Below are 57,671 nucleotides of genomic sequence, written 5' to 3'. Positions count from 1 at the left end.
GCAAAACCAGGCGCAAAAACAGTTGCTTGAATACCAAATCAAAGAACTGAATGAGTTATCGCTAGGTGAAGAAGAATTTGCAGAGCTCGAGCAAGAGCACAAACGACTATCCAACAGTGGTGAACTCGCCACTACCTGTCAGCAAGCCATCGAACTTATTTACGAAGGTGAAGAAGTCAATGCGCTTGGTATTTTGCAATCGGCCAATCACTCCCTAATTCAATTAGCCGAATTAGATGAAAAGCTATCTGAGCTACCTAACATGCTGTCAGAAGCGATGATTCAACTTGAAGAAACGAAGAATGAATTACGCAGCTACTTAGATGGCATCGATGTTGATCCTGCTCGTATGGCTTATGTAGAAGAACGTTTTTCTAAAGTGATGTCTGTAGCTCGTAAACACCACGTAATGCCAGAAGAACTATACCAACATCATCAAGATCTTCTGGCCCAAGTAGAAGCGTTAGATTGCTCCGATGAACGTTTAGATGAGCTTGCTCAAGAAGTAGAACACAAGTACCAAAGCTTTCTAACACAAGCAGAAAAACTGCACAAATCACGCAGCCGTTACGCAAAAGAACTGAACAAACTGATCACACAAAGCATGCACGAATTGAGCATGGAGAAAGCAGTATTCAGTATCGAAGTTAGCAATGACAACACGCACCCATCGCCGCTTGGCATGGACAGCGTGTGCTTCTTAGTATCGACCAACCCGGGACAACCATTGCAACCTATAGCAAAAGTTGCGTCAGGCGGTGAGCTATCACGTATCTCTCTAGCGATCCAAGTGATCACCGCTCAGAAAGTAGATACACCAAGTTTAATCTTCGATGAAGTGGATGTAGGTATTAGTGGCCCAACAGCTGCCGTAGTGGGCAAAATGCTACGCAAGCTTGGCGAATCTACTCAAGTATTGTGTGTCACTCACCTCCCTCAAGTTGCCGGATGCGGCCATCAACAAATGTTTGTTGCTAAGCAAACCAAAGCAGGCCAAACCGAAACCCAAATGCACGCATTAGATGAACAACAACGTGTGGCAGAATTAGCTCGCTTACTTGGTGGTAGTCAAATAACCGACTCAACGTTGGCAAACGCAAAAGAACTGCTTATCGCCGCTTAATAGATCGACAAGGGATGAGATATGGATATCAGAGCAATACACAAAACCAACTGCTTAGATCTCATCCCTATTTTTATTGAGTTAGAACATTACTACTTCAAAGAAAAAGCTTCATCAAAACACGATCTGGTCCATTATCTAAAGAGCCAAGTCTTCTCTGAACATTCTGGTGTTAATATCATTGCGGTTTACGATAATGATGACGTCGTAGGCTTTGCATCTTATACCGTCATGTTCCCTGCCCCAAAACTCTCAGGGCAGATGTACTTAAAAGATCTGTTCGTATCTTCGAAGGTTCGAGGAAAAGGGGTTGGTCTCAAGTTAATGAAGTATCTGGCATCTTTGGCGATCAAGTGTGGATGCCAAAGGTTGGACTGGACAGCTGAAAGTAGTAACCCTACCGCAGGTCAGTTTTACCGCTCAATTGGTGCAACACTAATTCATGAAAAAGAGTATTATCGTTTTTCAGGTGATGCATTACGCGAATTCGCCAAAACCGACTAACGAGTCACTAGGCTTGGCTCACCGCTGAAAGCGTCCATCACCCTACCTCCGATTGAAATGTGCTCTTCGTCACCTAACTAATACGTCATGTGGTGACATTTACCGCCTAATATCGGTGAATAAATGCAACTCAACTCAAAATTCGTTGTCAGATTGTCTACCATACGACGCATAGCTTTTTACATCTGCGTCGAGCTTGTTTATTATCAGCGCAGTATTTTAAAGGTTACTAAGAAATTATTATGCAATTAAAGAAGTGGTTAGTTGCCGTACCATTAGCAATGACATTGCTGACAGGATGTTCGGTATTGGAAAAACTGGTTTATCGTATTGATATCAACCAAGGCAACTATGTAGAACAAAGTGCGGTTGATAAATTAAAGTTTGGGATGACTAAAGCACAGGTTCGCTTCGTATTAGGGTCGCCAATGCTTATTGAAAACGGCTATCCAAACACTTGGTATTACATCTATCATCATACTCCTGGCCATGGCGAACCAGTACAGAAAGATCTGATTGTAAACTTTAATGACCAAGGCACACTCGCAGACATCAGTGGTGACTTTCCAAAAAGTGACGCATTTTACGAGCAAATTCAGTAAACTGACTTTTGCAAAAAACCTCCCGTTTGGGAGGTTTTTTATTATATAGAAATCACGTTAGTCAAACTTTGAGTAACTCACATGAGCTATTGGGTTTATATTAATCCTGCTTATTTTTACGTACAGAACTAGGCTTGCCACCGGTGACTGGGTCTGCACTTCCCTCGGCTTTAGCCTGCTCCGCCCGTTTACGGCGAATCTCTTTCGGATCGGCGAGTAACGGACGATAAATCTCTATTCGGTCTCGATCTCGAACGGTCACATCCAACTTCACGTTACGACTAAACACACCCACTTTGTTCTTGGACAAATCAATTTCAGGGTACAACTCCAATACACCGGATTGTCGAATGATCTCTTCTACCGTTGCGTGATTATTTACCACTAAGTTAAATACACGCTGTTCATGAGGAAGAGCATAGACAACCTCAACGTGAATCATATCTGACTCAATACTCATAACACTCGTAGACCTGTTTTGCGCGTTTAGTAAATGCATTTACCATATTACTAGTAAGCTCGTTAAAAATCTTACCGAAGGCCATCTCAATCATTTTACTTGAGAATTCAAACTCAAGCTTTAGTTCAACCTTGCAAGCTTGCTCATCTAGCGCGGTAAAAATCCAACCACCACGCAACGTCTTAAACGGGCCATCCACCAAGTTCATCATAATTGCCTGACCGGGGATCAACTCATTTGAAGTCGTAAACGTTTTGCTGATTCCAGCCTTCGCCACATCGACAGAAGCCACCATACCATTCCCCGAAGACTCAATGATTCTAGAGCCCGAGCAACCAGGCAGAAATTCAGGGTATTTAGCAACATCATTAACCAGATTGAACATCTGTTCGGCGCTAAAAGACACAAGCGCAGAACGGCTGACTTGCTTCATACATACTCCTATCGATACATGTACAGATTTAAAGCTACTCGCCAATTTTACTTTTATTCCACGATTGCGCAAATAAAAGGATTTCCTATCCGATATCCAACCCGTATAATGACGCTATTATGGCAAAGAAAAAAACGAAACAAAAAGCGGGTAGCAATACTATCGCGCTGAATAAAAAAGCTCGCCACGAGTATTTCATCGATGATGAAATCGAAGCTGGCTTGGAGCTCCAAGGTTGGGAAGTGAAAGCCCTTCGCCAAGGTAAAGCCAATATTTCTGAAAGTTACGTATTTATGCGTGACGGTGAAGCCTTTGTGAGTGGCATGACAATCACTCCTTTAAATCAGGCATCGACACACGTTGTGGCGAACCCTACACGTGTGCGTAAACTACTAATGAGTCGTCGTGAGCTAGATAACCTATTCGGACGTGTAAACCGTGAAGGTATGACATTAACGGCCCTCTCACTGTACTGGTCTCGCTCTTGGGTGAAACTAAAAATTGGCGTAGCAAAAGGTAAAAAGCTGCACGATAAACGTACGGATCTAAAAGAAAAAGACTGGGCAAGAGAAAAAGCGCGCGTAATGAAGAGCGCGCTGCGTTAATCTTGACCACTTAAACGCATAGTACTGGACAGCCAATGCTTTTCTGTTACTATGCGAATATTACCTGGGGCTGATTTAGGATTCGACGGGAATTCAGAAGTCTGAGGTGCATGCCGAGGTGCGGTAGGCCTCGTTAACAAACCGCAAAAAAATAGTCGCAAACGACGAAAACTACGCACTAGCAGCTTAATAACCTGCTAAGAGCTCTCTCGCCCTAGCTTCCGCACGTAAGACGGGGAATAACGAGGGATCAAACCCAAACGCGCTAGCCCGGATTCTCCCGCCTGAGAGATGAACGGCGAATTTTAATTCAGGCTAGTCATTCATTAGCGTGTCGGTTCGCAGGTGGATGGCGAAATTAAAGATCGACTAAGCATGTAGTACCAATGATGAACGGTTTTCGGACGCGGGTTCAACTCCCGCCAGCTCCACCAATCACTAGTAACGGGACGTCTCAGGACGTCCCGTTTTCTTTTCTAAGCCCTTGTCCTATCTAGCTTTAAGTGGTTCAGGGCGTCTCATCGAGATTCACTTAATCTCAGTCATTTAGTAACATTCTTCGTAACACTAACCAATAACAACACAAATTGGTGTTACATCAGAAAGGAACTATTAAAATGGCTAAGCAAATCAAGCCTTTATCATCAACTCAAGTAACCAAAGCTAAGCCCTTAGAGAAAGAATATTCGCTTGCCGATGGCAATGGTCTGTACTTACGTGTAAAGCCCAATGGCGCAAAACTTTGGATTTTCAACTACATCCATCCAGTAACTAAAAAACGCAAGAACATCAGCCTCGGCGCATTTCCTGATATCACTCTCGCTTCCGCGAGAGAAAAAACAAGAGAGATGCGACAATTAGTCGCGGAAGGTATCGATCCTAAAACTCACAGAGATAACCAACGTTTTACTGCTCAGATAGCACAATCTCACACGTTACGAGCTGTCGCTGAAGAGTGGTTTGAAGTGAAGAAACACGATGTTTCAGATGATTATGCAGATGATATTTGGCGATCTCTTGAACTGCATGTGTTTCCGAATTTAGGAAATATGCCTGTTAACGAATTACTTACTCAAACAGTGATTCAAACATTACGACCTATTGAAGCGAAAGGAGCTTTAGAAACAGTAAGACGCGTCTGTCAGCGCTTAAATGAAGTTATGACGTATGCACAACACAGCGGCAAAGTTGAATTCAATCGGTTCGAAAACATCTGGAAAGCTTTCAAAAAGCCAAAAGGTGAACACATGCTTACGATAAAGCCTGATGAGCTACATATTCTTATGCAAAAAATGTCATTGGCAAATATCAAGCTTACCACTAGGTGCGCCTTTGAGTTTCAGCTTCACACGCTAACTCGCCCAAATGAGTGCGCTAGAGCCGAATGGAATGAGATAGATTTCGAAAACAAGCTTTGGATCATTAGTCGAGATAAAATGAAAATGAAACGCGACCACAAGATCCCTCTTTCAGACGCTGCATTACAGCTATTGAACTTCATGAAGCCTATATCATTCGGTCAACGATATGTTTTTCCAAGCGCTAGCGCAGCAGACAAACACATGAACAGTCAAAGTATCAACGCCGCAATGAAACGTGCAGGTATGGCGGGAAAGCTGGTGAGCCATGGTATACGCTCAATCGGCAGTACAGCGCTCAACGAACAGGGCTTTAACAAAGATGCTATTGAGCTGTGTCTGGCACACGTAGACAAGAACACAATCCGTGATATCTACAACAATGCTGAATATCTGGAAGAACGCCGCAAGATAATGGAATGGTGGAGCGACTTCATATTTGATGCTTCTAAAAACGCCAATACCATTGCAAAACCACGAGGTTAAGCTATGGAACCAAACCAAAACCTTACCTATCAAAGTTCTGCTCTTTACAAATTCTTGCATAAACATAGAGAACGTATTCTGAAAGACAGGACAAAGACGCCAGAAAACACGGCCCTATTCCTTTTGTACTTAGGCTTCTCCCTAAAAGACTCGGCCCCTGATGTAAAAGCCTTCTCAGAATTAGAGTGTTTGGTTGAGGATACCTTTATCACTGCACTAGATATTTTATGCAAAGATGACGCTGACGAGATCAGCCGAATACTGAGGGATTACTCAGATCAGATAGGATTAACAAGGAGCAAAAAACCTAAACGATTCGATGATGAGGATATTTATCAAATGATCTTGCTAGGAAAAGAAATTTTTCCTGAAAAATCGTTGGAGAAAATTTATGAAAAAATCGAAAACGTGACAAAGATCTCAAAGAGCCAAATCAAGAAAAAGTACTACTCTTTTATTCAACTGACTGAAAAACAAACAAAGCTGACAGAATATTGCGCAAGAAACAAGACACGAAGAGAAGTACTCCATTACTACACACGCGTATTTGATCTTGAAGTTAGTTATTTGCCTACTTATAAAGAATTTTTTCTTGACATGGTATCAGCCATTGATGAGGTGATTACTCACAGCCATGATCGTGATTTAGATGCCCCAAATATAGATACACCAAGCGCACTACAAGACCTTATCGATTACCGTAAACACTTGGATATTAAGAAGAAAAACACACCTAAGTGGTTAATGAAAGTTAATGAAGCTCGCCCAAAGCAAGATTACTACGAGTTTAAATACTACAGAACTGAACTCGAAAAGTATTATTCATCCAAAGTAATTGACAAACTTCCAAGTCTTTCATTTTCCGATAATCTGGAGGCAGAAGCAGTGTTTTTTAACTTCTTTGAAGCAACAAAACCAATAAAATCAAACAGATAATAAAATCAACATTGTTACATAACGATTGGTCAAGAACCCCCCTCTGTTTTTGACCAATCACTTGTCATAACTTCAATTCCGTCGCTGGCCAGCGGTCTTTAACACAAACGAAAAATTAAAAAATAACAAAGGTGTTAGTTATGACTGAACAACAAATCAAAATCGTACGTAAATCTGACGTTCTACAACGCGTACCGTTCTCAAGAGCGACTCTCCACCGCAAAATTAACGATGGGACATTCCCACCTTCAATTCCACTTGGTGCAAACTCTGTTGGTTTCTTATCTCATGAAGTCGATGCAATTATCGCAGCCATGGCATTGGGCAAAGATCTACAGCAAACCGTTTCTCATCTTGTTGAGCAAAGACAGTCTCTTTTCGACAACAGTCTCTATGCACTAGCCGCATAACTAAAAACTCTCACTAAGCACAAATAAATCAATTGGTTACTGCATGCCTTAGCATGCTGGTAAAAGTGCAGAATTTTTTAGTTATATATATTATCTAGAAATTTTGCACTTTTACGTTCAAGCAGGAATTAGAATAAATGAACGTCATCGCGCAATCTCAAGCTACAGAACACACTCTACTTCAAACCTCAAAAGCTAAGTCGGTTTTCATTATGCTCGACCCGTTCCTTCAGCATCGCTCGAATGATCATCGAGTCGTTGCTCTACGCAACGACAGAAGCAATGCGATGGATGTCGTCAGATATTATCTAGATGCTGGCTATACGATTACATTAGTCGCCGATTCAAAGCTGTTCCCGACTCAAACGGCTAGATTAATGAAAAGCAACTACTGTGGAAGTCGTGTTCCAATGTTAGATAGCGCGACAGGGATTTACTACAGCTTAGAGAACTTTAGAAGCACTGTGACTTATCTAACCCTTTGCAACTCTCTATCACCGTGCAAAGAGACATCGCAGTGGCTTTCCAAGCAATTGATTCGTACTGTTCCTCTGACAAACAGCACAACCGAGGCATGTGTTAACACCTTTCTGTCTGATTTACAGGGCGTTCAGAGTATCGACTTGTTGAGATCAGCACTTGACGAGCAACTCGAACAGAATCGCAATAGAGTGCGAAAGTTCATGTCTCCGACTCTTCAAACTAAGACCATCACCGTTGATTCATTGCGCTCTCCGCTGTGCTCACAGCTTATCAACGACAGCAAAACTCTTGCAGTAAGAGCGGCAACAGGCACAGGGAAGACCAAGCATCTATTTGGTCCATTAGCGAAAGCGGCTCGAAGCAAAAACAAGAAGATCGTTTATTTGTCTTACTTGACCGCACTGGTCGAACAATACTGTAATGACAATCTCGCAGTCAGCTACAACCAGGATTTATGCGAGCTAGAACAGGCGGATGCAATGGGGGTTGTTGTAAACAGCATTTGGAAATCTCATATTCGCTCTGTGCTTAATCAGGCGGATATCCTTATCATTGATGAGTTCGAAAAAGTACTGACGACTGTCGTATGTTCTGAACCAAGTAAACAGTTACCTAAGCAAAACGTTTTTGAAAGCTTGTCAGAAGTCATTCGTAATGTCCCACAATTGATTGTGGGTGATGCTGATCTTTCAGACATCAGCTTGAGTTACATCAAAGAGTTAAGAAGCGAAGTGACACTATTGGATTGCATTGAGAACCCGTATTCTTCAATCAAAGCGGTGATCACAGATAAAAACCAGTACCTCTCTAACGTTTATCTTAAAGAGCGGCTTACTAAGAAAGATAAAGTGTTCCTGTTTGATTCTCTCGTCACACTTCGTCAGGTTACCCAATCACTAGGCTATAAAGATTCTAATAAGCTAGATAGTGAAGATGAAGCACTAAAAGACGGTGTATTAATTATCCACGCTCACAATAAAGACATGCCTGCTCAAAAAGCCTTTTTGGAGAATCCAAACGAAGAGATTAAGAAGTATAAAGCAATCATGGCATCTCCTTGCTTAAGTTCAGGCTTTTCAATTACTACGCACTTTACTAACAAGGTTGTGGTTTTCTGCGATAAGACACTGACACCGTTAGAGCTGATTAATTTCGCACGTCGATTTCGTACAGCAAAACAAATTTGGTTTGCCGTTGATGCATACAAAGATTTCATTACGCCACATGCCAAAGAGACGACGTACAAACCATCAGTCCATGTTCAACCAACCGACAAGTTAAACATTGCATTCAACAACGTTAAAAAGCGCTTCTTCGCTCCTTTAGCCTTGCATTTACATTTAACGTTGGAAGAACTCGGTTTCATGACTACATCGGCCCCATCCTCTTTTACAGCACAACTGTTTGCTCAAAAGAGTGTTACTCTGGCAGCCAAAGCGTACAAAGAGTTAGAAGTGCAAGCGATTGTATCCTCACCTGATTTAACTCAAGAACAAGCTTCCTGGTTACGGGCTAAAGACAGAAGGACGTCTTCTGATAACGCTTCTTTAACTAAGTTTCAGATCAAACGGGATTACGGAGTGAAGAAGGTTACAGAAGATGACGTTCACTTCCACTTCAAGTTCTTAGCCAATCGAAGTGTGTTTGATTCATTCCCGTTCGTGAATCGCTCTAGTGACAAAGTGGAAATCGAAACTAAGCACCATCGTATCGCTCATCTCATCTATGACCGAATTTTGAAAAAGTATGGATTTTCTGTCAATGGTGACGCCTTTTGGATTCATAAAGATGAGGTTCGCCATATTGTAAAAACCTGTTATGTTAACCGAAAGCTATTGAACTGGGCTTTTAAAGATAGCTTACACATTACCAAACCTCTTCATCAGGAGGCGAAACCAAACAAGGCGACGTCATACCTGAAAAGACTCTTAAACTCATTAGGCTTCGAAGTTGGGACATTCCGCAGCAGTAGCAAGAAAGCAAAAGTAGAGCTGCATAAAAACGCTCGTAATTATGCTTGCTTTAATTCAGCCCCATCCGAAACTACCAAGTCCGCAGCTTAACAGCCAACACAGCCCTGCTACGACGACACTCAGAAGGTAGCAGGGAATATCCCCTATCAAATCATAATCTTACTACAGCGCTCAATTCCTGAATCTAAAGCCTCTCAATCAACGCTTGTTGCGTTATAATGCCCACAATTTTGTTCTTCGCTCAAACCAAGGTTCCGAGCGAGCCGTGAACGTTTAAGAGATTCTTATGACAACCAATACCGCAGTAGAAAAAATCAGCCTTGAAGAGCTAAAGACATGGCTTTGGGGCAGCGCAAACATCATGCGTGGCACCGTAGATAGCTCAGACTTCAAAAACTATATCTTTGGTCTCCTGTTCTTAAAACGTCTTTCAGACGTATTTGACGAGCGTGTAGAAGCCGTGATGGAAGAAGAAGGTTGCAACGCTGAAGACGCAATGGCACTCATTCAGGAAGATAACCCAGAGCAATTCGTTCCTGTGTATGCACGTTGGAACAAGCTGATCGAAAGAACGGAAAATATTGGTGAGTACATCGATGAAGCCTTTGCTGAAATAGAACACCAAAACCCATCACTAGAAAAAGTGCTTACGGCTATTCAGTTCGGTGATAAAGAGAAGCTCAGCAATGAGCTACTGACTCGCTTACTCCGCCACTTTAACCAACACAAGCTGGGCAATAAAAACCTCTACAAAGCCGACCTACTTGGTGATGCATACGAGTATTTGATTGGTAAATTTGCTGATGATGCTGGCAAGAAAGGTGGCGAGTTCTACACCCCTCACGAAGTGGTAGAACTTATTGTTAAGCTGATTGACCCACAGCCAGGTCACGAGATTTACGATTTGACCTGTGGGTGTGGCGGCATGTTGGTTGAGTCCGCTCGTCACATCAAAGAGAACTACGAGAATGGCACCATCATGGGTAAACCTAACTGTAAACTTTACGGTCAGGAGAAGAACCTAGGAACATGGGCAATTGCCAAACTCAACATGTTCTTGCACAACTTAGATGGTGACATCAAGCGCGGCGATACTCTCGTAAACCCATTACATAAAGATGGCGAAGGCCTTCAAACGTTCGACCGTGTGATTGCCAACCCACCTTTCTCTCAATCAAAGTGGTGGGAACCACTAGAACTCAATGACGGTAAAATCATTGATGGAAAAAGTGGTAAAGAGAGAAACGTGAAATACAGCACTGACCTTAAAGATCCTTATGGTCGTTTTGGTCTTGGTGTTGCACCGAGAACTAAAGCGGATCTAGCGTTTGTTCAGCATATGATTGCCTCCACAAAAGATGATGGTCGCATCGGTGTCGTTGTCCCTCACGGTGTACTTTTCCGTGAAGGTGATGAGGGTAAAATTCGTAAAGGTATGCTTATCGGCAACGATGAATTTAAGGGTGACTTGATCGAAGGTATCGTTGGTTTGCCGCCAGCACTTTTCTTCAACACAGGCATTGCGGCTGCGGTATTGATCATCAATAAAGACAAACCTGCTGCACTGAAGAACAAGGTTATTTTCGTTGATGCTTCCGCCGAGTATGGCGAAGGTAAAGCGATGAACTTCCTTCGCGAAGGCGATATCAAGCGCATCACGACCGAGTACAACAAAGCAAAACAAACTTTAGTTGATGCAGGAGAGCAAACGGAAGATAAACTTTCGGAACTAGTTGACGCTGTCACTATTGATAAGTACCTGCGTGTCGTTGATATCGCTGAAATCAAGCAAAATGACTTTAATCTCAATATCAGTCGCTATATCGATACATCAGAAGAGGAGCTAAGCGTTAACATCGAACAATGTTTGAGTAAATTACGCGACATCGAAAATGAGCTAAGCACTGTTGAAGATAACCTACACAAACACTTAAGTAGCTTGGGGGTTATCTAATCTATGAATCCATTGTCAAAATCAAAAATTAGTGACATTGCTACCTCATACGCAGGAGGTACTCCAAAAAGAACCGTTGCTGGTTATTATAACGGGACTATCCCATGGGTTAAGTCTGGAGAAATTAATTCAGTTAACATCTTCTCGTCTGAGGAAAAAATCACCGATGAAGGACTAAGAAACTCAAGCGCTAAATTAGTCGAACCAGGAGCTATCTTAGTTGCAATGTATGGTGCTACAGCGGGGAAAGTTGGCCGTTTACACATAGAAGCGACTACTAACCAAGCAGTCCTCTCCGTACGCTCAAAAAATAGCAATGTAATATCAAATGACTACTTATTTTGGTTACTTACATTTGCTTCAGAAGAACTAATAAAGCAATGCCAAGGTGCTGCGCAACCAAACTTAAGTAAACAGCTTATTGATGGTTATCAAATCCTATACCCGAGTATAACTGAACAACAAAAAATCGCGGAAATACTTTCAACAGTTGATAAGAAAATCGACCTTATCGACCAGAAAATTACAGAAACCGAAAAGCTTAAAACAGGCTTAATGCAAAAGTTATTTTCAGAGGGTGTCGGTGTTCAGGACGAGAATGGTAACTGGCAACCGCATACTGATTTTCAAGATTCTCCATTTGGTAAGGTTCCTAGTTCTTGGGCATTAGAAACTCTAGAACAACGACTTGACGTTATTAAAGATGGAACTCATTTCTCTCCCAAAAGCAAAGAAGGGCCATGTAAGTATCTAACATCCAAAAATATTCGATTCGGAGAGTTAGACCTAACTAACATCTCTTATATTAGCCAAGAAGAACATGACCGAATTTACAAAGGTTCACCAGTCAAGTACGGGGATATTCTGCTTACTAAAGATGGAGCTAACACAGGAAATGCCGCTATAAACACGCTTGAAGAACCTTTCAGTTTATTGTCGAGTGTGGCTTACCTCAGAGGAAGCGAGGAAGACGTTGATCATGGGTACTTACTGCAACTGTTACTATCTCCTAAAGGGCAATCAATGATGAAGTCCGCGATGGCTGGACAAGCAATCACCAGGTTAACTCTTAAAAAAATAGGTGCTTTTGTCTTACCCTTTGCCCCGATTGATGAGCAAAACGAAATAGAGCGCATCCTCTCTACGGTAGACAAAAAGCTTCAACTTTTGAAAAAACAAAAATCCGAAACCCAGCAACTTAAAAAAGGCTTGATGCAGAAGCTACTTACGGGCGAATGGCGAGTTCCTGTTGAGGAAACTGAAGCCGCTTAGCGATCGCTCTATGATGCCTTCAAGCGAAGGCATCTAAAGAGCAAAAAACGTAATTTAAATGAACAATAAAAAATGAATAACAATAAATAAAGGAATAAGGTATGTCTGGTCAGGCTGAATCATCGAATCCAGAACTCGTCGGGGTAGAACGCCCAGCGATTGAATGGTTAAAAACTCTTGGTTATCAACACATTAAAGGTCGAGATGTAGAGCAAACACACAAGACTGAGCCTGTTATTCTAGAGTCGGTGTTAACTGACAGACTACACGCCCTTAACCCTTGGCTGGCAGAGGTTCCAAACGGTGCAAGCAAAGCAATTAAACAGCTTAGAGACATATGGTTTGAGCATAACAGCGACTTAATGCTGGCTAACCATGCGTTCTGGAAGCATGTTCTGTTTCAATCGAACCTGCAACAAAAAGACAAAAATGGTCAACCTCGCAGCATCCGCTTCATTAACCAAACGGGTGCCGAGGGTAACTTATTCCATGTGGTTGATCAGTACGTCGGCAAAAATGCTAACGATGAGCTTTTTAAACCCGATTTACTGTTATTCATTAATGGCTTACCCCTTGGCTTGATTGAGTGTAAAAACAGCTCAATTAAACTCAGCAAAGGCATTGCACAAATTGATGGCTACCAAGGCGCTTTTACTCAACACTTTGCCTTTAATATGGTCTGTGCTGCCATTAATCGCAGCCAAGCCAAGTATGGCGCTATCTATGCGCCAGAACAGTTCTATCTAACTTACAAAGTTGATCCGAAAAAGCCTGATGAGAACATTGTTCTTACCGAGTTAGAAAATCGATTAGGAAAGAAACCTACAGAACAAGACAAGCTACTGTGGGCATTATTCGAGCCTTCCCGCTTTGTGCGTTTAGTCTGTTTTTACCCTATGTATGAGATAGAAAAAGGCGTCATGATCAAGAAGCTGCCACGTTACCAACAGTGGCGTGCAGTAGAGAAGACGCTACTTCGTCTACAGGGTAAAGACCCACAGCTATTAGGCCAAGAACTTGGCGGCGTGGTTTGGCATACGCAAGGAAGTGGTAAATCACTGACAATGGCACTACTTGCCCGTTTAATGCGAGCCGAAATTTCTGGTTTCAATAACCCAAGTATTTTGATTCTTACCGACCGCACTGACCTTGACCGTCAGATCCATAATACCTTTACCAATGTCGGTCTTGAATCGATTAAAGCAGATTCCGTCGCTGGGCTAGAAGCCATGCTCAGCAATGACTACGGCACCATTTTCACTTCGACCGTTCAAAAGTTTCAAGAAAGCGATGGTAAGCAGATACAGGCCGCAAAAGAGTCTGAAGATGAGGATTCCATTGCAGACTCTAAAAGTCGTGTCAGACGCGTTTTGAGAAAGGATGGTTCGGGCCAAGAACAGTGTTGGATATTAAAAGAGAACAATGTTCTTCACGGTCAAACCGATGCTAATGGCAACCCTAAAAAAGCCAAATGGGAACTCGTGAGCGAAGAGAAAGTTGATTTTCGTGTTCTGAGTACCAAGCCAAACTTCTTCGTGATGGTTGATGAAGCTCACCGCAGTCAATATGGATTCCTTGCTGCATTCATGCGTGCATCTTTACCTAATGCGAAGTTCATAGCTTTTACTGGCACCCCGCTTTTTAAAGACGATAAAGAAACCTTGGGTACATTCGGCGGTAAGGAGTACATCGATACTTACCGCCTCGACGAGGCGGTTGCAGATGGCGCGACACTGCCTATTAAATATCTTGAAGGTATGGCGCAATGGGGTAGCGACGGAAAGCTAAAACAAGCTTTTGAGGATGAATTTGGTAATGAGCCTTTAGCCCGTAAGAAAAAGCTAAAGCAAGAATTACTCAAAAAACGTCGTGGTGCTATCGGTCGTATTGAGGAGAATGCTCGCCATCTCGTCGAACACTTTCTATCAAGCGTGAAGCCTCGTGGCTTTAAAGCCATGCTGGTATGTGACGGGCGTGATATGGCCGTTCGCTATAAAGACGTGCTGAACCAGATCATGCAGGAGCGTCAAAACAAAGGTCTGCCGACCTTTGAAAGCCGAGTGGTTATCTCTCTCGGTAGTATGACAGATAAGCGTACAGGTATTAGTGAACAACAAGCTCACTATGCATCAGGCTCAACCTCAAAACTTGAAACTATCGAAGAGCGTATCAAACGGGAACTCAAACAAGGTCAAACACCGATAGCCGTACCGTCTGAAAAGATCCCAAGCTTGGTGAATGATGAATTTAAGCTACCTTATGGTGATGAATCCGCTAATACCAAAGAAGAAATCAAGTTTAACAACATTGGGTTAATCATCGTTTCTGACATGCTGTTAACTGGCTGGGATGCGCCTATTGTCAGCACTTTATATTTGGATAAACCGCTAAAAGAGCATACTTTGCTTCAGGCTATTGCTCGTGTAAACCGAACTCGAAAAGGCAAGAAAGCAGGTTACATTGTCGATTATTTCGGTGTGGTTGAGTACCTAGATGAAGCACTGAAAGTTTATGGTGGTGACGTACAACCCGACCAAGTGTGGACGGACGTCGAAGCGGAGTTACCACGTCTTCAATCTGCTTTGACAAAAGTGTTAGACATTCTTCCGAAAAAGCACAACCCAGTGAAACAGCCTGAACCTTACAAAGAGGATGCCGATCTCTACCTAGACCCAGATACTCGCCTAGATATTGTTGAAGACTTCCTCGTTGCTCTCGCTGGATTCAATAGCCGCTTAGATATCGTGTTACCCGACGAACGCGCATCTAAATATCAGCCTTACTTCAAAGTGCTGAATGAGATAAAACTCCAACTGCGCAACAAAATGCCTGAGAGTGCAGATACGGTTCGCATCACCGCATCTGAATCTGAGCTGCTTAAAAACATGCTCGACGAGCATATAGAAGCGAGTGAAGTTAAGAGCTTGCTAGGCCGTGAAGTTTCAATTCTGGATGCTGCGGATATGGATCTACTCCGCAAACAGAAAAGTGCAGGGAGTGCAGCGTTGGTCATGAAGAACAAACTCAAGCACACCATTAAAACGGGGAAAGGTAAAGATCCTGCCTTCTTTGGCGACTTGGAAGAAGAGCTAGAAAAGCTTATCCAAGATGAACGTGAAGGACGTATTGAACAAGCTCTATTCCTAGAACAGCTAGAGCTTTTTGCTCAGCGTGTACGTGATAAAGATGCGAAACCATCTGAAATGGGCTTGGGTACAGCAACAGAGCGAGCCGTGTTCAACTATCTGGAAAAACAGGTAGAGGAAGCTGAAGCTCTGGCATGGACTAAAGGCATCTTTAGCCACCCTGATATCGCTGAAGTCATGTTGTCACCGATATGGAAAAAGCAGACTGATATTCATAATGAGATCAAAAAAACAATCAGAACGATTTTACGTGGTCTTGGCGGCTGGGATATGACAGTAGCACGTCAGCACTCTGCTGAAATTTTCAGTATTATGCTGAACAACTGATCCTTTGCTTCACCAAAGACGAAAGAAACACATGCCAATTTTTCAATACGGTACAACTGAAATCGAGTGGGAGTTTAAGCTCGACTCAAAACTCAGTCACCACTACATTACTGTAGAAAGAGGGAAGACTGTTCTTCTCAGAGGCCCAAGTGCCTCTGAGGAAGAGCAACGAGAGCTGATTCGGTATAGAGCAAGGTGGATCAAAGAGCGCTTAGCGGAAGTCAATCAACCGTTAAAAGAAGAAATCGTCACAGGTAGCCGAGCGCCTTACCGTGGTCGTTCTTTCTATTGTGAAGTGATCCCCGCGCCAGAGCTATCGACGGTAGAAGTGAAGTTTAACCAAAGCCGTTTTAAAGTTCTTTCTCCCGAAGGCCACTTCGTCAGCCGTGAGCGATTCAAACCAGCGTTGGAGCGTTTCTACAAACAGAAAGCCTTAGAAAAAATTGCTTCTCGCTTACGCTACTGGCAACAGGAAACGGGCATGCAAGCCACAACTTTCCACATAAAAAAGTTTGATGCACGTTGGGCTAACTGTACCGAGAACAATGTTCTGGAGTTCCACCCTCGTTGCATGGAGTTTTCCAATAAGGTGATGGATTACATAATCCTTCATGAGCTATGTCATACCGTAGAAAAAAGCCATAGCAAAAACTTTTGGAAACTAGTCGCTAAGTATTGTCCTGACTGGAAAGAGCTGCATGAAGAGGTAGAGCGTTCAGGGATGGGGATCTAGCGGAGTCTACTGCACTTTGAAAATGTCAGGAGGCACTGCTCATTGCTTTAAATCTTTCACTCGCCCTCTACTCACGACTTTTTATTCGCTAATTTAATTAAATAACTTTCATCTTTTAGGAACCTAGCGAGAACAATGTTCTCGCAGTATCAAACTTAGGTGTTCAAGTAGGTTAATGAAACATACATACCAATTAAAACCACTCAACTAAAAAACTTTAATTCAATATAGTTTTTAATGTTTTTCATTATACATAAAAAACTTTTTAGTCAAGTTGAAAAAACTCTTGATTAAGAAAAAACAATCTAATATATTAAATCTCGTAGCAGGAAGCAGAGCTTCTATCTAGAAAGTGGCTTAAAGATATATTTAAACTAATATTACTTAACCTTCAAAAGTAAAAGTAATTTCTTCCACCTCACTGGTGGCTTAAAGAAAAATTAGTTTAACACAAGTAAATGTATCACTATTTTATCTACTAATAGATGGTTACACTTCCGCGCCAACTGGCGGTTAAGCGTTGGATAAAAAGGTCGAGTTTATCTCGGCCTTTTTATTATTAATTGCAAAACTACTCTTCAGGACTTTTAATTAATTATATTTTTAGAAGGCTAGTTGTTGAGTATTAATTATTAACTCCACAAGCACTACTCTCTGAAAGCCTCTCTTATTAAAAGAAAGGTTCTCTGACTTATCATTCGGAACATTGTTCTTCCACAGTTTTTTATTGATTAATCAAATACCCAATCTTTACTATTTTAAGATTGCGATAAGAACATTGTTCCAAGTAAACATCATCTCACTGTCGAGATAGTTATTCACATAAAATCAAAACAGGTGTTACTTAAAAGCTAGCGTCAGATAAGGCAATACATACGCTTTGAGCTTAGACTCTATCTGTTCCACTGTTTTTAGTTGATCTGGGAGAACATTGTTCATTGGAGTTTCAACATCTATAACAGTGACCAATCCACTCGCTCGTGACACCGTTTTTTTCGTTACTACTACCACTGCTTCGGCTTCACTTTTAACGGTATCGAGTGCGCTTAATAGAGCGTCACATTGAGATTTTTGCGGTGTGTAACGAATCAAAAATCGGGTAGGGTTTATTGGACTTACGAACACCTCCCGCGCAAGCTCTGCTGTTTCATGGTAAAAGTATCGTTCTACTACATCTCCAATTGCTACTTTCCAACCTTGTTGAATGGCCGCAGTTGTTGTCAGCATCCAAAATTTAGAGAAATTCTCTCTTTGTGCTCTAGGAGCATTGCGTGTCAGATCACCAATCACTGGGTGAGCAGGAACAAATCCCATGCTCTTAAAACCACCTCGTAATTCTTTGGCGATTGGATTGGAGTCTTCGCATAACAAAGGGTAAATATCACGCCACAAATAATGAGGCTTTTCTATCGGCGATAGATACTTAGGATGGCTCATAACTTGGTATGAAGGCGGAAGTAACTCAGAGCGAATATAAATCACATGATCCACTGGCAGTTGCAGATATCGCTCCAATTGAAAGAGGTTGCCACTCTCAACATTACCGATCGTTTCGGCAGCATCGAGTTTATTTTCACAAAGAACAATTGAACCATCACTTAATATCAGACGCATGTCTGGTCGGCATCCTGGATAGATAACTTGTGTCTCGACCTTGCTGATCAACCTGCTATCTTGGTCTCCAAATATCAACCTAACAAATGCTCGATTGAAACGTTCTGAAAACCTTAACGCAGCAGCGAAGAATTCAGTTAAGTGATCCTCTTTTGCTACCGTTAGTTTTTGAGTATTGATGAATAAGCCCACAAGCATCCCTTTCTGTCAGCGCCGTTTCCTAGCAAAAAGGTTATCCGATTTTCCAGTCAGAACAATGTTCTTGTATCAAATATCAGCGTGATATCTTAGTAGCCTTGCTCTAAGCAAGAACAAGGTTCTTGCAATATCGTTAACCTCTTTACGAGTAATTACTTCTGGCAGAACTCAACTCAACCTAACAGTATCATGGAACATTGTTCTCATTGAACTCTTTCAGTTAGCCGCTTGTTCCAATGCCGCTTGACCGTCGGAATGGAGATACCAAGAGCATTTGCTGTTTTGGATTGACTCAGTCCTCTTGCCCTACATTCTTGGACTTTTTGAGTTGTGGTTAGTGCTTCTGGTCTACCAATCCGCTTACCTTCAGACTTAGCCCTAGCCTGACCTTCTAGCGTCCGCTCTCGAATACGGTTTCGTTCAAATTCAGCAAATGCTGAGAACATTTGCAGCATCAATCGTCCCTCCGCCGAGCTTAGATCAGCGGTCGGCAGATCCAGAGAAATTGGCGTAACACCTTTTTCTAACAGCATACTGATCGTATGCTGAACATCGATGTTATCTCTTCCAAGTCGATCAAGCTTAAGTACAACTAGTTTGTCCCCTGGCTCTAGTTTATGCTCAATCAACATTTTGAACTCACGTCGTTCTGTTGCAGGCACACTACCAGAAACTGTTTCATGTACAATTCGGTGTTCTTGAATATCGTAGCCAGCATTTCTGATAGCTAAGATCTGATTTGACACAGTTTGCTCACTAGTCGATACACGACAATAAGCGAATGTCCGTCCAATACTATTCACTACTCACTCCTTTTGGCATCACAATTGGTATCATCAACCTGTTAGGTGTCATAAAAATCCGAACCCTACTTTATGAGACCGCAAACACTTCATTCCCGTCTGGTATCAGAAAACGGATGCTTGTTGATACTACAGATATATTTACATCTCGCTAAAGTTGACTACTTAAGTCGATAATTTTGACAAAGTAACTTTGCCTTAAGAAAACCTAGAAAATAAATAAACATCCGTGAGTAACAAACATTACTCTAAATTTAATTCATCTATAATAAAAACAAGGTTACTATTAATTTTCCTTGGCAATAAAATTAACACATAAAAAATAAATTTTATTTTATTAATTTTTCATGTTATAACTATTATAACGGTTATAACTATTATAAAGTTATAATTCTAATATAACGTTAGATTTTAAAAAAGTGAAGATTAAGCCAAATTAAGCTTAATTTATTACAAGAATTCTTCTGCCACTACTGGCACTTTCAATGCCAGCGTTGGCACATTGATTGCCAATCTTGGCAAATTCACTTGCCACCCGCTTTAATAACGGAATTTTCAAGGCTTTCACCACTTGCCTAACGCAATTCAACAGGCTTTAACGTTGTGCAAAAAAAGAACAATGTTAGAACACGTTGAATGTCTCATTTTTTCTTGACTTATAACGGTTACAACCATATAGACCAGGAACTCGACATTCTTTCTTTTCTTTAATAAATTGTCTTTTTGAATGAAATTGGGGAACACTGTTCTTTTCATCTAAATTAATAGAATTTGCTCTACGCAATGCTTCTTCATCGGAAATGTCGTTATAAACGACTTGAAATCTATTCGACTTAGTTTCACGTTCTTCTTTTGTAGATAGATAACTCATTTCACGATTACGTTTAGAATAAACCAAAACTTGAGACATATCGACAACCCTTTTGATATATATAGATAAATTCAATGACTATTATATTTATCAAGTAATATTATCTTTGTAAAGGACCTTTAATCACTATTTTAAAAATCACATTAACATTTAATTATTAAATAAAAACCGTTTGGTTTTTTAATTATTAAATTAGAAAAATAATAATTAGTTAAACTTCTACCTAAAAATGAAAAAGATCAGATTCTGGGCTATTAGTGTTGCGATTTCTCTCCTCAAAGAACCACATATTCATCACCATGAATTCTCGGTTAGGATCCTAACCGAGAATGCTCATCGGAGTCTGGCTGCGATTAGTACTGCTGTTTCTCCTAACCTGATCACAGCCACGTCCATCACTACAAATTTCAAGTTAGTATCCTCACCTAGAATGAACATCGGAGTCTTGCTGTGCGCTTAGTACTGCCATTTCTTCACCTCAAAGCAACCATAATCATCCCCATAAATTCCGAGTTAGGATCCTAACCGAGAATAGGGAATCAGCTTTTGACTATTGGTATTGCCATTTCCTTAGTCTCATAGCCACCACATTCATCACTACAAATTCCAAGTTAGGATCCTAACTCGGAAAAACAAATCAGGGATCTCGAAGGGTATTAGCGATCACTACTTGTTATCTTCAATCGCAAGTGGACAAAAATATATGTCATACTTACTTTTTGTGACTACTTATGAGCATTGAAGTGAAAATCGAGACTGCATTAGAACGACTGCATAACTTTGACAAGCAAGGTATACACGTTTATCGGAAGAGTGATCTCAGAAGGTTATTTTTTGATGATTCACTTACTGCATTCCAGCAAAGCTTGCTACGTTTAGTCAAAGCAGGAGTACTAGAGCGGGTGTGCAACAGTGTTTATGTATTCTCATTCAGTCGTCACAAGGGCGGTTATACTATTGAATATATTGCTAAATGCTTGCGACGAGGAGAGTACAACTACATCTCTCTAGAATCGGCGCTTTCAGAATACAGTGTCATTTTTCAAGTGATGATTGACAATAGAATTACGATCATGACAACAGGACGCAAGGGAGAGTTCAGGACCCCTTATGGCGTTATCGAGTTCACACATACGAAACGTGATGATATTGATATTATCAACAATACAGTAACTTCAGATCGGCCCCTGCGGATTGCGAAGAAAAAGACTGCGATTCGAGATTTGAAGAGGGTGGGCAGAAACACACACTTGATTGTAACGGATCACGATTAGGCAGATGCTGGCACTGCCAAAAACAGTACTCCCCAAAAACCGTACAACTCACTTCTGGACAAAGGCGAGTTTGACAGCCGCAAGCAAGTCTCTCTCAAAAAAGGCCGTTTGGCAGTATTGATTTATTGCTTAATGTTCCCAACTGCAAAACGTCGGAATCAAGATGAACCCTTTGTGATAAAATGCGTTTGAATAGATGATATAAAAATTAATTTAAAATAAAGGTATATTTTTTTTAATTAATCTGTATAGTGGTCTTTGCTCTGACACAGAGTTGTTTCAAGATAAAATATAAAGAAAGTTTTCCAGCGTCATCCCTAGCAAGTTTCTCTCTGTAATCTCCTTAATGCTCTATCCTAAAATAATACCTATGTTCAGTGCACCTTAATTTTAATTTTATAAGGGGCATAATATGTCTAATCAAGTAATTGGTACAGTAAAGTGGTTTAACGAAACTAAAGGTTTTGGTTTTATTTCTCAAGAAAATGGCGATGATTTATTTGTTCATTTCAGAAGCATTTTAGGCGATGGCTTTAAGAAGCTTATTGAAGGCGAGCAGGTTTCCTTTACTGTAGGTAAAGGTCCTAAAGGCCTTCAAGCAGAAAATGTAACGACTATTTAGTCTTACAATTGAATTTACACTGCCTCGTCATACGCCTGGCGAGGTAGTTGCTCTGACAAAGATTTGTTTCAAGATAAAATATAAAGATAGTTTTCCAGCGTAATCCCTAGCAAGTTTCTCTCTGTAATCTCCTTAATTACCTATCCTAAAAATACTTATGTTCAGTGCACCTTAATTATAATTTTTTATAAAGGGGCATAATATGTCTAATCAAATATTTAATAATGAGAATAGAAATAATAAAAACAAATCTATTCAAAATAAAGAAACATCAATACATAAAAAAATAAAGATGAATAGCCTTCTCCAAAGGATTGCTAATGGTGAGACTGGTGTTGTTTTAGAGGAACTACTTTGAAAAATCACGGTAGAAAGAAGATCTGGTTTAAGTTAAAAAAGTGCGAATCATACACTAAAAAAACTTTATTACATTGAATGTAAGGTTTGTACAAGGTTGCTCATAGAAAGACTATGCTCTTCAACAGATGAGCTTTGTAAATAGCAACAACGAAATATCTGGGGCACACATCATATTATGACAAGTGGAACGTTAAGTTGCTTAAACTGTAGGAGCGATGAAACATACTCGTAGTGCTCAGGTTTGTGAGATGAGGTAATAACCATTCTATGATGGTTTTTTGCCGTCCATACTCCTTGATAATCAGTTGCTTGCCTAGTCCAGCTTTTAGGCAGAAACCAAGTCAGTTCGAACGTTTAAGCGTGAAACAATGCCATATTGAAAGCATCACACCACTACGTCTCCTCAAAAGGAATAGGACCATGCCGACCTAAAACACACCGTGATGGATAGCGAAACTATCTTCATGAAAAGTCTAACGAACGCCAAGCGCTCAGCTGAGCATCATGCGCCAGAGGGTGCAATACTAATTAAGATTAGAGATTTAATGGATCAGATGCTAAGTCGAATAACGCTTGATGCTTGATGCTTGATGCTTGATGATAGCTGGGTAGATAGCTGTGAAGACTGACGTTGGTTAGCAATCATGATTCGTTTTTCGTAGTAGCCTTTGACACAGTTTGGATTGTTTGTCTGACAAGGTTTGCTCACGATTAAGTTGATCTCGTAAACCTGTCAGCATGTCTCGGTCCAAGTTGCTCAGCTTTTCGGAATGTAAGAGGAGTGTCGTATTGATAAGCTCAGAGAGGTTTCGTGAACTCATAGTCCCCACTCTTTATCCCACTTTTTTTGTTCTTCAATCTCTTCTATGCGTTTGCGAACACCCATTTTTTTCAACTCTTCTGGTATTCGTTTAATCCCTTTCTGATTAATACTAAATTGCTTCTGCTTTTGTGTCGGTTTAGGTAACTTGCTCATATATCATCCTATTGATGCTAAGAAAGATGATTTTATTCAGATTAGAATAAAGCCATTTCAATTCATTATCTCTTATTAATGTATCGTTCCGCGTTTGCAAAAAGTTTATCGCATGCTTTTTTCTGTGCTAAATATTCTGATGAACTTTCAGTCATAGAGTCGAGAATTTCTTTCGCTTCTTGATATTCTTTTACCATCGCAGCGAATCGTTCTTCGAAGTTGTTTTTCTGTGTTTTCTTGCTTGATTTTCTTACTGGTTTTCTCATATTGCTTCTTATCTTATCGATCCAAAAATTTATTTTATTCGTATTTCGAACGTTCAGAATCTTTATTAAAAAATAAAGTAAAAAAGTCTCCTCGACAGAAGAGACTTTTTATAAATATCTTACACTAACGTAACATTATCCGCTTGAGGACCTTTGTTACCTTGTTCAACAACAAAAGAAACCTTTTGGCCTTCAGATAATGTTTTGAAGCCATCACTAACAATTGATTTGAAGTGAACAAATAGGTCAGAACCGCCGTTATCAGGAGTGATAAATCCAAAACCTTTGGATTCATTAAACCATTTTACTAAGCCTGTTGATTTATTTGACATAATATATCTCGATACATTGATTAAGTTAAAAAGAAAGCTACTAAATAAGGAATGAAGAAAAAGGTATCGCAGGATAAATATGACGAATTTAATCGAATAAAAACTGAGAAGATCTTGAACTAAATATTTTACTAATAGCTCATCGTTTGAGCTTCTGACACTATACACTATATGAACATAATAGATATCTATTTCTTGATTGATTTTTATTGTCCATAAAATCAATGACATAAAAAGTGAAAGGCTGAATTGAAATCAACAGCATCATTAAAAATAATTATTGCAAAACAGATATTCGATACAAGCATGATCCCTAATTCTAACTTTGAATGGGGCAAAAGTGTTTCAGAGCTTAAATTCATTAGTCCATTGGTTCTGACAAACCCACTCATGAAGATAATGGGTAACACATTTTTCACCAGAGAGTTGGGCACTAAGAGAGCTTTTTTATCTATTAATTAAATGAGCAAACTTTAGTTTTTGATGATTTGAGCGAGAACAGTGTTCTCGCAGTAGCGTTTGAACGCTACCGACCTTTGCCTATATACCCAAACACGAGTCGGATAATACCTGACTCAGCCTTTCGTCATTCGGAGAACATAGTTCTCCGTTCAACTAAATGAAGATGCGAGAAGAAGCTCCAGCCAGACTGGACACTGCATTAAGCGACCTTTTGGCTTTTCAAAGTCAACTGGGCTTAGACGCCCAAGATCACTGTGCCTTCTCGTTCGATTATATTAAACCTCAATGTATTTGAAGACCGATTGACGCATCTATTCTCTCGACATTATCAGCTCATATAGTACAGCTTCCACCTTCATGGCATGAAAGAAACTCTCTATATAAACGTTGTCCCAACAATTTCCTTTTCTATCCATACTTTGTTTTAGATTATAGGTACTAATCAACTCTCTATAACCTTTCGAGCAATATTGGCTACCATGGTCACTATGAACGATGACTCGCTCAGGAAAGCTACGATGGAATAAGGTTATTGAAAGAGTATCGCTGACTAATGTTGCTGTCATCCTCTTAGCCAACGATTTGCTGTGAATAAAGATCAATGATTACCACTAAGTATAGACAACCTTCACTTATCGCCAAATACGTAATATCTCCGCCCATTTCTGATTGGGCGGCAGTTGCAGAGAAGTCTTGTTCCAACAAGTTCGGAGCGATTGGCAACTTATGAATGCTATCCGTCGTACATTTAAACTTACGAACAGCTTTCGTTACTAGATTTTGACGTTTCATGCTACTGGCAATGGTCTTCACATTATGCCTGCTACCGTTATCAGTTAACTCTATCTGGATACGTCTAGCACCGTCCCTGCCTTTGCGGTTATCAAAAGCCTCTTTGACCTTGTCGTCTAATACCTGACGGGCTTGTTCTCGCAGGCAGTCTCTATGACGATGCTTAATCCAGTAGTAAAACCCGCTTCGCGATATGCCAAACACCTCTACCATGTGAGATACACGGAAATACTGCAGGTGTTCAAACATAAATTCTTAGCACAAGCTACTTTAGATTCTTCGCAAAGTAGGTGGAGACCTTTTTTACTACTCCTAGCTCTTTTTCTCGCTCAGCAGTACTGGAGTTTTTATTTGCGGCTTTACGCTAGCCATAGATTTGAGAGTCATGGAGAGATAGTTATCTAGCGGCAACAGCAGCACCGACTTTCTCCGCAATCTCAAGTGTTAAATTCGGAAGAATGGATAATAAGTTTTTTCTTGTTTGTCATGATTCACCTCGTTAGTGATTTTACTCACTTAACTCAGGGTCCAAGATAACTGGTGCGGCTCTGTAATGGCGAGGTCACTGAATCTACGAGGCCTGCCGCGCTTGTTCTGTTTGCTTTGCTTCCATTCGCTTATAACTCCTTCATCAATCCAGAAAGTGAGTGAACCACGATTAATTAGTACTTTGCTGTACTGTTTTTAGTTAGTTGTTGTGTAACGAGGCTTCTCCATAAGACTAGGGTGATCAACTGTGTTGTCGCACAGCTCATCACCTCTTGCCTTAGTTTCATCGAGTTACGTAACAAAGCCTTAAACATAGACCACACTAAAGCACTCTTGATTTTAAATGTTCAATAAGCTATCTGTTAATGTACGGTCAATTTAATGTCAATATAATGACAGTGTGTTTGAGGGTGATAAATAATAATAGATATCATGGCTAATAATAGAAAACTGGTTGCTTAGGTTTTAAGAGGTGATTAACCTTGCGCTTAAAAACAATATTCATATTAAAAAAGGTGTAGTGAGATATGGATTTAAAAAGTAGCATTTCAAATAGTATTTTTTTGCATCCTATTTATTCAAGTGAAACTGGAGATGTGGCTTTCTCTGAGGTTTTATACACTATACCTGATGGATATTATGAGGAGCAGTTTTTAGATATGACTGTATCCGATGAAATAATAATGGAGTCAGCATTAAATATTGTTAAAAAACTTCAAAACAATAAAAAAAACAAATTTAGCATTAATATTACCGCAAATATATTGTTGAGTGATAAATTCATAACGAGAATTTCTTTATTTAATAACAAAAATTTAGTGATAGAAGTTAATGAAATAGAAAATAATATGCTACCTGACTTGTATCTATCAATAAAAAAACTCAAGGAGTATGGAATTGAATTTTGCTTAGACTCTTTTTGTCACAAAGATGAAACTTTTAATCAATGTTTAGGTTATATAGATTGGGATTATATTAAAATAGATAAAAAGTACTCATTTAAGGATTTAGAAAAGCATGTAGCACAAATTTTAATTCCATTTTGTAACGTTGGCGTAATTATTGATGGCGTTGACTCAAGCATAAAACAACATTTAAAAAGTTCTAACAAAATATACTATCAGGGATATTATAAAAATCCACCGAAAAGGTTTGCATCATGAAATCAGTTAAAGTTAAACCTTGTAAATTAGGCGCTTACTTCAATAAGAATGAACATATTATCCAGATTGAAGAAGGGAGTGGCGCTGTATCGTATAACGGATTTTCATGTATATTTCAACCAGGTGATTACCTTTATCTTCCGAAAGGAGAAGTTATTCATTATTCTGTAGAAGAAGAAATAGTAGAGCTTAAAGTCATATCATTCAGTCATTTAAAGCAAATCATGTCCAAGCGTGATTATTATATTTATTTAAAAACAAAGAACGATTTAGAGCTATCATCAATATATTATAAAAATTATCTGTTAGACCTAATTAAAAAAGATCTTTTCTTGCCCAAGATAAAATCAGATGAACCAACATTAGAAAAAATAAGAGAGTGTATAAAAAAACATCCAAGAATAAACTGGAATATTGATAAGCTTTGTCAAAGGTCAAATTTAAGTATTAAAGATGTTAAATTAGTTTTGTCTAAGCTAAATGTGACAATGTCTGAATTAGTGATTAAAGTTAAAATTGAAAACTCAGTGGAATTATTATTATCTACAGAAAGCGTTGTTACAACTTCGAAATTATTAGGTTTTTCCAGTAGTTCTTTTTTTATAAAGAAGTTTAAAATTGTTTATGGAATGACTCCAAAAATTTTCATTAATTTATTTAAAAAAAGCTAATATCAATATGTCAGTGATTAATAATAAGATTTCACGTATTAATTTATCCGTTTATCTATTTTTGCTTTTGGCTTTTTTTATTATAATTTTTTTTAGAGTATTTGTAGGTAATTTAGAGCAATATTCATTATATATTGATAAGTTTAGTGAAAACAAAATAGTTGAAAAAAGAAATGCATTAATAGAAGAGGCAGAGTCTATTTCAGCCTCTATTTATTCAATTATAAATTTAATAGAAAACGAACTTATCGAGAGTGTTAAGAAAAATACTGCCATCATTGAATTTGCTAATGAAGATAGTATAGAAGAAGACTTTATAAAAGAAAAAGTAAATAAGTTTAACTCAACCTTCAAAGATAATTATGTTTTTATAGTAAACTATAAAGATAAGAACATTATAGAATCAAATATTTTTAACCAACTTAATGATAATCTTAAAGATAAATATTCTAATAGTTTTTTTGAAAATTTTCCTATCAATGGTGGAGTGTATAGATATAAAGTACCTTCTAAATTTGGTTCTAACAAAGTATCGTATATAAAACAAATACCTAACACACAACTATATTTGGCAAGTGGATATGTTAACGAGTTTCTTCTCGAACGTGTACATGATGAAATATTTAATCTTTTAGAAAATTCAAGTTTGGATGACAATATTGAATATAGGGTCTACTCAACTCATAACGGTATTATATATGACCAAAAGGTTAAACAAAATAGATACTTAAACAGTCAAAGTTCACTTTATTTTTTCTATGATTATATCTATAACAACTTTCTTGAATTAGATAGCAGTAGTGAGTTTTTTTATATTAACAAAACCATAAGTGAATATGGGATAAATATATCACTCTCTATGGCTAAAAACTTCAAATATGAACTAAACGATGATTTCAAATATCTATTTAAAGAGTTCTTATATGAAGATATCAAAACAATAGTTAGCTCATTCTTTATTTTACTGGCTATTTCATTTGTTATATATTATTTTTTACATAAAAAAATATCACGTATATTGACGACATATAATAATAAGATATTGCTAGAGAAAAAAAAGTTAAAAGATTCAAATAAAAAAATTGACAGTATAGCAAAAACCGATTACTTAACAGGCTTACCAAATAGAAGAAGTTTGGAAATCGATTTTAAAAAAACATTTTGTCTCAACAGTTTTTATTTAGTGTTTATTGATTTAGATGGGTTTAAACATATAAACGATTCGTTAGGCCATTCGTTTGGTGATATGTTTCTAAAGAAAATATCTAGCAATATCACTGAAGAAATCGATGTTGATGATAAATTATATAGATTTGGTGGTGATGAGTTCATTGTTATATTTCAAGGTAATGTTGACATTTTAAGTAAGATTAACAATTTATCGCGTTCAATAAATAAGCCTGTTTTTATAAAAAATAGAAGAATAGAATCTACTGCTAGTATTGGTTTTTCTCAATATCCAAAGGATGGAGATAGATTGGATCTTTTATTACAATATTCAGATCTAGCTATGTATGAGTCCAAGAAAAAAGGAACGTCACATTATACTGAGTATAATACTGGTCTACTTCAGACGGCTAATTTTGAATTTGAGCTAGTAAATGATTTAAGAAGGGCTTGTCGAAATAATGAGTTCTATACTGAGTATCAACCAAAGTTTGATATCAAGAGTCGTCAATTAGTTGGTTTAGAAGCTTTGGTTAGGTGGAAACATCCTAAAAAAGGTTGTATTCCTCCAGATGTTTTCATAGAAACGGCTGAGTCTGCTGATTTAATTGACTCTGTCGGCTTTAGAGTTATAGATTATGCAATTAAAGATTATTACGAAAATAAATTACATTTTCATAGTGATGTTACATTATCAATAAATTTGTCACCCAAACAGATACATGAAAACTTAAAAAATTATTTAAATGAATTAATAGCAAAAAACATGATTGATACTTCAGATATAATATTTGAAGTTACGGAAAATGTTTTTTTTGTCGAAAATGAAAATAAACTTGAGATAATAAATGATCTGGTTGAGTTAGGGTTTAGGTTTTCCCTAGACGATTTTGGAAAGGGTTATTCAACATTAAACAATCTAATAAAATTGCCATTATATGAAGTCAAGTTAGATAAGTGTTTTTTAAATAGAGTTCCAAATGAATTAAAATACAACTCACTTTTAAATTCTATAATTAATCTTTTGTACAACTTAGAATATAAAATTGTTATAGAAGGAGTGGAAAATGTTGCGCAACATAATCATTTGATAGAAATAAATGACTGTATATTTGTTCAAGGTTTTTTATATGGCAAACCAGAAAGTATGAAATCTATTGTAAACAAATTCCTTGTTAAAAATAATGTATTAATGGAAGAGGTTTAGATGAAGTGTAGAAACTGTTCTAGTTTTGGATTCTATAGAATAGAAAGAAAGTTTATAGAGAAAATTATAATCAAGAAAAAATTTCTTTGTAAAGATTGTGGATTTATCTTTAAAGACTATAGGTTTTTCATTAAATTCACACAAAAAGGTTAAATACAATTAATTTAAATCATTATATTTGAAAGTTTCATTAAGAATAATGAAATAAAATTTTAACTTATCAAATCGACTAATAAATTAAGACAATATCATATCTTTATTTGACTTGATATTGTCTATCCTATTTTTATTTTTTCGCTACCGTCAATAAACTATTTATCTTCCATAGCCTTTCCAAGTTTGGTAAGTTTTAGTTCAACGGTTTGGTTGGGGGCAATTAGATTAAAAATAAACCAATAACTTAACAGCTAAACGTGTATATCAGTTAATCATCTTAGGCCTATGCGAGACCTAGTTATAATAAAACTAACTGCAACAGTACAACAAAGCGTTAATCAACCGTAGCAGACCTCGTCGATTCATCGACTTAGCCATCACTACCGTACTGAAGGTGAATAAAAAAACAACAACACTAGCATGTAATCAGTTTATCGATTCCTTGTTTATGTTGTCTAATACTACTCTTACCTTCTCATACTTCATTTGTATCAGTCTTTTAGTTAAACAAGTTGCGGTCTCTTTTGAGACAAAAACTGGAGGTGCAATACAGTACCTAGCCACTGATACTGGCAGCCTCAAGGTTTATGGCGAAGGTAAACGGAAGGTCAAAAATCATGGTACTGACGGATGCGTAGAGTTTGAGAAAATTTGCATTTAGTATCCGACGCTGCACTCACAAAATAATCGCAGAAGAACTGAGTTTATCTCATGTTACGATACAGAAGTCCTTCTTAACTTTGTAAATCAAACACGCCGAAGAATTATCGAGATATCTGGTGATGGAGCTTATGATACAAGGAGTTGTCACAATACTATACGGGTTAAGCGAGCTGTTCCGCTAATCTCTACAAGAAAAAGCCACTCTCGATCTTAGCGGTAGTTTGCCAGAAGCTTTACGGCTTGAACAAAAAGTTAAAAAAGCGATATCGTTATTGCAAGCATTTACTCTCAAAAAGTACGATGTATAGAGTGCGGCAGTCGCTTGGTAGGAAGATATACATGAGAAATTACAATGCTCAGGTGGTTTGGTTATCTATCCGAATTACTTAACAAAGCCCTGTGATGTTCCTGACATTGGAAAATGTAATGCTTATCCGCACCAATGAATTGGCAACCAACAACATCCTATGAGGATTCTTCCAGGATATAGTAGAAAAGGCGTAATTCTTAACATATTGTTCTTGAAGTATTTTTATAATATGTATCAAGGTAAAGTCGAATAACTAAACATTTAGTACAGAAAAGTTCCAAGACTACATTATGAAATATTCGAAATACTTGGAACTATTATTTTTATATGTTCAGCAATCAGGAACGAGGGTGTAAGCGATAGTGATAGCTCTTCAATGATTTATTAACTTGAAATACTTCATATTCAAAATAAGCTTGCTCATCTAGGGATTGAGTGAACTTAACTATTTGTTCTGTATGAATGAGCAAAGAAATGGGCGCAACCTGGTGATTGTCATACTCATCGAAACAGTTGTTAATGTGTGCTCTATCTAAATAAACAACATCTTGATTCTGTGTTGGAGTTTCTTCAATCAACTTTGTTTCAAACCCTGCCTTCTCAAGCTGCTCAAGCAACTCATAGAGTTTGTCTACATCACTCTTGCTCTTGATTGAACTATATTGCTGTACAATCCCATTTAAATATTTCTCGATTGACCCAAACTTATTTTTCATTAAACAGATGGTTTTTAAATTCTTTTTGATAAGTGAATAGCGTTGCTCTTTCAATTTTGGTTTTAAGAAATCAATGAGGATTTTGTTGCGTTGCTCTTCTTTGACAAAGCTTTGAGACGCGCTGACTTTAAAGTAAAGATGAAGCAGTGCATTTTCAAAAGTAGATTTTAAAAGCTTGTAATATAATTGTTCTGACATTGTAAGCATTGATTATTTACTCATGCTGTTATTCTAACATATAAAAAGAAAAGCAAACTAACACTGCAACTAGTTTACTTTGCCCCCCCATGAGTCACACGAAAACCAACTCTCTAGTCTTGATTGGTCAGCTAATACACAAGTGTTTTTCTAGTGAAGAGCCTCGTAGACCTTAGGATAGGGTGACCCGAAAAAAGGCTCAATGATACTAGGATTTCATTGTTTCTATTATCCTCACGATCTCGAAAGTTGTGTCCGATGGTATCGTTTTTTCGTTGAATATAACTATCCACTTTTTCTTTCAGAGCAGCGTTTTATACACTAGGGTTTTGTTATTTCGTTCTGGGAGGGATAGTAATGAAAGCTCGTATTGGAGTTATGTCAGAAGACCTCATTCGTAGGCACATGACTAGTGTGGCCGCAGGCAACATTAGTCATAGCAAGTATCTACCGACATTTTGGTTCACATCACTAGATGAAGTATCAAAGTTACTGTGTAATGAAAATATCGAGCTAATGCTCCTGATGAGTAGGGAAAAGCCTGAAAATCTAGCTGAACTTGCGGACATCAGCGGTCATAATACTCGTAAACTGTCACGTACACTCCACTTACTATCATCGAAAGGGTTTATCCAAATAGAGAAGAAAGACAATACTTCTCGTCCCGTCGCTTTATTTACTGACTTTGAAATTATTCTGGGCAAAGAATTAGAGGATACACTGCAAGAAAGATATTGTGCATGATGTCTATCACTCGTTACTGCGGCGTATGCCGCTTAAAAAGCACAGCTTTATGCTGTGCAACCTCAAATAGGGGTTATTCTTAATACTTTCCGTCTAGGTCAACCTGCTCGTCACCAATGCTCTCTTCCAGCTGCTCTGTGAGGGCTTCAGTTACTTCAAACTACCATACCTGTGTTTGGTAGAGATATCGTAATCGAGCAAGTCAATAACCCCATCTAGCGCAACGTCACGATCATGTTAGTCGGCTTGCTCGTTATCACTTTTTTAGCCTTAACCTCGCTCTTCATATAAGCCTCACTCATAAAAATGCCTGCCGTAGTTACGGAGCACACTAACACTTTTGCTAGCCTCAACGATGTTGCCAAATCAAAGCACCTCAACTAAAAACTAACAATTTCAAATTGTTAATAACAACTAAGATTTAGACACTAAAAGTTAGTGTCTAAATCTTAGTGCCGAAAAATCAAACAACACGTCCAATCATTGTCCTGTTCAAAAGCACCCTTCAAGTACCTTGAGTAGAAATGCTTAGCGCATATGCTCACTTCTCTAATCCAAATAATCCATGTACCATGCATGAAGTAGTCAATCAATCTTAAGGCCATGATAGTTTGAAGTTTTACGTTGTTTCTGACCTACACCTGGACACTCACGGAATACGCCGCGATTTTTGGCATGAGTTCGATAAAGAAGCCACGTTGGTTGTTGCTGGTGACACGGCAAACGGTCTATTAGGCATAGCATACGTAAAGAATGTACTTTGCCGCCACTTTAAGGCGGTCATCATGGTTGCTGGAAACCATGAATGGTATAGCAATAAGAGTAAATCCTACCGATATACAAGTGAGTGCGAATCTAATACTAACTCTGGTTCTCTCAACGTTTCTAAGAATTCAGTATTAGCAAAGCTTAAGGCTCATAGCGATACCACTGAAAACCTGTTCTTTTTGAACAATGAGTCGATTGAATTGAACGGATTCACTATCTTCGGTGGAACCCTTTGGTTTCCCATTCACACCTATTCGGTCGAGCTTGTAAATGTATATTCTGAGTTGATGAACGACGCTAAGTTTATTGACAGCTCTATAATTGAAGAGCAGTACAAAGCATTCGTCAATAACCTCCCTGAGAAAGTAGATCTTGTTGTTTCACATCATCTTCCTTCTAAAGAAGCTTTCGCGACAGAAGAAAATGCCAATAGTGTTTATGCCCCCTACTACCATGCAGGGTTGAGTAATGAGTTGATCTCAAAAGCGAGGTTCTGGGTTGCAGGGCATCAACATGATGCTGTAGAGAAAGTGATCGCAGGCGGTAGTACCACATTCATTTCTAATCCCAAGGGTTCTGTACGCTTAACTAGTGGATTACTTACTAATAAAGCTTATTACCTATAAGAGCTAGCCAGCAAGAAACTTTGGTATCTGAAAGCCCGCTAGGGCCTTCTCACTGTGATCATTGCCCTTGTGAAGCAACCAAACAGAAATGATGCATAGATCCATCACCTCACAGCCCCAACACTATCATTCACATAGAAATCACTCTAAACACTTTTACGCGCATAAAAATGTCAAAACCATCTCTTTTAAGCGCAAAAAAATGTTACATCTTGCATTTAATTGCGCATTTTTGTGTAATATACACTCAACCAGATAAGCACTTTAACTGAGGTGGCTAGATGAAACGAACACTACTTGAAAACCTACTCGCCTGGAAAGACAAGCCGACAAGGAAGCCTTTGCTGATTGACGGTGCTAGACAAACTGGTAAAACATTCTTATTACAGGAGCTATTAGGAAGTACATTCGAAAATGTCATAAGAATCGATTTCCTAGAAAGCCCTGAGTTAATTGAAGCTTTTTCAGGCTCTCTAAACCCTGATGACGTCATCACCAACATTGAACTATTAACAGGAGAAATCTTCGAGCCATCAACAGATCTTCTTATTTTAGATGAAATTGGTGAATGTCCAAGAGCGGTCACCTCTCTTAAGTACTTTGCAGAAAAGGCTCCCAAAGCTTATGTTGCTGCTAGTGGTTCAAATATCGGATTGCTCACGTCCTTTCCCGTTGGAAAAGTTGAGCAACACAATTTAAGGCCACTGACTTTCAGGGAGTTCTTGTGGGCATCTGGAGAAAAAGCACTGCAAAAAGCGTTTGACCAAAAGCTGAATTCTCCAGCAGCTCATACAAAATTAATCGAACTACTGACCGACTATTATTTTGTTGGCGGCATGCCTGAAGCCGTAAACTCATGGTTCGAAAACTCAGAACTCAGTATTATTGAACGCATTGAAGCCGTGTCTGAAGTCCATAGGAACTTAATTGAGGGCTACATGCGTGATTTCGGAAAGTACTCTGGAAAAGTGGATGCACAGCTCATCGAATCTGTATTTCGAAGCATTCCCGCTCAACTATCTTCGGTATTCGACGACTCCGTTAAACGGTTTAAATTCAAGGGAGTTCACGAACGCAAGTCTCGCTATGCTGAGTATGAAAGTGCGATCACATGGCTTCACAAGTGTCGGCTTGCTTTAAAAAATCATCCTATTGAAGGACAGCCTCGTTCTCCTTTAGCTGCTTATCAGAAGGAAAATACGGTTAAACTGTTTCTCTTTGATGTAGGGCTATTGAACCATATGCTCGGCACTGGTTACCGTGAAATCAAACAGCAAGGCTATGAATACAAGGGATATATCGCCGAAAACTATGTTCAACAGGAAATCGCTGCGCTAGGTATTGAACCAAGCTTCTCTTGGGGAGACGCAAGAGCAGAGATAGAGTTCATTATCGCTGATGACCTAGGTCGAATCGTACCTGTAGAAGTAAAAAGCGGTAAGCGAACCCGTGCGAAATCATTGCAATCCTACATCGAGAAGTGTAAGCCCCACAAGACAATCAAACTTACAGGTACTCAAGGCTCTCCAGCAACAGAGAGAGAACACATCGTGATGCCGCTTTACTACACAGAATACTTACTTGATCACCTCAGAGATCTAGATAAAAGCTAAATGAGTAAGAAAATACTCATTAACATCTAAGAATCAATGTTATGAGTAATTTTTTACTCATAACATTAATAACTAATTCATAAGCTTTAGAGGATCTGATAAAGCGAGGCTGCTATGAATAAAATTGCTCCAGAAAAAAGAGAGTCTGTAGAAGAGGTCATAGGTCGTTTAAGGGCCAATCGAGATGCACCTCACGAGATATCAGAGAGCCATGTCGTTAATACATCACCCAAAACTTCAATAAGTCAGAGAGTCTCAAAAATCTCCCCCTCCACTCGTCCATCAGAACGCAAAACCGAGGTAAACAAAATCATCAAACACTTATTGCTTGGAGAGCTAACACAAGGCCAAGCGTTGAAAAGTTTACGCATTAAGATACTGGGACTCAAACAGGATGTGTTTGCAAGACTTATCGATGTCTCAAGAAAAACACTCTCAGATATAAAGAATGATCGGGGCAGCTACAATACAGAGATTCTCAATAAGGTATTCAAACCATTTGGCTTAAAAGTCGGACTACTCCCTTCTTCTTCCGATGCGTTAAAATCGCTATTAATGGATGGTGAGGCTGGGTAAAATACTCAGTATCAGCGCTATTGCTTTAGATTAAATTGCTATAACAAACTAGCATTTTTAAATAATTCAGGAATACATGGACGCGGGTTCAGTTCCTTTTGAAGCAGGAAATTGATGTAACATTTGATGCAACACCAAATTGGTAACATCGTTATAAGTTACTGAATTTATGAAAAGTTAGAAACCATTTCAACTCCCGCCAGCTCCACCAAACGTTTGGAAAAGGCCACCCTCGGGTGGCCTTTTTTGTATCAACAACCCACTATCCACTATCCACATTGTCTTCTTTTCTCACGCACTCATGCTACCTGATAACTTTTCACGAGCATTACTGCATAACTCTGAACGTACGCCGATTTAAAAACTCGTTGAGTATTAAGTAACAGACGATACGCTCATAAATACACCACCAAAACTACACGGAAGTTCAGAAGAACTCATCCAAGGACAAAAGTGTGTCTATATGTTCTTCGATTTAAAGTGTTCTAAGTTTTTGGGGTATCAACAACTACGAGTGCTAAATCTAAGTTATAGAATTATGATGGGTTAAAGTAGAACAATTTGGGTTTATCACTAACCATCAAAAGATACTAAATAAGCCTTTTCTTTTGCTCTTGGTTATCACAATTGGCGGAAAAATAAATTATCAAGTCAATCTAGCATTACGATGTAAAGCAATAAAAATACCTCTTGACAAAGCGAATAATTAACTGTTTTCAATACGATTTCATTGTCTGAAACCTAGTATTTATAGAGTTTTTATCATTCGGTAGCTCTCGTTTATTTTGCTTTCACATTACCTGATGAAAGCCTCAAAAATCCAATACAATATAACTACCTAAGATTAGCGCAGACTGAGTGTTCCAGATTTAAACTTTATTAATGCTAATAAAAATCGGTCAAATAGATAAACATAAATCTAAAAATGTAATTTTCAAATTCACAAGTTACAGAGCAATGCAATATGAATCACATAGTTAAAATTAAATATTGTAAAAACACACAATACATATAGATTTATAGATTTTTAAAATGAAAAAAGTCGATGTGAGAAATTACTTATTTGGATTTATTACAATCATATTGTTGAGCATTAATATGAGTTTTGGAGAGAGTATATTGAATAACGATAAAGTTAACCAATACACACCACAAATCAATGGTGTGATAACAAAAAAAGGGAAGCCGATTAATAACCAAAAGGTTAGTCTTAATATTGGTTTAAGCGCTTCAGGAAAATCAATAGACTTATCAACATTTACTGACAGCAATGGTCGGTTTGAATTTTCTCCTGTGTATGAGAACAAAGAGAGCGTTAAGATCCCGCTTATTGAACATTATGTAACTATTGTTTTAACCACAGAACTAGATATTGATGAAAGCGTTATTATTTGGGAAGGTTCGTTCGATGGCTATGAAATAGAGGATTACGTAAAAAACAATATGGCTAATCTAGTCTGTGATGCAGCAAACCCTCTTAAGTACTTTGCTTTTTCAATTGATGATGACGAAAACGATGACTACTACGTAAATAGTCAATGTGATTTATTTGGATATATTGACTCTGACTTATATGGAAATTAAAGAATGCAATCACTCTCACCAAAACTATCATCTAGAATCGCAGAAATCCCCTATTCTGTATTCGCAACTAATGTTCGTAACGTTAGTGGTTATATAGCAAAGTTTTTTACATTTGATCTAAGGAATGATGTCAAAAAAGGAACGACAAGTGGCTTTATGGGATTTGGTGGAATGACATCAGATTTTGTAGCGATAGGTCGAGGTAAGGGCGAGTTTGCCGATACTTTGGTATTTTCCTTCCGTGGCACTCAAGTAAACATCGGCGACATTATGACCGATGGAAACATTGGGATATCAGGTACCTCATCCGGTTACAGGGTACATGCAGGTTTTGTAAATCTCTTCAATACGATAAAGCCACAACTTGCAGCATACATCGCTGGTTATTCGAAAAAGAACATGAAAGCACCGAAGGCAATACACTGTGTAGGTCATAGTTTAGGTGGTGCTCTTGCTTCATTAGCGGCAGATTGGGTGAAGAGTCAGTACGGCTATAGCGTACACCTATATACTTTTGGCGCACCAAAAGTTGGCTTTAAACCATACGCAAGAAGGGAGTTAGATTCTTCCTATCGCTGCACTCATGGCGCAGATCCAGTTCCTATGTCTCCTCTTTGGCCATTTACTCACGGTGGTATTGAGTATCGGCTAGATGGAAGTTCTGGCATCTACTTCTGCGCTCATGGACTAGGAAAAAAATCTGTTCCGGGTTATGTCAATACCGCTACAAGTAATGAGTGGTCGGCACTACAACCCAAATCTCAAGCTTACCTAGAACGCAACGTATTTCTTGACTTCAACAATAGATATAATGCTCGGATGACTGATGGTTGGGTAAGTAAAATAGTCTCTTCAATTTTGACCTTATTAAGAATTTCAGGTCTGGGTCATATAATACAACAAATAGCAACTGTAGGCCTTACTGCTTGGGATCAACTAGCTAAAGCTATGGCGTACATCTCAAAACTAAAAAACGAGTATACAGAACACGTTCGCGGTATTTTAGGTCACATGAATGTAATGTCAGGTAGCGCAGCGATCGACCTATCGAGTATTACTTATAGAGTGATAAAACTTTGTTTTTCGAGACTAGTAAGAAGGTTAGATAGTCATGTTAGAAATGCTCTAAATATAGTAGAGTGACAGTAAAAGGCACGAACAATTATTCTAAAAAACGCTCTATTATCCTCAACTAGATTGAGTTCAGAAAAAGCGAAGCTATTTAGGCTTCGCTTTTTATTAGGGCTTAGAGTTGTTAACAATATTAAAATCTATATTCCACACCTAGTGATGCTTGGTTAAAGTCTGTTTCCGTGTTTGCACCGTTCGCGACATTCTCCGCATTGAGTTCTACGTCGTACCACATATATTCTGCGTTAACTAAGAAGTTATCAGTAACTTTAAAACCCACACCGGCACCAGCGAATACACCTTCATCATCTTTGTTGCCTTGGAAGCCCGCAACGTCGTAATCCGTCGAGTACCACATTTGACCGCCTTTTGCGTAAAGGTCGACACGATCAGCAATAGGGGCTGTAACTTTTAGTGCTGCGGTGTAACCGTCCGTTTCGGCATTTGCTAGGTTATTACCATAGCTACCGAAATCAATGTAACCACCTTCCAACGCTAAGTAAGGATTAAAACGGTAACCAACTAAACCTTGAATAACATCGCTGTCATCATCAAAGTCATCTTGTCCATCAACTTTTAAGTAACCGTAGTTGGCGCCAACATATACACCATGATCGTTGGAGTCCGCAGCATGTGATAAAGTACTAAACGTTGCTAAAGAAAAAAGGCTAATCAAAGTAACAACATTGCTTTTCATTTCGTTCTCCTAATATAAGTTCCATTGAAGGTTCGAATAGTAAAGAGCAAATGCAATGCCAACTTTAAATTAATGAAAAATATATTTAATTTTATAGAATACTGACAATCCTCTAAAGAACGCCGAACAAAAACAGAAAAAAAGATCTGTCTGTTTACTTTATATAAACAATACTAAATTGAGGTTAATCGATGATGTGAAAAAGATTCTTGTTAATTTGTAGATTTTTCAAAGAAATTAAATAAACATCTAAAATACTCTTGTAGATTAATCAGTCAAAAAACGCTTAGCTAGTTTTTATAAGAAAGGAAGCTAATCACACATACGTTGCATCTTACTTTGCTTCAAGCCGTGAATACTCTACTCTTTGCCTAAGCAGAGTTTAATGGAACTGAAGTATGTTAAAAGGCAGTGAATACCCTTCTATTCGAGCATTAAGGACGTTTGTCGCGGTCTCTAATTACCTCAGTTTCTCTAAAGCAGCGGATGCCCTATGTATTACGCAAAGCGCAGTAAGCAAACAAATCGCATCGCTGGAGCAATTGGTGGGTTTACCTTTAATACAAAGAAGGGCGAGTGGTATTGAGTTAACCGAAGAAGGCAAGCGTTATCTGCCGCAAGTCACAGAAGCTTTGGAGCTTATTCAGCATGCAACTGCCAACTTAATCCAGTCAGATTCAAAGCAAGAATTACTCACCGTGGACGTAACCCCTTCTTTTGCCAGCCTTTGGTTGATACCTAATATTGATGACTTCCACCAGCAACATCCTAACATCCGAGTAAGAGTCTGTACCGGGGATGGGAACGTCAAAGATTCGAGCAACGAAAGTGACTTACATATTCGCTGCCTTCCATTATCCACACATTATGAATACAGCCACTTACTGTGCGAAGAAACATTGTTATTAGTCGGTTGCACAAATGCTCCTGCAATTGAGAGTGTGCACGCTGTTAGTAATTATCCGTTTATACCTCAAATCACTCGCCCTCAGCTATGGGAGCAATTTAAAACTGTCTACACTGTAGAATCTCCCGTTACCTATCAACCTGTAGGCGTCGAACATTTTTACCTAGCTTGCGAAGCTGTCAGAATGGGAAAAGGGCTCGCCTTGCTTCCTGATTTTATGGCGCAGTATTCGATTTTAAGAGGGGACATTCAGCATGTTCTCAACCTAACTTTACAGAGCGGTTATGGTTATTACGTGATGATTCCAAATTATCGACTTTCAGCTAAAAAAGTAGTGGCATTTCACGAATGGCTGAAGAGCAAGCTAAGTTAATGTTGTTTCTTTAAACTCGTTTAGGTAAACCAAAACAACTCAAAGACTTCGGTATCTGTCTGCTCAAATTTATGGCATTCTCATCCATACTATTTAAAAAGGATAAATGGATAGTACGATATGGACAGCAACACGCCAAGACTCTCTTTACGCACCATTGAGCCGACCGATTACCCAGAGCTCGCGGAATTAATGGACCTTGTTTTTCCTGATGTTGGTGGCTCATGGCCACGCCTGACCATCATGGATCTTATTCATCAGTTTCCTGATGGACAAATCTGTATTGAGGATAACGGAAAAATTGTCGGCGCAGCGCTAACAATCAAAGTGGACTACAACCGATTTTCACTTCCTCACCTGTACACCGACATCATCACCGAGAACAACGTCATCCAAAACCAAGTGACCGGTGACGCCATGTATGGTCTCGATGTATTTGTTCACCCGGACTACCGTGGGCTGCGTTTAGGTCGCCGTCTGTATGATGCGCGTAAAGAACTTTGCCGGAGTAAGAATTTCAAAGCAATTTTAGCCGGTGGTCGCATCCCGAATTACCACAAATATGCTGACGAACTGAGCGTGGCTGAATACATCGACAAGATAAAACGCCGTGAGCTTCACGATCCTATTTTGTCTTTTCAGCTTGCAAACGACTTCGATGTCAAACGTATTATGCGTGGTTACTTGCCAGAGGATAGTGCTTCTAAAGGCTACGCAACTCTGCTGGAGTGGGATAACTTCTTCTACGAAGAGGATATTCAATCCGTACATGATGTAGAAAAAACGCTGATTCGTATTGGTGTTGTGCAGTGGCAAATGCGTGCTATGAATGACTTAGAGGACTTGCTCGATCAGGCTGAGTTCTTCATCTCTTCTCTTGCGAACTACAAAGCCGATTTCGCCCTATTCCCTGAATTCTTTAACGCGCCGCTGATGGGATTGCAAAACGACCAAAATTCCGTCGAAGCAATTCGCTTTTTGGCTAGCTTTACAGAAGAGATCAAAAACCGCTTCTCGCAGATGGCAGTCACCTACAACATCAACATTATTGCAGGCAGTATGCCCGTCATCGAGGATGGCAAGTTGTATAATGTGGCCTACTTGCTGCAACGAGATGGTGAAATAAACGCTCAATATAAGATCCACATCACGCCCCATGAGCAAAAAGACTGGGTGATCGACGGTGGTGACAATGTTCAAGTGTTCGAAACCGATGCAGGCAAAGTCGGCATACTGATTTGTTATGACAGCGAGTTCCCAGAGTTGGGAAGAATGCTCGCCGAGCAAGGCGCACAAATTGTGTTCGTTCCTTTCTGGACAGACACAAAAAATGGCTACCAACGAGTACGAATCTGTTCCCAATCACGAGCCATCGAAAACGAATGCTACGTTGCAATTGGGGGCAGTGTCGGCAACTTACCTCGTGTTGATAATGTCGATATCCAGTACGCACAATCTGCCGTATTTTCACCGTCGGATATCTATTTTCCACACGATGCGACCTTGACAGAAGCAAGCGCCAACACCGAAATGATAATCTTCGCTGATGTTGATTTGACTAAGTTGAAACAGCTTAATACCGAAGGCTCTGTCACCAACTTACGTCATCGCCGCCTTGATTTGTATGGTGCATTCACCAAAGCCAAAGAGTCATAAGGATCTCCCTAATTCGCCGCTACCAAAGAGCGTGGCGGCGAATAAAGCCTGCTGCAGGTTGATTCTGCGCAATTATCAGAGGCATGTCAGTTTTTCTCAATGGTGAGAAACAAGAATTGACCCAATAGGACATTCGGAGTATCACTCCAACTTCGTTCCGCTTTTATTAGGGGAAAGCTTTTGGAACATATTAACGAACTTCTCATGTCAATGAAGCCTTTGCTTGAGCAATACGGCTACGTTGCGCTGATTGTCAGTATATTTCTAGAAGGGATAGGTATCCCGATGCCTGGTCAATCACTGATGATCGCGGCATCTTTGCTCTCGTCAGAACAAGTCATGAACCTAAGTATGGTAATGATGGTATCGTGGCTGAGCTGCTTTTTTGGTAATACCTGTGGCTACTTAATCGGTTATTACTTTGAGGGGTGGTTAGATAAAAAAGGCTACATTTCCGGCCCGAAGATGCAAACGCTTCAATTGACTATCCAGAAATACGGCCCTACGTGCTTGGTGGTCAGCCGCTTTATTGAAGGAATGAAGCAATTTATGCCTCTTGCATGCGGTATCGCGAAAATGCCACGTAGAGAGTTTTTGCTCGGTAACGCCCTCGCGGCGACGGTTTGGGTATTGGTATTCAGCTTGTTAACTCACTTTGCATTTGAACATTTAAGCGTGTTGAGCAACCTGTACACCGAATACAAATATCTGGTATGGGCATTTGCTGCTGTCTTATTTACGTGGATGGTTTTAGGTATTGTTAAACGCAAAAAAGCCAAATCAATGCAATAACGACAGTCTCTTCATTAGCGCATAACTAAAGCTCGTGGTATCAGTGAGATACGCAACACGAGCTTTTATCTTTTTCTTTACGTGTAAAATTTAAACAGCCATTTAGACGTCTAGACGTTGACAATGTAGAAATGTGATATTAGTCTGCTCTTCTCTCTTATCATTAACATTGTCGTTTACATGTCCGGTTCCCAACAAACTACTAAAACAGTTGCACCGTCTGCGGTCGCACTGATCCCATTAATTGTATTCCTTGCGCTATTTATTGGCGTAGGCACTTACTTATCTTTGCAAGGCGTGGAATTTGCCTTCTACCAGCTGCCTGCACCCATCGCGGTATTACCAGCCATCATCATTGCGTTTCTTTTAAGTAAAGAGAAACTTAACCGCTCAATCGAACACTTCATGCGTGGTGTTGGCCACCCAGACATCATCGCAATGTGTATGATCTATCTGCTTGCAGGTGCCTTTGCTGCGGTAGCAAAAGCCTCTGGCGGTGTTGATGCAACAGTGAACCTTGGTTTATCCGCTATTCCAACCAGCATGATTTTACCGGGCATTTTTCTGATTTCTGCTTTTATCGCAACAGCAATGGGGACTTCGATGGGTACCATCGCAGCCGTTGCCCCCGTAGCGTTGGGTATTGCTGAATCAGCAGGAATGAGCTTACCGTTAACCGCAGGCGTTGTACTGAGCGGCGCTATGTTTGGTGATAACCTTTCTATCATCTCTGACACCACCATCGCGGCGACACGCTCTCAAGGTTGTGAGATGAAAGACAAGTTTAAAGAGAACATTCGTATTGCTTTACCTGCGGCGTTGATCGCGATTGCAGTGTTCGCTTTCAACAGTACTGCGACTCAAGTGCCTGCAACTGGCGATATTGAGTGGCTAAAAGTCTTGCCGTACATCACTATTTTGATCCTAGCGGTATCTGGTGTGAATGTGTTTGTGGTTCTGTCGATTGGCATTCTTTTGGCTGGCGGCGTGAGCTTGGCATCGATTGACAATTACGGACTAACTAATCTAGCCCAAGACGTATACAAAGGCTTTGGTAACATGCAAGAGATCTTCTTGTTATCCATGCTGATTGGTGGCTTGAGTGAACTGATGCGTCGCCAAGGTGGTCTTGCTTTTCTAACAAATTTCGTTAGTAGCCTTATCCACGCGTTTGGCTCTAGTCACTCTAAGCATGCGAACAGTCGTGCAAGCGAGCTAGGTATTGCAGGTTTGGTATCAATGGTCAATGGCTGTACGGCAAACAACACCGTAGCCATCATTGTATCGGGCAGCGTTGCTCGCCAACTGGCGGAAGAGAATAATGTCTCTCCTCGCCGCTCAGCAAGCTTGTTAGACATTTTCTCATGCGTGGTGCAAGGCGTGTTGCCTTACGGTGCTCAAGTACTACTGCTAGGTTCCGTGTTCAACCTCTCGCCACTTGAAGTAGTTGCCAATTCTTACTACTGTTTTGCATTAGCGATAGCGGCTGTTGTCGCGGTGTTTATCAAACATCCCGCTCGTCAACCTGTAGCGCAAACTGAGAACTAACGACAAATACCGAAAAGGCTCCGATGGAGCCTTTTTACTTTCCTTTCTTCTTTTTTTCTTTTCCGCGAGCAGATTTACTTCAAAGCTGAACGCAAACTTTGCGCACTGCGTAAAGGAATCGCAAAGCGATGCGCCACATCGCGTAGAGCTTCCACCTGAGCCGCGTTACTGATTGCTAATTCGCCTGCCACATCGAAGTGGTTATTCTCAAACCCCACTCTAACATCGAATCCAAGTAACATCGCACTCGCTAAACAGTCTTGCTCTCGCGCACCAAAAGCACAAATGGCACATCGAATTTCTTCCTCGACAAAACGCGCCAAATTCAAACCTCGTAAATCCCATGGCGAAGACTGTTGAGCTTGGTGATAACGCCCTAACACCACTAATGCATGCTGATGCGTTTTAGGTAACACGCCCGCATCACGCAGTTGGAAATAACGTTCAATGTCGGTTGCATCGTAGAGAATAATTTGGCTCACGATGTTGTGTTCTGCCACCCAATGGAAAAAGGCATGCCCTTCTTTCTCACTTGCGCGATCAGGGATTAACTCCCTCAATGCAAAAGAAGCCGCTTCTGGTTTCACAGCTTTAACTAACGCCATCTGTTGTGGCGGAGAATACAAGCCCACCGCCTCTGTGGTGAGCTGTACCATCATGTTTTGTCCCACCGCTTCTTTCACGGCATGGTAAATTGCCATGTTGTCGTCGATGTCTAATGAATGACGTCCGTTGGCGTCTCTAGCATGTAAATGGATCATGGCAGCCCCTAGCGTTTGACAAGCGATAGCCTCTGCAACCAGTTCGTCTGTTGTCATGGGTAAGCTGGCGTGATCGTGCTTAGTTTTTCTTGCACCGTTTGGGGCCACGATAATGGCGATAGGTTCTCGCAAATATTGGTTTGCTACTTCCATGTCTCCGCCACCTCTTTTAACGTTAATGAGAGTTTACCGACTAGTTCATCAATATGATGAGACTGAATAATGAATGGCGGTGCGAGCAAAATATGGTGCCCATTAACGCCATCAATCGTTCCGCCCATTGGGTAGCACATTAAGCCATTTTCCATTGCTCGCTGTTTGATGCGTTTGTCTGCCAATGTGGCTTTACTCAGAGGCGCCTTGCTTTCTTTATCCGCCACCAGCTCAATGCCAAAAAACAAGCCTTTACCACGAATGTCGCCAATGTACGGTAAATGGGCCAATGCAGAAGTAAGCTCATTACGCAGCAAAGCACTTTGCTGATTCACCGCCGTTAATAAATCATCTTGGAAGATGGTTTCAATTGTTGCCACGGCAGCAGCGCACGCCACAGGGTGCGCCATAAAGGTATGACCGTGTTGGAAAAAACCGCTTCCATCAGCAATAGCTTGATAGACTCGATCATTCGCAACCACCGCGCCAATAGGTTGATAGCCCGCACCAAGCCCTTTAGCCATACACACCAGATCGGGTTCTGCCTCTTCTTGCTCAAACGCAAAAAAACTGCCACTGCGTCCAACGCCACACATGACTTCATCCAAGATCAATAACACATCGTATTGGTCGCATATTTCGCGAATACGCTTGAAGTAACCTTGTGTGGCAGGCACAGCTCCAGCGGTGGCTCCCACAATGGGCTCAGCGACAAAAGCCATGACATTATCAGCCCCCAACTCAAGAATTTTTGCCTCTAGCTCATTCGCCGCTCGCAATGAGTAATCCAATTCCGACTCATGACTCTGCTGATAACGATAAGCATAGCAAGGGGCGATATGATGGCTCGGGTGTAAGATGGGTTTGAACGGTTCACGTCGCCATTCATTACCTCCGACAGCCAGAGCCCCCAAGGTATTACCGTGATAACTTTGCTGACGCGCGATGAATTGCTTTTTCTCTGGCTTACCTGATTCCACGAAATACTGCCGCGCCATTTTTAGTGCCGACTCCACCGCTTCTGATCCTCCACTGACTAAATACACATGGTTGAACTGTTCAGGCATGTACTGACAAATCAATTCTGCTAGGCGCTCACTGTTGTCACTAGTAAAAAATCCAGTATGAGCAAATGGCACTCGCTCGATCTGTTCCAACATGGCTTTTTTAACGGCGTGATGACTGTGGCCAAGGTTTGATACCGCAGCACCACCACAAGCATCGAGATACTGCTTTCCATGCTTATCGAATAGATAAACACCTTCACCTCTATCGATGATTGGTAGCGTGGCATGGCAATGACGGTGAAATACGTAAGACATTTGAGTCCCTTCCAATGTGTAATACTTGCACACATCATCAGGAACAAACCCAAACGTGACAAGAGAATAAATCTCACCCTCTATGAGCTTTTGGAATGCCACAAACCAAAAACACCAAAACCCTTGATATTTAAACAATAAAATAAAAATAGGCCAGCTTTTTTAAAGGCTGGCCTATGGGTAACCCAAAGCTAAAAACAGAATCGTTTTACGAGTTTAGTGCCTGTTCTAAATCGGCTAGAATATCGTCAATATGTTCAATACCCACCGATAAACGAATCATCTCTGGAGACACACCAGCTTGTTTTTGTTCTGCTTCGCTCAATTGACGATGAGTCGTCGATGCAGGATGGCAAGCCAATGATTTTGCATCGCCAATGTTCACCAAACGCTTAAAGATTTTCAAAGCATCATAAAAACGCACACCAGCGTCATAACCATCTTTTAAACCAAACGACAAAATCGCAGAAGGCTTACCTTTCATGTATTTTTCGGCGAGATGGAAGTGTTCAGAACTTGGCAATCCGGCATAACTTACCCAACTGACTTTGTCATTCTGTTCCAAGAATTCAGCCACTTTGAGTGTGTTCTCGGTATGGCGCTCCATACGCAGCGGTAACGTTTCTAACCCTTGCATAAGCATAAATGCATTCATCGGTGATAATGCTGCTCCGGTATTACGCAGTGGTACGGTACGCGCACGCCCGATAAATGCCGCCTCACCAAACGCTTCGGTATACACCACGCCGTGGTAAGAAGGTTCTGGTTGGTTGAAAACAGGAAAGCGGTCTTTGTGCTGTGCCCAAGGGAATTTACCGGAATCCACAATCACGCCACCCAATGTGGTGCCATGCCCACCAACGTATTTAGTGAGAGAGTGAACTACGATATCCGCACCAAATTCGATGGGTTTGCAAAGCACTGGCGTCGCAACAGTGTTATCCACAATCACAGGTACGCCTTGTGCATGAGCAAGCTCCGCCACACGTTCTAAATCGATGATATTACCCGCAGGGTTCCCAATGCTCTCGCAGTACACCGCTTTGGTATTTTCATCAATTAACTCGGCCAAACTTTCTGGCTTGTCATCTTTGGCAAACTTCACTTGAATACCTTGATTTGGCAGCATGTGCGCAAACAAGGTGTAAGTACCGCCATAAAGTTGCGGCGTAGAAACGATGTTATCGCCCGCTTGCGCTAACGTCAGAATCGCATAGTTAATCGCTGCACTCCCCGCACTCACGACCAACCCGGCAATGCCGCCTTCTAACGCTGCCATGCGTTTTTCCAGCACGTCATTAGTCGGATTCATGATGCGAGTGTAGATATTCCCCGGCACTTCCAAGTTAAACAGATCAGCACCATGCTGCGCGTTATCAAACTCGTACGCAACCGTTTGATAAATCGGTGTCGCGACAGATTTGGTGGTCGGGTCAGTTTCGTAACCAAAATGGATGGATAGCGTTTCGTCTTTCATGTTCTTCCCTGTCTTTCATCACTCAAATAGCGGCAAGAAAAGCACTTACCTTGCTTAAAACTTATATTGCCCAATTTTTCAACAAATAACGTAGGGGCGAATCACAGAGATAAAACGCTAATTCAACTGTCCAAGTAACCAGTGACGAAACGTTTCTGTCGCATTCGTACGTGTGTTCATGATCAAGTAATACCCTGCATTGGCAGGAATCGGTTTGAATGGAGAAACCAAACGCTCTGTCGTCAATTCATCCTCAATCAGTGCCATTCGTGCCATCGCAATCCCAACGCCAGCTTCGGCTGCAGACATCGCCATATCCGTTCGATTAAAAAAGTGTCCGATATCGGTTTTAAAATCCAACCCCATCGCTGACGCCCAATATAGCCACTCATAGTCACGCGTCGCTTTTTCCCATGGCATCGCATCGTGTAGTAGCGTCGCCTCTTGCCATTGCTTCACTGGCATTGAGTTTTTTTGCTCACCAAACAACGTTTTTAGCCAGCCATGATCCTCAAGGTATTTTGGACTCATCACCGGTAGCAGATGCTCATCCAAAATCAGCTCCGCGTTAGCATTTCTATAAGGATGAAGACCATAGTCAATTGCGACGTCATAGTCTTTTATCTCACTATTTACCAGCGCACCTTCCGCAAAGATTTGTACTTGGATATCCGGATTATCATGATGGAAGCTTTCGAGCTTTGGGACTAACCATTTGAAAGCAAAAGAAGGCGTCAACTTCAAACGAATTTCATTGGTTTGCTTTTCTACTTTGAGCTCATCAAGCAATTTGCTCAGTTCCGAAAAGTGAAACTGCGTCGCTTGGTGTAACTGAGTGCCTTTTACGGTTAAACGAATACCGCGAGAGTGGCGTTCAAATAAAGTAAAACCTAATAACGCTTCCAAATGAATAATTTGTTGGCTTATGGCACCAGTGGTGAGGTGTAAATGTCTTGCGGCACCAGTAAAGCTGCTGTACTCCGCGACTTGGCTAAATAGGCACAAACCACTTATCAGATTACTTTTCATCCTTGAGCCTATAGTTTTTCTAAACGCAGTGTGTAATTTATATCGATTGTTAACAAAAGGTAAAGAAAAGAAACTGAGCACTCTGATAAATGTGTGGAGTGCATCAATGGAAGTCATCGTATTAGGCAGCGGCGTTATCGGCTTAACCTCTGCTTGGTATTTATCTCAAGCAGGCTATCAAGTTACCGTCATTGACCGCCAAGCAAGCAGTGCCATGGAAACGAGCTTCGCCAATGCCGGGCAGATCTCATATGGCTATTCTTCGCCTTGGGCTGCGCCTGGTGTTCCTGTTAAAGCCATTAAGTGGTTAATGGAGGAGCATGCTCCACTTAAAATCAAACCCACTCTGAATGCCGACATGATCCGCTGGGCGAGTAAAATGGTCGCGAACTGCACCCTACCTCGCTATCAAGTTAACAAGGCTCGCATGCTTTCGATCGCTAACCACAGCCGTATTTGCTTAGAACAGTTACGCCAAGAACACGCCATTGAGTATCAAGGACGTCAGTTTGGGACCTTGCAAGTATTCCGAACACATCAACAGCTGCAAGCCATTGAAAAGGACATGCAGCTCCTTGAACAAAGCGGAACCCGATTTAAGCTAATGGACGTCGAACAATGTATTGAACAAGAGCCAGGGCTTGCACTTGTGAAAGACAAACTGGTTGGTGGCTTGCATCTACCTGATGACGAAACGGGCGATTGCCATCAATTTTGCCAACAACTAACGGAGCTTGCTAAGGCACACGATGTCCGATTTGAGTTCGATACTGAAGTAAGCAATTGGGTTACAGTAGGCAAAAAGATCATAGGTGTCCAAACGAACCGAGGACAATTTAAAGCAGACCAATATGTAGTGGCCTCTGGCAGCTACTCTACAGCGCTACTCAAGCAACTCGATATTGATATTCCGGTCTACCCTGTCAAAGGCTATTCACTCACCATCCCGATGGAGGATGAACACTTCTCTCCTCGATCTACTGTGATGGATGAAACCTATAAAGTCGCTATGACTCGATTTGATGACAGAATTCGCGTAGCTGGCACCGCAGAATTAGCAGGGTTTGATGCTTCCCTTCCACAAAAGCGCAAAAACACCATCGAAATGGTCATCCGTGATCTTTTTCCTCGTTGTGGTGACTTCAGCCAAGCTGAGTTTTGGAGCGGCTTTAGGCCAATGACGCCTGATGGCACACCAATTATCGGCGCGACTAAATACGATAACCTTTTTACTAACACCGGACACGGAACTCTGGGCTGGACGATGGCTTGTGGTTCAGGTCAATTGCTAGCAAGCGTAATGAAAGGTGAAAAAGCAAAAGTGATGGATAATGCGGAGCTTAACCTTTGTCGTTACGCCTGAGGACATCACTGAACAAAAAACAGGCAGACACTTACTCCACAAAATGCATAACCACTGGCATTTTTAACTCATCAAAATCGCAGCACATTTAAATGACAATGTGCTGCATAATTAATCATCAGGCAAATCTTCTACCTAAAAGGAGCAAATAAGCAACAAGAACCAAATTTTAACAACTACTCTCCATTCTGTGTTCATCATCACGCTACAAAGGATTTGTAGCTAAAAAAGTTAACAATTGCATTACATAAAGGGTAATGTATTGTGTGAAAAACAACCACAAACACAACTAACAGGGAAAATACTCATGCAGTCATTAGTTGATTTTCTGAATGGAATTATTTGGAGCCCGGTACTGATCTATTTGTGCCTTGGCGCAGGTTTGTTCTATTCAATCATGACGCGTTTTGTACAAATTCGTCACTTCTTTGAGATGTGGCGCTTATTACTTTCAGGGAAGAGTTCAACAAAAGGGATATCATCATTTCAGGCACTTGCCGTTTCACTATCTGGCCGTGTAGGTACAGGTAACATTGCTGGTGTTGCTGCTGCTATCGGTTTCGGTGGCCCAGGTGCCGTATTCTGGATGTGGGTCGTTGCCTTCTTTGGCGCTGCAACCGCATACGCAGAATCAACACTTGCACAAATTTATAAAGAAGAAGACGAAGGCGAGTTCCGTGGTGGCCCTGCTTACTATATTGAGAAAGCAATGGGACAAAAATGGTACGCTTGGATCTTTGCTATCGCGACCATCTTTGCTTGTGGTGTTCTACTTCCTGGCGTTCAATCGAACAGTATCGGTAACGCAGTAGAAGCCGCATTTGGCTCAGGTGACATGATTGAAACCGCTATTGGTACCTTCAGTTTTGCTAAAATTTTCACTGGTACGGTTGTTTGTGTCATTTTGGCTTTCATCATTTTTGGTGGCGTAAAGCGTATCGCGAACTTTACCCAAGTCGTTGTGCCATTTATGGCGTTAGCTTACATCATTACTGCGTTTGTCATCATCCTTCTAAACATTGGTGAGGTTCCACGCATTTTCGGCATGATCATTGGTGACGCGTTCACACCAATGGCAGGCGTTGGTGCAGCAATCGGCTGGGGTGTAAAACGTGGTGTCTACTCCAACGAAGCAGGTCAAGGTACTGGTCCTCACGCAGCAGCAGCAGCGAGTGTTGATCACCCAGCTCAGCAAGGTCTTGTTCAATCTTTCTCTATTTACATCGATACACTACTTGTGTGTTCAGCAACCGCGTTCATGATTCTTATCACTGGCGCGTACAACGTAAATGGTGCGATTGAAGGTACATTCCTGGTTCAAAACCTACCAGCGGATATTGGTGCAAATGGTCCTGTGTTTACACAGATGGCGATCGAAAGCGCACTACCTGGCGTGGGTAAACCATTCATCGCAATCGCTCTATTCTTCTTCGCGTTTACGACCATTCTGGCTTACTACTACATTGCAGAAACGAACATTGCTTACATTCGTCGTACGTTCAAAGTAAATGGACTGATGTTTATTCTGAAAGTCATCATTATTGCATCCGTGTTCTACGGAACCGTGAAAACCGCCAACTTAGCATGGGCGATGGGTGATGTAGGCGTAGGACTGATGGCGTGGCTAAACATCATCGGTATTTTGATCATCTTCTTTATGTCGAAGCCTGCACTCAAAGCACTGAACGACTACGAAGAGCAACAAAAACGTGGTGTGACCGATTTTACATTTAACCCTGTTGCACTGGGCATTAAAGGCGCAGATTACTGGGAAGATAAGTACCGACGTAAAACGGGTAAAGCACCAACGGCAGACAGCAATAGCGCAGAAACTGTTGAGCAACCATCAACATAGCGTTATCACATAAATAAGAAAAAGCAGTGGTCCGATTGAGGACATAAAAAAGGGGGATTAACCAATGGTTAATCCCCCTTTCTTCATTATGAGTAGCAGCTTAGGCGATAACCGCTTCAACTTTACGAGCGATTTTTGCTTTACCTACAGGTAACACTTCACGACCAAATTCGTTGTTCAGTACTTGTGCCATTGCGAAGTAAATTGCACTTGCGCCACAGAAGATACCCTCGAAGCCAGCGATAGCACCGATCACTTCGCTACCAGTGAAATCACGAGCAGCAAGCAAGAAGAACAGGATAGTTAGAGAGCCAAATACCACTTGCTTCGCTGTTGGGTAACATAGAGAACCAATGAACATGAAACCAGTGAAGATGCCCCAAAGCGCTAGGTACCAACCCATAAAGCTTGCAGGGCTTGCAGGAAGACCCATGTGAGGCATTACGATTAGACCAACCAATGTTAGCCAAAATAGACCGTAAGAAGTAAACGCAGTTGTGCCGAATGTATCACCGCGTTTAAAGCACATGATGCCAACGATTACTTGGCTAAGGCCACCGTAAAAGATGCCCATCGCTAGAATCATAGAGTCAATTGGGAAAAATCCTGCATTATGAATATTGAGCAGAATAGTGGTCATACCGAAACCCATAAGACCTAGCGGTGCTGGGTTAGCCAGTTTTGTCGACATGTACAAATACCTTTTTTCAAAAATGTTGATAAAAAATGCGCGCGAATTTTAATGGGCTCCAGAACAAAAGAGAAAAGCTGTTATTGAAAACTTAGATTCCATAAATAAACCACTACATATATAAAAAAAGACCCTGCAAAAAAGCAGAGTCTTTATAGATGGTTAGGTTGTTTTTTACTCGATCACTGACAAGAAATCTCGTCCCAGAACCAGTTGCTTTGCGTTGGGCTTTCCCACACTCCTGGGCCATTTTTCGCAACAAAACATTTGTTTTGGTACGTCACTTTATCGCCGTTAGCGACTTGCGTTACACCCGGCTCCCACTGAATAAAATTGCCTGTCACTGGTGGTTCTGGCTCGGTTACTGGCGGCTCTGGCTCAGTCACCGGTGGTTCAGGTTCCGTTGTAGGCGGCTCCGTAGGAGTGCCTGAAACCAGCTTCCAAGGGTCTCCTTTCGTTGGCTCATTACCTTGTGACCACCATTTCGCTTCGTAAACAGCACCTTGGTAAGAAACTTGATCACCCGTGTTATATACTTTGCCAGAATCCCAAGCTGCCACACCACCTACAGGCGGATCGACCGGATCCACTGGGTCTAACTTGTCAACTACACGAACTTCTGGCCAACCCGCATGAGATTGGTAGAAGTTAGTTACACATTTCTCATAGTCACCCGCAACTAGCGCAGAGTAAGCCGTTTGGAAACCAACAAGTTCACATTCAAAAGAGTGGCCTCCCGGACGATCTGAGTAGTATTTCCAGTTCCCATCCCAGTTGGTGTACAACACGTCTGTCGCACCATTCAGATTTAAGCTGCCGTAAGGCGTCTGCTGCCAACAGGTATTGGTCTCATCGGCTTCAATTGGAATTTGATAATGAGCGGCAAGTCCTTCCCAATAGCGAATACGGTTAACAGGTTGACCTTTATCTTTGTTTTGCTCTCCACACTCAATACCACCATTGATCACGTTGATGGTGGTACCAAAGCCGTAACCAATGCCAGCATCAAGCTCACGCTGTGAAGGCACCCAAGTACGGTCAATCACATGTAGCATTGCAGGTTTCGGTGCTTGTGGGGTTAGGAAGAACCAGATAGCCGATGCTAAGTTCAGCCACGAATCCGCAACCAAGCCTGGATTTTTCAGCAATACAGATGCATCGCCATCAAACATCACTTCAGAGAACGCGCCATAGTTAAAATGGTAAGAAAGCTGCTTTGCACCACGTCCAAAGTAACCTTGTCCAGACTCACATGGCCAGCGTTTGTTTTGCCAGTCATTTTGACCACAACCTGTTGTGTAACCTTCTTGCCCTTCAGACCATCCCATTTCTCGCACATGAACCAAAGCTTGCTGCCACTCTTCCAACCCTAGCGGATTATCCGATACGTTATCAATCGAAATATGGCCACCGGTTTCTTGTGCAAAGTGAGCAAACGCTGTCACGATCGATTTTTTACAAATTGCATCCGAATCACGACCGTCTGTGTACTCACCACAGAATGCAGGGAACTTACCAATTGCACGTAGGAAACGCGTGTAAGTGTATTCAGGTGCCGCCATTTGAGTCAGGAAGTCCCACTCACTTTCGGGGAATACACGCTCTACACGCTTCACGTTTTCTGGGTTGGTTGTCGCCCCTGGAACAATCGCTTCAACCACTGAGTTCGGGCGTGTCTCTAATGCTTGTGACCAAATGGCATACATAGGATCAGAAGTTTTGCTTTGCTCTACGGCTTGAACGTCACCACGAGCAATAACATAACCATTCGGATTTTGCGGATCGGGCTGAATATTCATACTCGCATTCACTTGTGCTGCTAAGACACAACTCAATGCAAGAGGAAGATGTTTGAGTGCAAACATGTCTAGTCTCCGGATTTCAACAATACAATATACGAGGAATAACTAGACATATAGTGGTTCATATATACGAAACACCGAGCCAAGTACGTTGATTCTGCGAGACAAAATGAATAAATAGGTCCTCACACACATTTTGTCACAAGAAAAATGTTACCTTGACTCAAAAGAAAAGCGGAGACCCTGTGAGCCTCCGCTTTGCGATGTTTCTCTCTTTATTGTTCTGCCGAAACCACCTCTAGCTTCGCGGTTGACTTTTGTTTAGACAGCACAAAATAAACCACACACTGAGAAATAATTGCGGCAAGCACAATCACTGGTGAGGCGTTGATTCCAGCTAAAAGAAAACACCCCAATGCGATCATTCCATTGAGTAATGCGTAAGGTAATTGTGTACGGAAGTGCTCATACTGTTCACACCCCGCTCCTGTCGACGACAAAATCGTAGTTTCAGAGATGGGAGAACAGTGATCGCCAAACAAGCCACCAGATAATACCGCACCAATACAAACCAACAGTGGTGCATCAATCGCGACGGCAGTTGGGATCACTAATGGCATCATGATGGCAAACGTCCCCCAAGATGATCCCGTAGCGAACGAGATAATACCGGCCAGTAAAAACGCAACCGCTGGCAATAACCAGTAAGGGAAACCGGCTTGAGCTTGTTCAGCAATGTATGCAGCTGCACCTAATTCTTTCCCAACCGAGCTAAGCGCCCAAGCCAATACCAGAATCACCGCCACTGACATCATGTTTGACATCCCTTTCAGATAAACCTGAATACCATCCGAAAGCTTTCTTACGCCATAAAACGCCATCAGCGCAATTAAAGTGAAGGCCGCGAAGAAATATGCAGAAGAAAGTGCAGCCCTAAACGTTGATCCTGCCACTTTTTGAAATGGAAAACCGTGTGGCACGAGGATGGTACATAGAACCACCAGCATAACGAGCAAAGGTGCCCATACAAAACTAGATTTTGCATTTTTATGCGTAAACACATTCATGGACTCCTGCACTTTCCCAAAGTCGGAGCCCTGCTCTGCTAGTTGTTCAGCCTTCGCCATCGGTCCGAAATCTAATTTGAAGAAAGAGACAATCGGCACAATCGCGATCGCAAGAAAGGCGTAAAACTGATACGGGATCGCACCAATGAAAGCATCCCAATCACTCATACTGACATTCAGGGCAGTAAACTCTTTTTGAATCAATCCCATGATGTAAACGCCCCATCCGATAAAAGGGATCAAGATTGCGACGGGAGAGGAAGTCGAATCGATAATAAAAGCTAATTTTTGGCGTGATACTTTTAACTTATCAAATAAAGGGCGAAAAACAGGGCCAACAATCAGTGGTGTACCAAGGTCTGAGAAGAAAATAACCACACCACCGAACCATGCGGACAGTTGAGCTTGGCATTTACTCGCAACCCATTGAGTAACCTTTTTAGCAAACGCCACACCACCGCCAGATTTCTCCATCAAGGCAACAAAGCCACCAATAAAGACCAAGAGCAAAATGACGCCCGCATTGTAGCTGTCAGTTAATTGCGGCAGTAGATAGCTTTTCATCAATGCACTAAACGAGTCTAGTGGCCCTTTTTCGACAAATGTCCCTTCGAGCATAGCGACACCACTCACCACACCCGCGAATAAACCAACAACGACATTTCTTGTGGTCAGCGCGAGGAAAAGAGTAATAAGGATGGGAATGAGAGAGGTAACGTCAGCCTGTTCCATAGCAATACCATTTATGATAATTAAACAATTAAAATGAATATATATTTAATTTAACCGCATGTATATATCTCTCACAAAAAAGTTGAGTCACCTCTTCACAAACTTGAAGTACAAAAAAACCAGCCCGAAGGCTGGTTCTTATAAACTCAACTGTCTAGAGGAAAATTATTCCCACTCGATAGTCGCTGGTGGCTTACCAGAAATGTCGTAAACAACACGAGAAATGCCATCAACTTCGTTGATAATACGGTTAGATACCTTACCAAGGAAGTCGTATGGTAGGTGCGCC

At 40.7% G+C, this 57,671-nt stretch carries 47 protein-coding genes, 1 other RNA gene and 3 pseudogenes (2 of these 51 cut by a window edge); 31 read left to right on the top strand and 20 right to left on the bottom strand.

All coding sequences use genetic code 11. The features are described from left to right. The 3 genes from recN to bamE form a co-directional block, all read left to right on the top strand. Nucleotides 1–1,123, top strand: the 3' portion of a protein-coding gene (recN, locus tag R7E42_RS16415; RefSeq protein ID WP_005383750.1) for a DNA repair protein RecN. The gene continues 542 nt to the left of window position 1, outside the view; 1,123 of the gene's 1,665 nt are visible here — the last part of the coding sequence; its start codon lies off the left edge, out of view; its stop codon occupies nucleotides 1,121–1,123. A 21-nt stretch (nucleotides 1,124–1,144) separates the two neighbouring features. Next, nucleotides 1,145–1,627: a GNAT family N-acetyltransferase gene (locus R7E42_RS16410; protein ID WP_005381636.1), complete on the top strand. Its 483-nt coding sequence runs from the start codon at nucleotides 1,145–1,147 to the stop codon at nucleotides 1,625–1,627. Between the two features lie 242 nt (nucleotides 1,628–1,869). After that, nucleotides 1,870–2,229: an outer membrane protein assembly factor BamE gene (bamE, locus tag R7E42_RS16405; RefSeq protein WP_005383748.1), complete on the top strand. Its 360-nt coding sequence runs from the start codon at nucleotides 1,870–1,872 to the stop codon at nucleotides 2,227–2,229. Nucleotides 2,230–2,329: 100 nt separating this feature from the next. Here the strand turns inward: bamE and R7E42_RS16400 are convergent, their stop codons facing one another. Next, the gene (locus R7E42_RS16400; RefSeq protein WP_005383746.1) at nucleotides 2,330–2,689 is read right to left on the bottom strand and encodes an RnfH family protein; all 360 of its coding nucleotides are present in this window, start codon (nucleotides 2,687–2,689) and stop codon (nucleotides 2,330–2,332) included. After that, nucleotides 2,679–3,122: an SRPBCC family protein gene (locus R7E42_RS16395; RefSeq protein ID WP_005381641.1), complete on the bottom strand. Its 444-nt coding sequence runs from the start codon at nucleotides 3,120–3,122 to the stop codon at nucleotides 2,679–2,681. Before R7E42_RS16395 ends, R7E42_RS16400 begins: the two co-directional genes overlap by 11 nt. A gap of 119 nt (nucleotides 3,123–3,241) precedes the next feature. On the opposite strand from R7E42_RS16395, the gene smpB reads away from it, so the two are divergent. The 10 genes from smpB (at nucleotide 3,242) to R7E42_RS16345 (ending at nucleotide 16,805) form a co-directional block, all read left to right on the top strand. Next, a complete protein-coding gene (gene smpB, locus R7E42_RS16390) occupies nucleotides 3,242–3,727 on the top strand; it encodes an SsrA-binding protein SmpB (RefSeq protein WP_005381642.1) in 486 nt (161 codons plus the stop codon). Between the two features lie 66 nt (nucleotides 3,728–3,793). Next, nucleotides 3,794–4,161: a transfer-messenger RNA gene (gene ssrA / locus R7E42_RS16385) on the top strand. Between the two features lie 183 nt (nucleotides 4,162–4,344). Continuing rightward, on the top strand, nucleotides 4,345–5,571 hold the full coding sequence (locus R7E42_RS16380; protein WP_318072827.1) for an integrase domain-containing protein: 1,227 nt from the start codon (nucleotides 4,345–4,347) through the stop codon (nucleotides 5,569–5,571). A 3-nt stretch (nucleotides 5,572–5,574) separates the two neighbouring features. Further along, on the top strand, nucleotides 5,575–6,507 hold the full coding sequence (locus tag R7E42_RS16375; RefSeq protein WP_318072826.1) for a hypothetical protein: 933 nt from the start codon (nucleotides 5,575–5,577) through the stop codon (nucleotides 6,505–6,507). A 140-nt stretch (nucleotides 6,508–6,647) separates the two neighbouring features. After that, entirely contained in the window at nucleotides 6,648–6,917 is a 270-nt protein-coding gene (locus R7E42_RS16370) for a helix-turn-helix transcriptional regulator (RefSeq protein WP_020431431.1), read from the top strand. A gap of 137 nt (nucleotides 6,918–7,054) precedes the next feature. Continuing rightward, nucleotides 7,055–9,463, top strand: coding sequence for a hypothetical protein (locus R7E42_RS16365; RefSeq protein ID WP_318072825.1), 2,409 nt, complete (start codon nucleotides 7,055–7,057; stop codon nucleotides 9,461–9,463). Nucleotides 9,464–9,659: 196 nt separating this feature from the next. Beyond that, nucleotides 9,660–11,327, top strand: a complete 1,668-nt coding sequence (locus R7E42_RS16360) for a class I SAM-dependent DNA methyltransferase (RefSeq protein ID WP_318072824.1) — start codon at nucleotides 9,660–9,662, stop codon at nucleotides 11,325–11,327. Nucleotides 11,328–11,330: 3 nt separating this feature from the next. Beyond that, a complete protein-coding gene (locus R7E42_RS16355; protein WP_318072823.1) occupies nucleotides 11,331–12,599 on the top strand; it encodes a restriction endonuclease subunit S in 1,269 nt (422 codons plus the stop codon). Between the two features lie 101 nt (nucleotides 12,600–12,700). After that, on the top strand, nucleotides 12,701–16,072 hold the full coding sequence (locus tag R7E42_RS16350; protein WP_318072822.1) for a type I restriction endonuclease subunit R: 3,372 nt from the start codon (nucleotides 12,701–12,703) through the stop codon (nucleotides 16,070–16,072). A 31-nt stretch (nucleotides 16,073–16,103) separates the two neighbouring features. After that, nucleotides 16,104–16,805, top strand: a complete 702-nt coding sequence (locus R7E42_RS16345) for a M48 family metallopeptidase (protein WP_256955758.1) — start codon at nucleotides 16,104–16,106, stop codon at nucleotides 16,803–16,805. A gap of 840 nt (nucleotides 16,806–17,645) precedes the next feature. On the opposite strand, the gene R7E42_RS16340 is transcribed toward R7E42_RS16345, so the two are convergent. The 3 genes from R7E42_RS16340 to R7E42_RS16330 all read right to left on the bottom strand — a co-directional run bounded on the left by R7E42_RS16340 (nucleotide 17,646) and on the right by R7E42_RS16330 (nucleotide 20,330). Next, entirely contained in the window at nucleotides 17,646–18,617 is a 972-nt protein-coding gene (locus tag R7E42_RS16340) for a hypothetical protein (protein WP_256955759.1), read from the bottom strand. 203 nt (nucleotides 18,618–18,820) lie between these two features. Continuing rightward, complete coding sequence (locus R7E42_RS16335; protein WP_115386391.1) at nucleotides 18,821–19,411, bottom strand: recombinase family protein; 591 nt, start codon at nucleotides 19,409–19,411, stop codon at nucleotides 18,821–18,823. Nucleotides 19,412–20,042: 631 nt separating this feature from the next. Further along, the gene (locus R7E42_RS16330) at nucleotides 20,043–20,330 is read right to left on the bottom strand and encodes a hypothetical protein (RefSeq protein WP_213886777.1); all 288 of its coding nucleotides are present in this window, start codon (nucleotides 20,328–20,330) and stop codon (nucleotides 20,043–20,045) included. Nucleotides 20,331–21,022: 692 nt separating this feature from the next. Between R7E42_RS16330 and abiEi the strand changes: the two genes are divergently transcribed. From abiEi to R7E42_RS16315, 3 genes are all read left to right on the top strand, one after another. Continuing rightward, nucleotides 21,023–21,565: a type IV toxin-antitoxin system AbiEi family antitoxin gene (gene abiEi, locus R7E42_RS16325; RefSeq protein WP_213886778.1), complete on the top strand. Its 543-nt coding sequence runs from the start codon at nucleotides 21,023–21,025 to the stop codon at nucleotides 21,563–21,565. A gap of 412 nt (nucleotides 21,566–21,977) precedes the next feature. Next, on the top strand, nucleotides 21,978–22,187 hold the full coding sequence (locus R7E42_RS16320; protein WP_005380677.1) for a cold-shock protein: 210 nt from the start codon (nucleotides 21,978–21,980) through the stop codon (nucleotides 22,185–22,187). 202 nt (nucleotides 22,188–22,389) lie between these two features. Continuing rightward, complete coding sequence (locus R7E42_RS16315; RefSeq protein WP_020196713.1) at nucleotides 22,390–22,545, top strand: hypothetical protein; 156 nt, start codon at nucleotides 22,390–22,392, stop codon at nucleotides 22,543–22,545. Nucleotides 22,546–23,364: 819 nt separating this feature from the next. Here the strand turns inward: R7E42_RS16315 and R7E42_RS16310 are convergent. The 5 genes and pseudogenes from R7E42_RS16310 to R7E42_RS16290 form a co-directional block, all read right to left on the bottom strand. After that, nucleotides 23,365–23,523, bottom strand: a complete 159-nt coding sequence (locus R7E42_RS16310) for a hypothetical protein (RefSeq protein WP_171822351.1) — start codon at nucleotides 23,521–23,523, stop codon at nucleotides 23,365–23,367. A gap of 65 nt (nucleotides 23,524–23,588) precedes the next feature. After that, a complete protein-coding gene (locus R7E42_RS16305) occupies nucleotides 23,589–23,789 on the bottom strand; it encodes a hypothetical protein (RefSeq protein ID WP_020196715.1) in 201 nt (66 codons plus the stop codon). A 119-nt stretch (nucleotides 23,790–23,908) separates the two neighbouring features. After that, the gene (locus tag R7E42_RS16300) at nucleotides 23,909–24,121 is read right to left on the bottom strand and encodes a cold-shock protein (protein WP_005380667.1); all 213 of its coding nucleotides are present in this window, start codon (nucleotides 24,119–24,121) and stop codon (nucleotides 23,909–23,911) included. A gap of 611 nt (nucleotides 24,122–24,732) precedes the next feature. Then, nucleotides 24,733–25,863, bottom strand: a pseudogene (locus R7E42_RS16295) (IS3 family transposase). Between the two features lie 61 nt (nucleotides 25,864–25,924). Next, a pseudogene (locus tag R7E42_RS16290) lies at nucleotides 25,925–26,038 on the bottom strand (transposase); the annotation flags it as partial. Between the two features lie 353 nt (nucleotides 26,039–26,391). Between R7E42_RS16290 and R7E42_RS16285 the strand changes: the two are divergent. From R7E42_RS16285 to R7E42_RS16275, 3 genes are read left to right on the top strand one after another with little or no spacing between them, the layout of a single operon-like run. Beyond that, entirely contained in the window at nucleotides 26,392–27,027 is a 636-nt protein-coding gene (locus tag R7E42_RS16285; RefSeq protein WP_069516259.1) for an EAL domain-containing protein, read from the top strand. Further along, nucleotides 27,024–27,698: a helix-turn-helix domain-containing protein gene (locus R7E42_RS16280; protein ID WP_193271949.1), complete on the top strand. Its 675-nt coding sequence runs from the start codon at nucleotides 27,024–27,026 to the stop codon at nucleotides 27,696–27,698. The genes R7E42_RS16285 and R7E42_RS16280 overlap by 4 nt, the downstream gene beginning before the upstream one ends. A gap of 7 nt (nucleotides 27,699–27,705) precedes the next feature. Next, nucleotides 27,706–30,072 (top strand): bifunctional diguanylate cyclase/phosphodiesterase, encoded by a 2,367-nt coding sequence (locus R7E42_RS16275; RefSeq protein WP_318072819.1) that lies wholly within the window; start codon nucleotides 27,706–27,708, stop codon nucleotides 30,070–30,072. 1,467 nt (nucleotides 30,073–31,539) lie between these two features. Here R7E42_RS16275 and R7E42_RS16265 read toward each other — a convergent pair. Further along, on the bottom strand, nucleotides 31,540–32,115 hold the full coding sequence (locus tag R7E42_RS16265; protein WP_025506924.1) for a DUF2913 family protein: 576 nt from the start codon (nucleotides 32,113–32,115) through the stop codon (nucleotides 31,540–31,542). A 357-nt stretch (nucleotides 32,116–32,472) separates the two neighbouring features. On the opposite strand from R7E42_RS16265, the gene R7E42_RS16260 reads away from it, so the two are divergent. The 6 genes and pseudogenes from R7E42_RS16260 (at nucleotide 32,473) to R7E42_RS16235 (ending at nucleotide 39,169) form a co-directional block, all read left to right on the top strand. Then, nucleotides 32,473–32,859 (top strand): transcriptional regulator, encoded by a 387-nt coding sequence (locus tag R7E42_RS16260; protein ID WP_041157122.1) that lies wholly within the window; start codon nucleotides 32,473–32,475, stop codon nucleotides 32,857–32,859. Nucleotides 32,860–33,470: 611 nt separating this feature from the next. After that, a complete protein-coding gene (locus tag R7E42_RS16255) occupies nucleotides 33,471–34,253 on the top strand; it encodes a metallophosphoesterase (RefSeq protein WP_025624126.1) in 783 nt (260 codons plus the stop codon). A gap of 281 nt (nucleotides 34,254–34,534) precedes the next feature. Then, entirely contained in the window at nucleotides 34,535–35,866 is a 1,332-nt protein-coding gene (locus R7E42_RS16250; RefSeq protein WP_025624125.1) for an ATP-binding protein, read from the top strand. Nucleotides 35,867–36,148: 282 nt separating this feature from the next. Then, nucleotides 36,149–36,442, top strand: a pseudogene (locus R7E42_RS25960) (helix-turn-helix transcriptional regulator); the annotation flags it as partial. Between the two features lie 1,032 nt (nucleotides 36,443–37,474). Then, entirely contained in the window at nucleotides 37,475–38,026 is a 552-nt protein-coding gene (locus tag R7E42_RS16240) for a DUF6795 domain-containing protein (protein WP_017820578.1), read from the top strand. Between the two features lie 3 nt (nucleotides 38,027–38,029). After that, complete coding sequence (locus tag R7E42_RS16235; RefSeq protein WP_005383744.1) at nucleotides 38,030–39,169, top strand: lipase family protein; 1,140 nt, start codon at nucleotides 38,030–38,032, stop codon at nucleotides 39,167–39,169. Between the two features lie 121 nt (nucleotides 39,170–39,290). Here the strand turns inward: R7E42_RS16235 and R7E42_RS16230 are convergent, their stop codons facing one another. Beyond that, nucleotides 39,291–39,854 (bottom strand): porin family protein, encoded by a 564-nt coding sequence (locus R7E42_RS16230; RefSeq protein WP_005383742.1) that lies wholly within the window; start codon nucleotides 39,852–39,854, stop codon nucleotides 39,291–39,293. Nucleotides 39,855–40,252: 398 nt separating this feature from the next. Here R7E42_RS16230 and R7E42_RS16225 point away from each other — a divergent pair, with 398 nt between their 5' ends. The 4 genes from R7E42_RS16225 to R7E42_RS16210 all read left to right on the top strand — a co-directional run bounded on the left by R7E42_RS16225 (nucleotide 40,253) and on the right by R7E42_RS16210 (nucleotide 45,130). After that, complete coding sequence (locus R7E42_RS16225) at nucleotides 40,253–41,134, top strand: LysR family transcriptional regulator (RefSeq protein WP_005383740.1); 882 nt, start codon at nucleotides 40,253–40,255, stop codon at nucleotides 41,132–41,134. Nucleotides 41,135–41,254: 120 nt separating this feature from the next. Beyond that, on the top strand, nucleotides 41,255–42,790 hold the full coding sequence (locus R7E42_RS16220; RefSeq protein WP_005381670.1) for a bifunctional GNAT family N-acetyltransferase/carbon-nitrogen hydrolase family protein: 1,536 nt from the start codon (nucleotides 41,255–41,257) through the stop codon (nucleotides 42,788–42,790). A gap of 204 nt (nucleotides 42,791–42,994) precedes the next feature. Continuing rightward, nucleotides 42,995–43,582: a DedA family protein gene (locus R7E42_RS16215; RefSeq protein ID WP_005383738.1), complete on the top strand. Its 588-nt coding sequence runs from the start codon at nucleotides 42,995–42,997 to the stop codon at nucleotides 43,580–43,582. 180 nt (nucleotides 43,583–43,762) lie between these two features. After that, nucleotides 43,763–45,130, top strand: a complete 1,368-nt coding sequence (locus R7E42_RS16210) for a Na+/H+ antiporter NhaC family protein (protein ID WP_005381672.1) — start codon at nucleotides 43,763–43,765, stop codon at nucleotides 45,128–45,130. 74 nt (nucleotides 45,131–45,204) lie between these two features. On the opposite strand, the gene R7E42_RS16205 is transcribed toward R7E42_RS16210, so the two are convergent. The 4 genes from R7E42_RS16205 to R7E42_RS16190 form a co-directional block, all read right to left on the bottom strand. After that, the gene (locus R7E42_RS16205; RefSeq protein WP_005383736.1) at nucleotides 45,205–46,044 is read right to left on the bottom strand and encodes a 3-keto-5-aminohexanoate cleavage protein; all 840 of its coding nucleotides are present in this window, start codon (nucleotides 46,042–46,044) and stop codon (nucleotides 45,205–45,207) included. Next, the gene (locus R7E42_RS16200; RefSeq protein WP_031780846.1) at nucleotides 46,035–47,366 is read right to left on the bottom strand and encodes an aspartate aminotransferase family protein; all 1,332 of its coding nucleotides are present in this window, start codon (nucleotides 47,364–47,366) and stop codon (nucleotides 46,035–46,037) included. The genes R7E42_RS16205 and R7E42_RS16200 overlap by 10 nt, the downstream gene beginning before the upstream one ends. A 208-nt stretch (nucleotides 47,367–47,574) precedes the next feature. Beyond that, nucleotides 47,575–48,843 carry an O-acetylhomoserine aminocarboxypropyltransferase/cysteine synthase family protein gene (locus R7E42_RS16195; protein WP_205460833.1) on the bottom strand — a complete coding sequence of 423 codons (1,269 nt, stop codon included), beginning with the start codon at nucleotides 48,841–48,843 and terminating at the stop codon, nucleotides 47,575–47,577. Between the two features lie 117 nt (nucleotides 48,844–48,960). Next, a complete protein-coding gene (locus tag R7E42_RS16190; RefSeq protein WP_137281744.1) occupies nucleotides 48,961–49,872 on the bottom strand; it encodes a LysR substrate-binding domain-containing protein in 912 nt (303 codons plus the stop codon). Nucleotides 49,873–49,978: 106 nt separating this feature from the next. On the opposite strand from R7E42_RS16190, the gene R7E42_RS16185 reads away from it, so the two are divergent. Next, nucleotides 49,979–51,235 (top strand): D-amino acid dehydrogenase, encoded by a 1,257-nt coding sequence (locus R7E42_RS16185; RefSeq protein ID WP_171344843.1) that lies wholly within the window; start codon nucleotides 49,979–49,981, stop codon nucleotides 51,233–51,235. A 307-nt stretch (nucleotides 51,236–51,542) separates the two neighbouring features. Beyond that, entirely contained in the window at nucleotides 51,543–53,090 is a 1,548-nt protein-coding gene (locus R7E42_RS16180; RefSeq protein ID WP_318072818.1) for an alanine/glycine:cation symporter family protein, read from the top strand. Between the two features lie 100 nt (nucleotides 53,091–53,190). On the opposite strand, the gene R7E42_RS16175 is transcribed toward R7E42_RS16180, so the two are convergent. The 4 genes from R7E42_RS16175 to guaA form a co-directional block, all read right to left on the bottom strand. Then, a complete protein-coding gene (locus R7E42_RS16175; RefSeq protein ID WP_005381682.1) occupies nucleotides 53,191–53,781 on the bottom strand; it encodes an acetate uptake transporter in 591 nt (196 codons plus the stop codon). A gap of 182 nt (nucleotides 53,782–53,963) precedes the next feature. After that, a complete protein-coding gene (locus tag R7E42_RS16170; RefSeq protein WP_005381683.1) occupies nucleotides 53,964–55,646 on the bottom strand; it encodes a chitinase in 1,683 nt (560 codons plus the stop codon). A gap of 212 nt (nucleotides 55,647–55,858) precedes the next feature. Then, nucleotides 55,859–57,382, bottom strand: coding sequence for a Na+/H+ antiporter NhaC family protein (locus R7E42_RS16165; RefSeq protein ID WP_005381684.1), 1,524 nt, complete (start codon nucleotides 57,380–57,382; stop codon nucleotides 55,859–55,861). 165 nt (nucleotides 57,383–57,547) lie between these two features. Beyond that, a protein-coding gene (guaA, locus tag R7E42_RS16160) for a glutamine-hydrolyzing GMP synthase (RefSeq protein WP_005383721.1) crosses the window boundary here: on the bottom strand, nucleotides 57,548–57,671 show its 3' portion. Its footprint extends 1,430 nt past the window's final position; the window shows 124 of its 1,554 coding nt (coding positions 1,431–1,554); its start codon lies beyond the right edge, outside the window; the stop codon is at nucleotides 57,548–57,550.

The organism is Vibrio sp. Vb1337 (assembly GCF_033338715.1).
Lineage (GTDB): Bacteria > Pseudomonadota > Gammaproteobacteria > Enterobacterales > Vibrionaceae > Vibrio > Vibrio alginolyticus.
Note: the sequence above shows the minus strand (reverse complement) of the source record. Positions and strands in the feature narration are given on the sequence as shown.

What these genes read in the sequence shown, in the direction of transcription:
- R7E42_RS16410 (WP_005381636.1), top strand. Translation starts at nt 1,145, where the DNA reads ATGGATATCAGAGCAATACACAAAACCAACTGCTTAGATCTCATCCCT.
- bamE (WP_005383748.1), top strand. Translation starts at nt 1,870, where the DNA reads ATGCAATTAAAGAAGTGGTTAGTTGCCGTACCATTAGCAATGACATTG.
- R7E42_RS16400 (WP_005383746.1), bottom strand. Translation starts at nt 2,689, where the DNA reads ATGAGTATTGAGTCAGATATGATTCACGTTGAGGTTGTCTATGCTCTT.
- R7E42_RS16395 (WP_005381641.1), bottom strand. Translation starts at nt 3,122, where the DNA reads ATGAAGCAAGTCAGCCGTTCTGCGCTTGTGTCTTTTAGCGCCGAACAG.
- smpB (WP_005381642.1), top strand. Translation starts at nt 3,242, where the DNA reads ATGGCAAAGAAAAAAACGAAACAAAAAGCGGGTAGCAATACTATCGCG.
- R7E42_RS16380 (WP_318072827.1), top strand. Translation starts at nt 4,345, where the DNA reads ATGGCTAAGCAAATCAAGCCTTTATCATCAACTCAAGTAACCAAAGCT.
- R7E42_RS16375 (WP_318072826.1), top strand. Translation starts at nt 5,575, where the DNA reads ATGGAACCAAACCAAAACCTTACCTATCAAAGTTCTGCTCTTTACAAA.
- R7E42_RS16370 (WP_020431431.1), top strand. Translation starts at nt 6,648, where the DNA reads ATGACTGAACAACAAATCAAAATCGTACGTAAATCTGACGTTCTACAA.
- R7E42_RS16365 (WP_318072825.1), top strand. Translation starts at nt 7,055, where the DNA reads ATGAACGTCATCGCGCAATCTCAAGCTACAGAACACACTCTACTTCAA.
- R7E42_RS16360 (WP_318072824.1), top strand. Translation starts at nt 9,660, where the DNA reads ATGACAACCAATACCGCAGTAGAAAAAATCAGCCTTGAAGAGCTAAAG.
- R7E42_RS16355 (WP_318072823.1), top strand. Translation starts at nt 11,331, where the DNA reads ATGAATCCATTGTCAAAATCAAAAATTAGTGACATTGCTACCTCATAC.
- R7E42_RS16350 (WP_318072822.1), top strand. Translation starts at nt 12,701, where the DNA reads ATGTCTGGTCAGGCTGAATCATCGAATCCAGAACTCGTCGGGGTAGAA.
- R7E42_RS16345 (WP_256955758.1), top strand. Translation starts at nt 16,104, where the DNA reads ATGCCAATTTTTCAATACGGTACAACTGAAATCGAGTGGGAGTTTAAG.
- R7E42_RS16340 (WP_256955759.1), bottom strand. Translation starts at nt 18,617, where the DNA reads ATGCTTGTGGGCTTATTCATCAATACTCAAAAACTAACGGTAGCAAAA.
- R7E42_RS16330 (WP_213886777.1), bottom strand. Translation starts at nt 20,330, where the DNA reads ATGTCTCAAGTTTTGGTTTATTCTAAACGTAATCGTGAAATGAGTTAT.
- abiEi (WP_213886778.1), top strand. Translation starts at nt 21,023, where the DNA reads ATGAGCATTGAAGTGAAAATCGAGACTGCATTAGAACGACTGCATAAC.
- R7E42_RS16320 (WP_005380677.1), top strand. Translation starts at nt 21,978, where the DNA reads ATGTCTAATCAAGTAATTGGTACAGTAAAGTGGTTTAACGAAACTAAA.
- R7E42_RS16315 (WP_020196713.1), top strand. Translation starts at nt 22,390, where the DNA reads ATGTCTAATCAAATATTTAATAATGAGAATAGAAATAATAAAAACAAA.
- R7E42_RS16310 (WP_171822351.1), bottom strand. Translation starts at nt 23,523, where the DNA reads ATGAGCAAGTTACCTAAACCGACACAAAAGCAGAAGCAATTTAGTATT.
- R7E42_RS16305 (WP_020196715.1), bottom strand. Translation starts at nt 23,789, where the DNA reads ATGAGAAAACCAGTAAGAAAATCAAGCAAGAAAACACAGAAAAACAAC.
- R7E42_RS16300 (WP_005380667.1), bottom strand. Translation starts at nt 24,121, where the DNA reads ATGTCAAATAAATCAACAGGCTTAGTAAAATGGTTTAATGAATCCAAA.
- R7E42_RS16285 (WP_069516259.1), top strand. Translation starts at nt 26,392, where the DNA reads ATGGATTTAAAAAGTAGCATTTCAAATAGTATTTTTTTGCATCCTATT.
- R7E42_RS16280 (WP_193271949.1), top strand. Translation starts at nt 27,024, where the DNA reads ATGAAATCAGTTAAAGTTAAACCTTGTAAATTAGGCGCTTACTTCAAT.
- R7E42_RS16275 (WP_318072819.1), top strand. Translation starts at nt 27,706, where the DNA reads ATGTCAGTGATTAATAATAAGATTTCACGTATTAATTTATCCGTTTAT.
- R7E42_RS16265 (WP_025506924.1), bottom strand. Translation starts at nt 32,115, where the DNA reads ATGTCAGAACAATTATATTACAAGCTTTTAAAATCTACTTTTGAAAAT.
- R7E42_RS16260 (WP_041157122.1), top strand. Translation starts at nt 32,473, where the DNA reads ATGAAAGCTCGTATTGGAGTTATGTCAGAAGACCTCATTCGTAGGCAC.
- R7E42_RS16250 (WP_025624125.1), top strand. Translation starts at nt 34,535, where the DNA reads ATGAAACGAACACTACTTGAAAACCTACTCGCCTGGAAAGACAAGCCG.
- R7E42_RS16240 (WP_017820578.1), top strand. Translation starts at nt 37,475, where the DNA reads ATGAAAAAAGTCGATGTGAGAAATTACTTATTTGGATTTATTACAATC.
- R7E42_RS16235 (WP_005383744.1), top strand. Translation starts at nt 38,030, where the DNA reads ATGCAATCACTCTCACCAAAACTATCATCTAGAATCGCAGAAATCCCC.
- R7E42_RS16230 (WP_005383742.1), bottom strand. Translation starts at nt 39,854, where the DNA reads ATGAAAAGCAATGTTGTTACTTTGATTAGCCTTTTTTCTTTAGCAACG.
- R7E42_RS16225 (WP_005383740.1), top strand. Translation starts at nt 40,253, where the DNA reads ATGTTAAAAGGCAGTGAATACCCTTCTATTCGAGCATTAAGGACGTTT.
- R7E42_RS16220 (WP_005381670.1), top strand. Translation starts at nt 41,255, where the DNA reads ATGGACAGCAACACGCCAAGACTCTCTTTACGCACCATTGAGCCGACC.
- R7E42_RS16215 (WP_005383738.1), top strand. Translation starts at nt 42,995, where the DNA reads ATGTCAATGAAGCCTTTGCTTGAGCAATACGGCTACGTTGCGCTGATT.
- R7E42_RS16210 (WP_005381672.1), top strand. Translation starts at nt 43,763, where the DNA reads ATGTCCGGTTCCCAACAAACTACTAAAACAGTTGCACCGTCTGCGGTC.
- R7E42_RS16205 (WP_005383736.1), bottom strand. Translation starts at nt 46,044, where the DNA reads ATGGAAGTAGCAAACCAATATTTGCGAGAACCTATCGCCATTATCGTG.
- R7E42_RS16200 (WP_031780846.1), bottom strand. Translation starts at nt 47,366, where the DNA reads ATGTCTTACGTATTTCACCGTCATTGCCATGCCACGCTACCAATCATC.
- R7E42_RS16195 (WP_205460833.1), bottom strand. Translation starts at nt 48,843, where the DNA reads ATGAAAGACGAAACGCTATCCATCCATTTTGGTTACGAAACTGACCCG.
- R7E42_RS16190 (WP_137281744.1), bottom strand. Translation starts at nt 49,872, where the DNA reads ATGAAAAGTAATCTGATAAGTGGTTTGTGCCTATTTAGCCAAGTCGCG.
- R7E42_RS16185 (WP_171344843.1), top strand. Translation starts at nt 49,979, where the DNA reads ATGGAAGTCATCGTATTAGGCAGCGGCGTTATCGGCTTAACCTCTGCT.
- R7E42_RS16180 (WP_318072818.1), top strand. Translation starts at nt 51,543, where the DNA reads ATGCAGTCATTAGTTGATTTTCTGAATGGAATTATTTGGAGCCCGGTA.
- R7E42_RS16175 (WP_005381682.1), bottom strand. Translation starts at nt 53,781, where the DNA reads ATGTCGACAAAACTGGCTAACCCAGCACCGCTAGGTCTTATGGGTTTC.
- R7E42_RS16170 (WP_005381683.1), bottom strand. Translation starts at nt 55,646, where the DNA reads ATGTTTGCACTCAAACATCTTCCTCTTGCATTGAGTTGTGTCTTAGCA.
- R7E42_RS16165 (WP_005381684.1), bottom strand. Translation starts at nt 57,382, where the DNA reads ATGGAACAGGCTGACGTTACCTCTCTCATTCCCATCCTTATTACTCTT.